This window comes from Enterobacter kobei (assembly GCF_001729765.1).
Lineage (GTDB): Bacteria > Pseudomonadota > Gammaproteobacteria > Enterobacterales > Enterobacteriaceae > Enterobacter > Enterobacter kobei.
The window spans coordinates 57672-113463 of record NZ_CP017181.1; the positions used below are offsets into that span (position 1 = coordinate 57672).

55 protein-coding genes, 1 tRNA gene and 3 pseudogenes (2 of these 59 only partly in view) are annotated in these 55792 nt (G+C 55.1%); 18 read left to right on the forward strand and 41 right to left on the reverse strand.

Features of this window, described 5'->3' with window-relative positions:
* A protein-coding gene (locus BFV64_RS00280; protein WP_069601599.1) for a GlxA family transcriptional regulator crosses the window boundary here: on the forward strand, window positions 1-198 show its 3' portion. 756 nt of this gene lie to the left of the window's left edge; the window shows 198 of its 954 coding nt (coding positions 757-954); its start codon lies beyond the left edge, outside the window; it ends in the stop codon at window positions 196-198.
* 43 nt (window positions 199-241) lie between these two features.
* Here BFV64_RS00280 and BFV64_RS00285 read toward each other — a convergent pair whose 3' ends face one another.
* From BFV64_RS00285 to BFV64_RS00300, 4 genes are all read right to left on the reverse strand, one after another.
* The gene (locus tag BFV64_RS00285; RefSeq protein WP_045269329.1) at window positions 242-1330 is read right to left on the reverse strand and encodes an AAA family ATPase; all 1089 of its coding nucleotides are present in this window, start codon (window positions 1328-1330) and stop codon (window positions 242-244) included.
* A gap of 146 nt (window positions 1331-1476) precedes the next feature.
* On the reverse strand, window positions 1477-2436 hold the full coding sequence (locus BFV64_RS00290) for a YbgA family protein (protein ID WP_023333995.1): 960 nt from the start codon (window positions 2434-2436) through the stop codon (window positions 1477-1479).
* A 103-nt stretch (window positions 2437-2539) separates the two neighbouring features.
* Window positions 2540-2950, reverse strand: coding sequence for a hydroxyisourate hydrolase (gene uraH, locus BFV64_RS00295; protein ID WP_014881954.1), 411 nt, complete (start codon window positions 2948-2950; stop codon window positions 2540-2542).
* A 99-nt stretch (window positions 2951-3049) separates the two neighbouring features.
* On the reverse strand, window positions 3050-3775 hold the full coding sequence (locus BFV64_RS00300; protein ID WP_045269330.1) for a MerR family transcriptional regulator: 726 nt from the start codon (window positions 3773-3775) through the stop codon (window positions 3050-3052).
* Window positions 3776-3892: 117 nt separating this feature from the next.
* Here BFV64_RS00300 and BFV64_RS00305 point away from each other — a divergent pair, with 117 nt between their 5' ends.
* The 3 genes from BFV64_RS00305 (at window position 3893) to BFV64_RS00315 (ending at window position 6034) form a co-directional block, all read left to right on the forward strand.
* Window positions 3893-4417, forward strand: coding sequence for a lipocalin family protein (locus tag BFV64_RS00305; RefSeq protein WP_045281336.1), 525 nt, complete (start codon window positions 3893-3895; stop codon window positions 4415-4417).
* A gap of 78 nt (window positions 4418-4495) precedes the next feature.
* Window positions 4496-5494, forward strand: a complete 999-nt coding sequence (locus BFV64_RS00310; protein WP_050862777.1) for a class I SAM-dependent methyltransferase — start codon at window positions 4496-4498, stop codon at window positions 5492-5494.
* A 102-nt stretch (window positions 5495-5596) separates the two neighbouring features.
* Window positions 5597-6034 (forward strand): acetyltransferase, encoded by a 438-nt coding sequence (locus tag BFV64_RS00315; protein ID WP_045281332.1) that lies wholly within the window; start codon window positions 5597-5599, stop codon window positions 6032-6034.
* Window positions 6035-6063: 29 nt separating this feature from the next.
* Here BFV64_RS00315 and BFV64_RS00320 read toward each other — a convergent pair whose 3' ends face one another.
* From BFV64_RS00320 to BFV64_RS00330, 4 genes and pseudogenes are all read right to left on the reverse strand, one after another.
* Window positions 6064-6363, reverse strand: coding sequence for a helix-turn-helix domain-containing protein (locus tag BFV64_RS00320; RefSeq protein ID WP_032635284.1), 300 nt, complete (start codon window positions 6361-6363; stop codon window positions 6064-6066).
* Window positions 6360-6710, reverse strand: a complete 351-nt coding sequence (locus tag BFV64_RS00325; RefSeq protein WP_032637796.1) for a type II toxin-antitoxin system RelE/ParE family toxin — start codon at window positions 6708-6710, stop codon at window positions 6360-6362. Before BFV64_RS00325 ends, BFV64_RS00320 begins: the two co-directional genes overlap by 4 nt.
* A gap of 262 nt (window positions 6711-6972) precedes the next feature.
* Window positions 6973-7153: pseudogene (locus BFV64_RS25805) on the reverse strand (hydroxyacid dehydrogenase); the annotation flags it as partial.
* 86 nt (window positions 7154-7239) lie between these two features.
* On the reverse strand, window positions 7240-7581 hold the full coding sequence (locus BFV64_RS00330) for a SymE family type I addiction module toxin (RefSeq protein WP_032635286.1): 342 nt from the start codon (window positions 7579-7581) through the stop codon (window positions 7240-7242).
* Between the two features lie 130 nt (window positions 7582-7711).
* Between BFV64_RS00330 and BFV64_RS23875 the strand changes: the two genes are divergently transcribed.
* Window positions 7712-7915, forward strand: coding sequence for a toxin-antitoxin system HicB family antitoxin (locus tag BFV64_RS23875; RefSeq protein ID WP_071890797.1), 204 nt, complete (start codon window positions 7712-7714; stop codon window positions 7913-7915).
* On the opposite strand, the gene BFV64_RS26040 is transcribed toward BFV64_RS23875, so the two are convergent.
* The 3 genes and pseudogenes from BFV64_RS26040 to BFV64_RS00340 form a co-directional block, all read right to left on the reverse strand.
* Window positions 7912-8232 (reverse strand): DUF6680 family protein, encoded by a 321-nt coding sequence (locus BFV64_RS26040; RefSeq protein ID WP_308218850.1) that lies wholly within the window; start codon window positions 8230-8232, stop codon window positions 7912-7914. The two genes, BFV64_RS23875 and BFV64_RS26040, sit on opposite strands and share 4 nt — an antisense overlap.
* Window positions 8233-8323: 91 nt before the next feature.
* A pseudogene (locus tag BFV64_RS26045) lies at window positions 8324-8476 on the reverse strand (DUF6680 family protein); the annotation flags it as partial.
* A gap of 75 nt (window positions 8477-8551) precedes the next feature.
* Window positions 8552-8646 (reverse strand) — tRNA-Sec (locus tag BFV64_RS00340).
* A gap of 291 nt (window positions 8647-8937) precedes the next feature.
* On the opposite strand from BFV64_RS00340, the gene BFV64_RS00345 reads away from it, so the two are divergent.
* A complete protein-coding gene (locus tag BFV64_RS00345; protein WP_059373364.1) occupies window positions 8938-10329 on the forward strand; it encodes a glycoside-pentoside-hexuronide family transporter in 1392 nt (463 codons plus the stop codon).
* Window positions 10330-10341: 12 nt separating this feature from the next.
* Entirely contained in the window at window positions 10342-12660 is a 2319-nt protein-coding gene (gene yicI, locus BFV64_RS00350) for an alpha-xylosidase (protein WP_049010181.1), read from the forward strand.
* Window positions 12661-12777: 117 nt separating this feature from the next.
* On the opposite strand, the gene BFV64_RS00355 is transcribed toward yicI, so the two are convergent.
* The gene (locus BFV64_RS00355) at window positions 12778-14466 is read right to left on the reverse strand and encodes an AsmA family protein (protein ID WP_047626546.1); all 1689 of its coding nucleotides are present in this window, start codon (window positions 14464-14466) and stop codon (window positions 12778-12780) included.
* A 118-nt stretch (window positions 14467-14584) separates the two neighbouring features.
* Window positions 14585-15976: a xanthine/proton symporter XanP gene (xanP, locus tag BFV64_RS00360; protein ID WP_023331713.1), complete on the reverse strand. Its 1392-nt coding sequence runs from the start codon at window positions 15974-15976 to the stop codon at window positions 14585-14587.
* A gap of 224 nt (window positions 15977-16200) precedes the next feature.
* Here xanP and gltS point away from each other — a divergent pair, with 224 nt between their 5' ends.
* Window positions 16201-17403 carry a sodium/glutamate symporter gene (gene gltS / locus BFV64_RS00365; RefSeq protein ID WP_069601600.1) on the forward strand — a complete coding sequence of 401 codons (1203 nt, stop codon included), beginning with the start codon at window positions 16201-16203 and terminating at the stop codon, window positions 17401-17403.
* A 2-nt stretch (window positions 17404-17405) separates the two neighbouring features.
* Here gltS and recG read toward each other — a convergent pair.
* The 5 genes and pseudogenes from recG to gmk form a co-directional block, all read right to left on the reverse strand.
* Window positions 17406-19486: pseudogene (recG, locus tag BFV64_RS00370) on the reverse strand (ATP-dependent DNA helicase RecG).
* A 3-nt stretch (window positions 19487-19489) separates the two neighbouring features.
* On the reverse strand, window positions 19490-20179 hold the full coding sequence (trmH, locus tag BFV64_RS00375) for a tRNA (guanosine(18)-2'-O)-methyltransferase TrmH (RefSeq protein ID WP_014881975.1): 690 nt from the start codon (window positions 20177-20179) through the stop codon (window positions 19490-19492).
* A gap of 4 nt (window positions 20180-20183) precedes the next feature.
* On the reverse strand, window positions 20184-22298 hold the full coding sequence (gene spoT / locus BFV64_RS00380; protein WP_014881976.1) for a bifunctional GTP diphosphokinase/guanosine-3',5'-bis pyrophosphate 3'-pyrophosphohydrolase: 2115 nt from the start codon (window positions 22296-22298) through the stop codon (window positions 20184-20186).
* 19 nt (window positions 22299-22317) lie between these two features.
* A complete protein-coding gene (gene rpoZ / locus BFV64_RS00385; protein WP_000135058.1) occupies window positions 22318-22593 on the reverse strand; it encodes a DNA-directed RNA polymerase subunit omega in 276 nt (91 codons plus the stop codon).
* Window positions 22594-22647: 54 nt separating this feature from the next.
* Window positions 22648-23271 (reverse strand): guanylate kinase, encoded by a 624-nt coding sequence (gene gmk, locus BFV64_RS00390; RefSeq protein WP_014881977.1) that lies wholly within the window; start codon window positions 23269-23271, stop codon window positions 22648-22650.
* 251 nt (window positions 23272-23522) lie between these two features.
* Between gmk and ligB the strand changes: the two genes are divergently transcribed.
* Complete coding sequence (gene ligB / locus BFV64_RS00395; protein ID WP_069601601.1) at window positions 23523-25193, forward strand: NAD-dependent DNA ligase LigB; 1671 nt, start codon at window positions 23523-23525, stop codon at window positions 25191-25193.
* Between the two features lie 2 nt (window positions 25194-25195).
* On the opposite strand, the gene BFV64_RS00400 is transcribed toward ligB, so the two are convergent.
* Together BFV64_RS00400 and BFV64_RS00405 are read right to left on the reverse strand one after the other, a co-directional pair.
* Entirely contained in the window at window positions 25196-25813 is a 618-nt protein-coding gene (locus BFV64_RS00400; protein WP_023331717.1) for a trimeric intracellular cation channel family protein, read from the reverse strand.
* Between the two features lie 206 nt (window positions 25814-26019).
* Entirely contained in the window at window positions 26020-26883 is an 864-nt protein-coding gene (locus BFV64_RS00405; RefSeq protein WP_008502687.1) for a YicC/YloC family endoribonuclease, read from the reverse strand.
* A 125-nt stretch (window positions 26884-27008) separates the two neighbouring features.
* Here BFV64_RS00405 and rph point away from each other — a divergent pair, with 125 nt between their 5' ends.
* On the forward strand, window positions 27009-27725 hold the full coding sequence (gene rph / locus BFV64_RS00410) for a ribonuclease PH (protein ID WP_023331718.1): 717 nt from the start codon (window positions 27009-27011) through the stop codon (window positions 27723-27725).
* Window positions 27726-27790: 65 nt separating this feature from the next.
* Complete coding sequence (gene pyrE, locus BFV64_RS00415; protein ID WP_023331719.1) at window positions 27791-28432, forward strand: orotate phosphoribosyltransferase; 642 nt, start codon at window positions 27791-27793, stop codon at window positions 28430-28432.
* A gap of 84 nt (window positions 28433-28516) precedes the next feature.
* On the opposite strand, the gene slmA is transcribed toward pyrE, so the two are convergent.
* The 3 genes from slmA to coaBC form a co-directional block, all read right to left on the reverse strand.
* Entirely contained in the window at window positions 28517-29113 is a 597-nt protein-coding gene (gene slmA, locus BFV64_RS00420) for a nucleoid occlusion factor SlmA (protein ID WP_014881982.1), read from the reverse strand.
* A gap of 120 nt (window positions 29114-29233) precedes the next feature.
* On the reverse strand, window positions 29234-29692 hold the full coding sequence (dut, locus tag BFV64_RS00425; protein ID WP_015570042.1) for a dUTP diphosphatase: 459 nt from the start codon (window positions 29690-29692) through the stop codon (window positions 29234-29236).
* Complete coding sequence (coaBC, locus tag BFV64_RS00430; protein ID WP_127312421.1) at window positions 29670-30881, reverse strand: bifunctional phosphopantothenoylcysteine decarboxylase/phosphopantothenate--cysteine ligase CoaBC; 1212 nt, start codon at window positions 30879-30881, stop codon at window positions 29670-29672. Before coaBC ends, dut begins: the two co-directional genes overlap by 23 nt.
* A 171-nt stretch (window positions 30882-31052) precedes the next feature.
* Between coaBC and radC the strand changes: the two genes are divergently transcribed.
* The 4 genes from radC to mutM all read left to right on the forward strand — a co-directional run bounded on the left by radC (window position 31053) and on the right by mutM (window position 33248).
* Complete coding sequence (gene radC / locus BFV64_RS00435) at window positions 31053-31721, forward strand: RadC family protein (protein WP_014881984.1); 669 nt, start codon at window positions 31053-31055, stop codon at window positions 31719-31721.
* Between the two features lie 218 nt (window positions 31722-31939).
* A complete protein-coding gene (gene rpmB, locus BFV64_RS00440; protein ID WP_002436699.1) occupies window positions 31940-32176 on the forward strand; it encodes a 50S ribosomal protein L28 in 237 nt (78 codons plus the stop codon).
* Window positions 32177-32198: 22 nt separating this feature from the next.
* Window positions 32199-32366 carry a 50S ribosomal protein L33 gene (rpmG, locus tag BFV64_RS00445; RefSeq protein WP_003024094.1) on the forward strand — a complete coding sequence of 56 codons (168 nt, stop codon included), beginning with the start codon at window positions 32199-32201 and terminating at the stop codon, window positions 32364-32366.
* 72 nt (window positions 32367-32438) lie between these two features.
* Complete coding sequence (mutM, locus tag BFV64_RS00450; protein ID WP_014881985.1) at window positions 32439-33248, forward strand: bifunctional DNA-formamidopyrimidine glycosylase/DNA-(apurinic or apyrimidinic site) lyase; 810 nt, start codon at window positions 32439-32441, stop codon at window positions 33246-33248.
* Between the two features lie 2 nt (window positions 33249-33250).
* On the opposite strand, the gene coaD is transcribed toward mutM, so the two are convergent.
* From coaD to rfaQ, 7 genes are all read right to left on the reverse strand, one after another.
* Window positions 33251-33730, reverse strand: coding sequence for a pantetheine-phosphate adenylyltransferase (coaD, locus tag BFV64_RS00455; RefSeq protein WP_045134465.1), 480 nt, complete (start codon window positions 33728-33730; stop codon window positions 33251-33253).
* A gap of 3 nt (window positions 33731-33733) precedes the next feature.
* The gene (locus BFV64_RS00460; RefSeq protein ID WP_045134464.1) at window positions 33734-34504 is read right to left on the reverse strand and encodes a glycosyltransferase family 2 protein; all 771 of its coding nucleotides are present in this window, start codon (window positions 34502-34504) and stop codon (window positions 33734-33736) included.
* On the reverse strand, window positions 34504-35778 hold the full coding sequence (gene waaA / locus BFV64_RS00465; RefSeq protein WP_014881988.1) for a lipid IV(A) 3-deoxy-D-manno-octulosonic acid transferase: 1275 nt from the start codon (window positions 35776-35778) through the stop codon (window positions 34504-34506). The genes BFV64_RS00460 and waaA overlap by 1 nt, the downstream gene beginning before the upstream one ends.
* A 65-nt stretch (window positions 35779-35843) precedes the next feature.
* Window positions 35844-36833, reverse strand: coding sequence for a glycosyltransferase (locus tag BFV64_RS00470; protein WP_045134463.1), 990 nt, complete (start codon window positions 36831-36833; stop codon window positions 35844-35846).
* A gap of 11 nt (window positions 36834-36844) precedes the next feature.
* Window positions 36845-37945 (reverse strand): glycosyltransferase, encoded by a 1101-nt coding sequence (locus BFV64_RS00475; RefSeq protein WP_069601602.1) that lies wholly within the window; start codon window positions 37943-37945, stop codon window positions 36845-36847.
* Window positions 37946-37947: 2 nt separating this feature from the next.
* Window positions 37948-39075, reverse strand: a complete 1128-nt coding sequence (locus BFV64_RS00480; RefSeq protein WP_069601603.1) for a glycosyltransferase family 4 protein — start codon at window positions 39073-39075, stop codon at window positions 37948-37950.
* Window positions 39072-40142 carry a putative lipopolysaccharide heptosyltransferase III gene (gene rfaQ / locus BFV64_RS00485; RefSeq protein ID WP_072251816.1) on the reverse strand — a complete coding sequence of 357 codons (1071 nt, stop codon included), beginning with the start codon at window positions 40140-40142 and terminating at the stop codon, window positions 39072-39074. The genes BFV64_RS00480 and rfaQ overlap by 4 nt, the downstream gene beginning before the upstream one ends.
* Before the next feature lie 150 nt (window positions 40143-40292).
* Between rfaQ and BFV64_RS00490 the strand changes: the two genes are divergently transcribed.
* Window positions 40293-41249, forward strand: coding sequence for a polysaccharide deacetylase family protein (locus tag BFV64_RS00490; RefSeq protein ID WP_032629639.1), 957 nt, complete (start codon window positions 40293-40295; stop codon window positions 41247-41249).
* A gap of 24 nt (window positions 41250-41273) precedes the next feature.
* Here BFV64_RS00490 and BFV64_RS00495 read toward each other — a convergent pair whose 3' ends face one another.
* The 6 genes from BFV64_RS00495 to rfaD are packed head-to-tail and all read right to left on the reverse strand — an operon-like array spanning window position 41274 to window position 47471.
* Window positions 41274-42488 carry an O-antigen ligase family protein gene (locus BFV64_RS00495; protein WP_014881994.1) on the reverse strand — a complete coding sequence of 405 codons (1215 nt, stop codon included), beginning with the start codon at window positions 42486-42488 and terminating at the stop codon, window positions 41274-41276.
* Entirely contained in the window at window positions 42476-43384 is a 909-nt protein-coding gene (locus BFV64_RS00500) for a glycosyltransferase family 2 protein (RefSeq protein ID WP_045134461.1), read from the reverse strand. Before BFV64_RS00500 ends, BFV64_RS00495 begins: the two co-directional genes overlap by 13 nt.
* A 5-nt stretch (window positions 43385-43389) precedes the next feature.
* A complete protein-coding gene (locus BFV64_RS00505; RefSeq protein WP_045281325.1) occupies window positions 43390-44499 on the reverse strand; it encodes a glycosyltransferase family 9 protein in 1110 nt (369 codons plus the stop codon).
* A gap of 3 nt (window positions 44500-44502) precedes the next feature.
* Window positions 44503-45486 carry a lipopolysaccharide heptosyltransferase RfaC gene (rfaC, locus tag BFV64_RS00510; RefSeq protein ID WP_045281324.1) on the reverse strand — a complete coding sequence of 328 codons (984 nt, stop codon included), beginning with the start codon at window positions 45484-45486 and terminating at the stop codon, window positions 44503-44505.
* Window positions 45487-45489: 3 nt separating this feature from the next.
* The gene (gene rfaF / locus BFV64_RS00515) at window positions 45490-46536 is read right to left on the reverse strand and encodes an ADP-heptose--LPS heptosyltransferase RfaF (protein ID WP_045281323.1); all 1047 of its coding nucleotides are present in this window, start codon (window positions 46534-46536) and stop codon (window positions 45490-45492) included.
* A gap of 2 nt (window positions 46537-46538) precedes the next feature.
* A complete protein-coding gene (gene rfaD / locus BFV64_RS00520; protein WP_014881999.1) occupies window positions 46539-47471 on the reverse strand; it encodes an ADP-glyceromanno-heptose 6-epimerase in 933 nt (310 codons plus the stop codon).
* Between the two features lie 215 nt (window positions 47472-47686).
* On the opposite strand from rfaD, the gene kbl reads away from it, so the two are divergent.
* Both kbl and tdh read left to right on the forward strand, forming a co-directional pair.
* Complete coding sequence (gene kbl, locus BFV64_RS00525; protein ID WP_014882000.1) at window positions 47687-48883, forward strand: glycine C-acetyltransferase; 1197 nt, start codon at window positions 47687-47689, stop codon at window positions 48881-48883.
* Between the two features lie 9 nt (window positions 48884-48892).
* Window positions 48893-49921, forward strand: coding sequence for an L-threonine 3-dehydrogenase (gene tdh, locus BFV64_RS00530; protein ID WP_014882001.1), 1029 nt, complete (start codon window positions 48893-48895; stop codon window positions 49919-49921).
* Window positions 49922-49948: 27 nt separating this feature from the next.
* Here tdh and BFV64_RS00535 read toward each other — a convergent pair whose 3' ends face one another.
* The 5 genes in view from BFV64_RS00535 to gpmM are tightly spaced (at most 33 nt apart) and all read right to left on the reverse strand, a layout consistent with a single transcriptional unit that may run on beyond the window.
* Entirely contained in the window at window positions 49949-50863 is a 915-nt protein-coding gene (locus BFV64_RS00535; RefSeq protein ID WP_014882002.1) for a hypothetical protein, read from the reverse strand.
* Between the two features lie 15 nt (window positions 50864-50878).
* Window positions 50879-52084, reverse strand: a complete 1206-nt coding sequence (locus tag BFV64_RS00540; protein ID WP_023331731.1) for a glycosyltransferase — start codon at window positions 52082-52084, stop codon at window positions 50879-50881.
* 20 nt (window positions 52085-52104) lie between these two features.
* The gene (locus BFV64_RS00545) at window positions 52105-53055 is read right to left on the reverse strand and encodes a divergent polysaccharide deacetylase family protein (protein WP_045134457.1); all 951 of its coding nucleotides are present in this window, start codon (window positions 53053-53055) and stop codon (window positions 52105-52107) included.
* A gap of 3 nt (window positions 53056-53058) precedes the next feature.
* On the reverse strand, window positions 53059-54318 hold the full coding sequence (envC, locus tag BFV64_RS00550) for a murein hydrolase activator EnvC (RefSeq protein WP_230278613.1): 1260 nt from the start codon (window positions 54316-54318) through the stop codon (window positions 53059-53061).
* A gap of 33 nt (window positions 54319-54351) precedes the next feature.
* On the reverse strand, window positions 54352-55792 hold the 3' portion of the coding sequence (gpmM, locus tag BFV64_RS00555) for a 2,3-bisphosphoglycerate-independent phosphoglycerate mutase (RefSeq protein ID WP_045281321.1). Its footprint extends 104 nt past the window's final position; only the last 1441 of its 1545 coding nucleotides appear in the window; the start codon falls outside the window, past its right edge; the stop codon is at window positions 54352-54354.

Here is a 55792-nt window from a genome sequence, read left to right on the forward strand (position 1 = left end):
GGAATGAGCGTCGCCGACTGGCTTACCGCCGAACGCCTGCGGCGTAGCCAGATCCTGCTTGAAGCCGGAAATATGCCGATTGAACGCGTAGCCGAGCTGGTGGGATTTAATTCTGCCGTCACCTGGCGACAGCAGTTTAAGGCGCGTTTTGGGGTAAGTCCTGCGGAGTGGCGAAAGACGTTTCGTCTGCATAGCTAGCGTGGAAGTTCCACCCCGGTAAGTTGGGTATGAAGAGATTGAGCTACCCCAGCCTCTCCACCTTCGTCTCCCCCTCCGCCATCGACAGCTGGTACAGCGAAAAGGATCTCTGTTTCTCAATCAACTTCGCCAGCTCCGGCGAGTGGCTGGTGAGCCAAATCTGCGAGTAGCGGCTGGCCTCGGCGATTAAGCTCGCCAGCGCGGGCAGCATCTGCGGATGCAGGCTGTTTTCCGGTTCGTTCAACGCGATAAACGCCGGTGGGCGCGGGCTTAACAGCGCCACCGCCAGGCACAGAAAGCGCAGGGTGCCGTCGGAGAACTCCGCCGGTTCCAGCGGGCGGCTCAGCCCCTCGCGCTGCATCATCATGCGAAAACGTCCGCCGGTGTTGTCGCTGTAAAACACGCAGCCGGGGAAGGCCTGGTCGAGGATGCGCATCAGGAGCAGTTCGTCGCCAATCTCCACGATGGTCTGAAACGCCGCCGCCAGGTTGGCACCGTCGCTGGCCAGCACCGGGGAACGGAACCCGACCTGCGGGGCACGCATCGCCGAGCCGGATGAGACGGAAAACTCATGATAAAAGCGCCAGTTACGCAGGGACTCGCGCATCTGCGACACTTCCGGGTAAAGATGCGGTTCGCCGAGCTGCCCGAACACCGATTCGTTCTCATACAGCGTGCCGCTGTGGGTTACTTTCTCGTGATGCACGTTATTCAGAAACACCGCCTGATTCTTACGCTTCATCAGCTGTGACGACGGGCGTCGATGCTGACCGCTCAGCCAGATTGACTCCTCTTTGATCACCGGGTCGAGCTGAAACTGCGAGGGATAGGGCAGCCTCTCCACAAACCCGACCTGCAACTCGTATTCGTAGGTCTCGGTTTCCACCGCCAGGTTCATCCGCCGCAGCTGGTCGCTGCGGGTTTTGCCTGCCCAGAACACCTTCAGAATGCCGCCCTCGTTCGCCAGCGACTGGGAGAACTGCCCCTGGGCGGCGCTGTGCATCAGGTGTATCGCCTTGTAAATATTGGATTTCCCGGTGCCGTTCGGGCCGAAGACGATGTTGAGCTGCTCCAGCTCAAGCGACATCTCGCGGATGGAGCGGTAGTTTTGAATGTGCAGGGTGTTGATCACGGGCAGGCCCCTTTTTGCAGAATAAGCCTGTATATAATCACAGTATTTGAGGTTAAATGCAAAAAAGAGACGACAGTGAGGATGTCGTCTAAACGGGGTACTGCTTTGGGCCTCTACGGGTCAATGGGGCCTTCGCATTTTTGTGATCACTTGACTGCCAGACGCAGACCCAAATCATCAGGATAGGGATCAAAGTAGTTTTGCGTCATCAGATACCGGTCAGGATATTCGGCCAGGTAGTGCTTCAGCAGCGTGATCGGGGCGAGAATAGGTAACTGCCCGTTGCGATAGTGCAGGATCACGTCGCGCAGCTCACCGCGCTGGCGGGTGTTTAGCTGGTTGCGGAAATACCCCTGAATATGCATCAGCACGTTGGTGTGGTTCTTCCGCGAAGCCGGTTTTTTCAGGATGGTCATCAGCTTTTCCCGGTACGCCACAAAGAAGGCGTCCAGGTCTTCCCACTCGTGCAGCGAGGCAACGAACGGACCGATTTCACGGTAGCCCGCCTGATGGTGCGCCAGCAGCTGCAATTTATAGCGGCTGTGGAAATCCAGCAGCCCACGTCGCGTCAGACCTTTAGCGCGCAGCGTGTTTAGCTCGTGCAGGGCAAATACCCGCTCAATAAAGTTTTCCCGCAGCACAGGGTCGTGCAGCCGACCATCTTCCTCGACGGGCAGCCAGGGGTAGGTTTCAAGAAGGGCGGCGGTGAACAGCCCGACGCCCTCCTTGCGGCCCCGGTTGCCGTTTTCATCGTACAGCCGCACGCGTTCCAGGCCGCAGCTTGGGGATTTTGCACAGACGATAAATCCCGAAAGATCGCCGATTTTTGGCAGATAGTCCGCCGTAAAGTCGGCCATTTTCTGCGTGAGGTCATCATGAGGCGGCTTGCTGAAACGGAGCTGCGTCTCGCCGCTGTCCGTCAGCGTCAGGCGTATGGCCGGGCGAGGCGTCGGCAGGCCGATCGCCATTTCCGGGCAGACGGGGCGGAAATTCACCCACTGGGCCAGCTCATCCATAACGAAGCCCATACGCTTGTGTCCGCCGTCAAAGCGTACGGCGGAGCCGGTCAAACATCCGCTAATACCGAGCACAGGTTTCGTTGTCATGGTGTGGTCCCTCCCGTTCATATAATTAAAACTTACACAACATGACTAGTTTGTCCAAGTATTCGCGGAACTATTTTTTTTATTCCTTTAGAATCAATGCGTCTTAACTGCCCTTGTAGGTCGAGTAACCGTACTGACTCAGCAGAAGCGGGATGTGCAGCTTTTCGTTGGTGCGGGTCACGGTAAACAGCACCGGGATCTCCGGGAAGAAGGTGTCCAGCTTTTTGCCGTGGAAGTACTCTGCGGTTTTAAAGGTCACTTTATACACGCCAGGCTGCATGTCCTGGTCCTGCGGATAGAGCGATTTAATACGTCCGTCGTGGTCGGTTTTGCCGCTGGCAACCGGGGTCCATTTGTCCTGCTGCTGCTTCTCCAGCGTAACGGTCACGTCTGATGGCGGCATCCCGGTTTGCTGGTCGAGAATGTGGACGCTCAGCGTGCCGGCAGGGGCGCTAAAGGCGGCAGGGGCAAAGGCCATGGCGGCCAGGAACAGCAGAGGGGTTGTTTTTTTCATGGTGTTTTCCTGTGGAGTTATTTGTCACAGGAAAACGTTAGCATCTGCGGCGCGGGAAAATATTCAACTTTTCGTGAAGATTCCCACAGCAGAAAATGATCAGAGGATAATCACTTCAAGCGATACCTGCTGCTGCCACTGCTCCAGCTGCTTTTTCCGTCCGGCGGTAAGTTTGCCGCTGGTGACCAGAAGCCATTTCCGCTCCGGGAAAATCTCCGGAGCCAGCGTGGCAGGGGGAACCGGCAGGATGTCGATCCGGTGACCCTGACCGGTGCGCGTTAGGGCTTCGAGCCAGATCTCGCACGGGTCGTTGAGATGCCAGCCGCTGAGCAGAATATTGTCGCCCGGCGCTTTCTTATCACCTTCGAGACAAAACGAGGTGTAGGCGATGATGATGCCGTCGAGGATCGCGCGCAGGGTCATGGCGGCGGCAACGTTAGCCGAGACCTGGCTGCGCAGCGGACGCAGCACGTTCGCGACCAGCTCTGGTCTTGGGTACTCGCGTCCGGCGTCGTAAATCATCTGGCGCAGGGATTCGACTTTGCCGTCCTGAAGGCGCTGCAGCATGTTCTGCTGCAGGGTTTGCCAGTTGTTGGTCCGCCCCGGCGTCGGGCGCTCCAGCAGCGGTTTGACCTGGCCGATAGGGACGCCTTTTTTGACCCAATCGAGGATTTTCAGCGCCTGCTGGACGTCCTCATCGCTGTACTGGCGGTGACCGCCTTCCGTGCGCTGTGGCTTGAGTAAACCGTAGCGACGCTGCCACGCCCGGAGGGTGGTGGCGGTAATGCCGCTGAGTCTGGCGAATTCGCCGATGGAGTAAGCCATGTCCGTGTCCAGAGTGGAGGAATACTCTCAATATACTACGAATTTTCCCGAACGGGATGAAGCCCCGAAACGGTGCACTACACTTAACATCCAACCGTGCAAATGAAAGGAATTCTCATGAAGCTATGGCCTGTTGTGACCGGTGTTGCCATTGCGCTGACCCTGGTTGCCTGTAAATCCCCTACGCCGCCGAAAGGCGTGCAGCCTATTACTCATTTTGACGCCAGCCGCTATCTCGGCAAATGGTACGAAGTCGCGCGCCTGGAAAACCGCTTTGAACGCGGTCTGGAGCAGGTGACCGCCACCTACGGCAAGCGCAGCGACGGCGGTATCAGCGTGCTGAACCGGGGTTACGATCCGGTGAAAAACAAGTGGAATGAAAGTGAGGGGAAAGCGTACTTCACCGGCGAGCCGACCACCGCCGCGCTGAAGGTGTCGTTCTTCGGTCCGTTCTACGGCGGGTATAACGTAATCAAACTGGACGACAAGTACCAGTACGCGCTGGTCAGCGGCCCGAACCGCGATTATCTGTGGATTTTGTCACGCACGCCGACCATCCCGGATGCGGTGAAGCAGGATTACCTGAACACCGCGCGCAGTCTGGGCTTCCGGGTTGACCAACTGGTGTGGGTGAAGCAGTAAAGATCGTGCTTTCTTCGTAGGGTATTACGGACTCGCCTGGATAGACTTCCGTTAAAAGCCCAACGGAGGGAAGACGTTATGATCTGGCAGCCTTTTCGTGGTGACGCACCGAAAAACATGATGATTTTCAGTGCGTCCTTTCCCGACGTCAGCGACCAGTGGCCGATGAAAGACGATGCTGCCCGTGAAATCGCTGCGCTCGATCGGGCGCTGAAAGCCGAGCCAGCGCTCCGTCCTCCACTGGTTGAGTACGAAGAAGGAGGGCAGGCCGTGCTCGTCCCGCAGAACCGCTATTCCGAGCAGGCTTTCCGCAACCGTCCGGCGCTTACCGCATGGCGAACCCGGCTGGTGCCCTCCGCGCTGGCGCTGTTTGTGGTGCAAAACCCGCTTGAGGATCGCCTGCCGGACGGCACAAAGATGGACAGCGACAGTCGTCAGTGGTTTATCCACGCGAACGACGCCATCGGCGTGCGCTCCCGCGCCCGGGTGCTTGCCGCACTGGTGGAGAAGTACATTCACAATGAGAGCGAGAACAACTGGGTAAGCCTAGCAAGCGGCGCCGCCATTCCGGTGCTGGAGGCGCTGCGCGAAGCAAAGCTCGATGGCCAGCAGGTCTATCTCACACTGGTGGATAAAGACCCCGTCGCGCTCAGCTGGGCCGAAACCATGGCGGCGCAGGAAGGCATTGTGGTGGGCGAACAGCTGACCCTGCTCAGGCGCAACCTGGTGCACACGCTGGTGCGTAACGAGGACCTGCTGCTGGAGCTGGGCGAGCATCAGGCCGAACTGGTCGACGCGCTGGGGATTTTTGAATACTTCAACGACGCCGACGCGGTGATTTTTCTCCAGCGCGCGCTGCGGCTGGTCAAGCCCGGCGGGGCGGTGATTGTCTCAAACATGCTGACCAGCAGCCCGCAGATTGACTTTGTGCTGCGCGGTATCGGCTGGGAGGATATCCACCCGAGGACGCTACAGCAGCTGCAGGATATTCACCTGGCGGCGGGCGTACCGGTGGAAAACGTCACCGTGGTCGTGCCGAAGGACGGGGTGTATGCGGTGATGGAGATTAAAGCTTAGCACGGTCGGTTCCCTCTCCCTGAGGGAGAGGGTTAGGGTGAGGGGGGAACAAGGCGCACAGAGTGACTTGAATGAATTAGGTTTTCCAGACATGATCCCCCCATGAAAATCGAAACCGCACACTCCTCACACTTCGAACGCCTGGTCGCGATCTGGGAATCCTCCGTTCGCGCCACCCATCACTTTTTACAGGAAAGCGATATTGCGGCGCTGCGTCCGCTATTGCTCAACGCGTATCTCCCCAACCTCAAGGTCGTGATAGCCCGCGATGACGCAGGCGTTATTCACGGCTTTTTAGGGGTGGATGAAAACCGCATTGAAATGTTGTTTGTGGATGATGCGAGTCGCGGGAAGGGTGTCGGGAAACTGCTGCTTAAACACGCCATCGCAGAGTTCGGCGCGAACGAAGTGGACGTGAATGAGCAGAATCCGCAGGGAGTCGCCTTTTATCGGCATATGGGATTTGAGCAGGTCGGGCGCTCGGAACTTGACGGACAGGGAAATGCGTTTCCGTTGCTGCATATGCGGTTGGCTAAGTAAATATTTACTTAACGCAGGAATCACACTTGTTAGATATGAAACGCAACGCGTTTTCCTGTTGGAAGTTCAACGTCGATACAAAGTTTCCCACCCATTGCCTCAATGTAGCGCTTAAGCGTGGCAATTTTTAGTTCATTTCCACGTTGCTCTATTTGTGTTACTGCGGGCTGGCTCACCCCCATTAGCTCGGCAACATTTTTTTGCGAAAGCCTGAGCTCTTCACGTAAAAGTTGCAAACCCGTTTCAAGGATCATTTCCTCTGCCATTTCTTTAATTCGTTGTTGGCTTTCCGGTGAGCGTGATGCAATTAATTCATTTAGTGTTTTCACTTGGCTGTCTCCAGGCTTGTCAGATGCCGGGTAAATTCATCATCTGCAATGCGAATGAGTTTTTCATAAAATGCCTTGTCGTTACTCTTGTTGCCTGCGCAAAGCACAATCGCCTGACGTTCGGGGTCAAATGCGAATAAAGCACGAATCGGACGACCAGCGTATTGAACACGTAACTCTTTCATATTGTTATATTGCGAGCCTTTTACAGTATCGGCATAGGGACGAGGAAGACGAGGTCCATAGTTTTGTAGATTTAGCATGTCTGCCAGTACCTTTTCCTGTAACCCTTCTTCCTGTTCAAGCAACCATAGCTCAAACACCTTTCCGAACAGTACCGTCCACATGCTCTCTTCCATGATAAGCTGTAGCTTATATACAGGATATAAGCTGTAGTTAATAAATGCAATGGCTGTCATTGGCAACCAGGTAGCGAGTGGCAGAAGTATGACAAATACGGGGCATCTAAATGATTGTATTTGTGAGAAATTGCGAGGCGTCTTCCAGTGTTTTTCGAGTCATGCTGGCAAGGAAGGTAGGGGGGCAGCATGACTATGGCTACTCTTTAGATTCTTTTTCCATTTACCAGCCACTTTCTTGCTGAACTTATAAGTAAGGCTTACATGTTGTTTTTATTCAGGCTTACCTTCTTCGTAAACGGCTTTAATATGCTCAGTAATGGCTTGAGGAGAGACTTGCTAGAGAGCCACAATGGCTGCTTGCGACAGCCAGAGCGTTTCATGTTCAAAGCGACATGTGATGCAAACCGTACCGTCCTCACTGGCAACATCACAAATTCACCAGCCGGAAATTAGATTACGTTTTTATCAACCATGTCGGCTCCGTCTTTTTAACGATTAACGCCAGAAACCGCCGCTAAGCCAGGTGGTTTGTATTTGATTTTGCGAGGTGCTTTCCAGGATGCTGAATTTGAATCGCGGCAAGAGCTTTCTCTATCTCACTGAGCTTCGCCTTCGTCCGCTTATAATCGTCCTGCAACCGCTGCTCCTGCTCGTTATACGCCACCAGAACGATGCACCCTTTCATCACCTTGACCGTGACCTGCTGTCCGGTATCAAAACCCGCCGCGCGCAGCCACTTGCCGGACAGAATGATATTGGGTGTGGATTTGTCGAAAACATTCGGGCGATATCCCACAATTAACGAACGCTCGGTTCCGGATTGGTCGGTGTCTGGGGTAGAATGCGAATCAGCCATAATCAACTCCTTGATAGTTGGTGAGGTTAGCTCTCGTCCGGTATTGCGAGTACCTGGCGAGGGCGTTTCAGTTTCAGGTATGCTAAGGTACGTACCTGAATGATGATATTTTGCTCTTGTAGGTACGTACATGTCAACAGCTAAACGCGACCCTAACAAATCTAAATCCGGAAAAGCACCGACGTTTCAGATTCGTATTACTACGGAATTGAAGTCACAGTTTGAGGCGGCTGCTAAGGCTGAAGGGATGAGTTTGGGAAATTGGCTTAAAACTCTAGGACGTCAAGAACTAATTCGTTTAGGTCATAAGCCATTTTCAGTTGATGATATTTAGTTTTTATTTTTATCTTGTTTGCCAGTTAATTCGACCTTAATGGGGTTATCTCCTGTAAGGATAGAGGCTAAACCTTTTCTTATTTTAATTTGATCAAGGTTCATATCACCATGCGCAGTGGGAGAATATATAGCGTTCTGCAAATGGACCTTATCAAAGTCATATCCAATATCATTTGCCATCTCATAAAGCAAGCTCAAAAAAAGTTGATTGCTTTTTTGATTCCACAATTCTGCCCCAGATTCCTTTAAGGGTACGGTTGAACAAAGGTGGGCGAAATATTCCTTCCAAGCTAATGTGACTTTTTTTTTCTGAATCGGAACGCTTTACTTTTCCACGTCTTATATCTCCATAAAAGGCTAAGTCAATCATATTTAATGCTTGAACATGTTCAGGTAGTAAACGAGATGAAATAGCTCGAGTAGCCATAAGTTGCGAAAATATTTTAACTTTTATTGTTTGCTTTTCTGATTTCTTCTCTAAATATTTTTGTACTCTGACAGCTATTAATGGGCTAAAAAGGGTAGCAAAGACAGTAGCGATAGCTAGAGCTAAATTCATTTTTTATTCTCTTCAGTCAAAAATTAATTTAAAAGAATAATAGACGATGTTTTTTTGCGTGAGAAGGGTATATTTTGGCGGAAGATCACAGGAGTCGAACCTGCCCGGGAACGCTGGCGTCCCCAACTGGATTTGAAGTCCAGCCACCTCACCGGAGATGACGATCTTCCGCGCCTGCATTGCTACATGGAGGCGGGGCGCATTATAGCTACTTTCAGGCATTTACCACATACCCCGACACACTTTTTTCACCTCTCTTTTGACCTGTACCCCCCTGTTTCAGTTAATTCTTAAGAAAATCCTCAGGTTAGCGTTTTGTGCTCTCCGACATTTACCGCGATCACAAAAAACAAGAAACGTAATCTGCTAACCAGAAAACGCAATACCCGCTCATGAAACAATGGTTTAAAACCAATGCAACCGGTCTCAGCGCCCCCTACAGCGTGAAGGATGAATAAAAGATGAGCGAAGTATTGTCAGTAAAAGAGAAGATTGGCTACGGCATGGGAGACGCCGCCAGCCATATCATTTTTGATAACGTCATGTTGTATATGATGTTTTTCTACACCGATATTTTCGGCATTCCCGCCGGGTTTGTCGGCACCATGTTCCTGCTCGCCCGTGCGCTGGATGCAATCTCCGACCCGTGCATGGGGCTGATTGCCGACCGCACCCGCAGCCGCTGGGGCAAGTTCCGCCCGTGGATTTTGTTCGGCGCCATCCCGTTCGGCATCGTCTGCGTGCTGGCCTATACCACGCCGGATCTCAGCCTCAACGGCAAAATGGTGTATGCCGCCATTACCTATACGCTGCTGACCCTGCTCTATACCGTGGTTAACATCCCGTACTGCGCATTGGGCGGGGTGATCACCAACGACCCGACGCAGCGTATCTCCCTGCAATCCTGGCGCTTCGTGCTGGCGACGGCGGGCGGCATGCTCTCCACGGTGCTGATGATGCCGCTGGTGAACCTGATCGGCGGCGACGATAAAGCGTTCGGCTTCCAGGGCGGGATCGCCGTCCTGTCGGTGGTCGCGTTCCTGATGCTGGCGTTCTGCTTCTTCACCACCAAAGAGCGCATCCAGGTGCCGCCGAGCACCACCGCCATGCGGGAAGATCTGCGCGACATCTGGCGGAACGATCAGTGGCGCATCGTTGGCGTGCTGACCATCCTCAACATCCTCGCCGTCTGCGTGCGCGGCGGCGCGATGATGTACTACTGCACCTGGATCATGGGCTCGCCGGAAGTGTTCGTCGCGTTCCTCACCACCTACTGCGTCGGCAACCTGATCGGCTCCGCGCTGGCGAAACCGCTCACCGACTGGAAGTGTAAGGTCAGCATCTTCTGGTGGACCAACGCCGCGCTGGCGGTGGTGAGCGTAGCGATGTTCTTTGTGCCGATGCATGCCACCGTGGTGATGTTCGCCTTTATCTTCGTCATCGGCGTGCTGCACCAGCTGGTGACGCCGATCCAGTGGGTGATGATGTCCGATACCGTCGACTATGGCGAATGGACCAACGGCAAACGTCTGACCGGGATCAGCTTTGCGGGCACGCTGTTCGTGCTGAAGCTTGGCCTGGCGCTGGGCGGGGCGATGATCGGCTGGATGCTGGCAGGCGGCGGCTACGACGCGGCAGCCAAAACCCAGAACAGCGCGACCATCAGCATCATTATCGGCCTGTTTACCCTGGCCCCGGCAGTCTGCTACGTGCTGAGCGCCATTATCGCCAAACGCTACTACACGCTGAAAACCCCCTTCCTGACCAAAATCCTGCGCGAGCTGGCGCAGGGTGCGCGCCGCAATCAGCAGGAGTTTGAAAACCTGCCGGTCAGCAAAGAATTGCAGAACTAAGAGGACGAAAGCATGAAAATCAGTGATGGAAACTGGCTTATTCAACCGGGTCTGAACGTGACGTATCCGGTTCAGGTGTTCGACTTGGAGCAGCAGGGCAATGACCTGGTGGTGTACGTGGCGCCGCGCGACGTGCGTGAGCGCACCTGGCAGCTCGACACGCTCATGTTCACGGTGCGCCTGTTTGCCCCGCAGGAGGGGATTGTCGGGGTGCGCATCGAGCACTTCCAGGGCGCGCTGGACAACGGCCCGCACTATCCGCTGAACGTGCTGAAAGACGTGAAGGTCGAGATTGAAAACAACGCGGAATTTGCCGAGCTGAAAAGCGGCAGCGTCAGCGTGCGCGTCACCAAAGGGGAGTTCTGGGCGCTGGACTTCCTGCGCAACGGCCAGCGCATTACCGGCAGCCAGCTGAAAAACAACGGTTACGTGCAGGACACCAACACCGATCGCAACTACCTGTTTGAGCGTCTCGACCTCGGCGTGGGCGAAACGGTCTACGGTCTGGGCGAGCGCTTTACCGCCCTGGTGCGCAACGGCCAGACGATCGAAACGTGGAACCGCGACGGCGGCACCAGCACCGAGCAGTCCTACAAAAACATCCCGTTTTATCTGACCAATCGCGGCTACGGCGTGCTGGTGAATCACCCGGAAAACGTCTCGTTCGAAGTGGGTTCGGAGAAAGTCTCCAAAGTGCAGTTCAGCGTCGAAGGGGAATATCTCGAGTACTTCGTGATCGACGGCCCGACGCCGAAAGAGGTGCTCAACCGCTATACGCGGTTCACCGGGCGTCCGGCGCTGCCGCCCGCGTGGTCGTTCGGCCTGTGGCTGACCACGTCGTTCACCACTAACTACGACGAAGCGACGGTTAACAGCTTTATCGACGGCATGGCCGAGCGCGATCTGCCGCTGCACGTCTTCCACTTCGACTGCTTCTGGATGAAGGCCTTCCAGTGGTGTGATTTTGAGTGGGACCCGGTGACCTTCCCGGATCCGGAAGGGATGATCCGCCGCCTGAAGGAGAAAGGGCTGAAGGTCTGCGTGTGGATTAACCCGTACATCGGCCAGAAGTCGCCGGTATTTCGCGAACTGAAAGAGAAGGGCTACCTGCTCAAGCGCCCGGACGGCTCCCTGTGGCAGTGGGATAAGTGGCAACCGGGGCTGGCAATTTATGACTTTACTAACCCGGAAGCGTGCCGGTGGTATGCCGACAAGCTGAAAGGCCTGGTGGACATCGGTGTCGACTGCTTTAAGACCGACTTTGGCGAGCGCATCCCGACGGACGTGCAGTGGTTTGACGGATCCGATCCACAGAAGATGCATAACCATTACGCCTACATCTACAACGCGCTGGTGTGGAACGTGCTGAAAGAGACCGTGGGTGAGCAAGAGGCGGTGCTGTTTGCCCGCTCCGCGTCCGTCGGTGCGCAGCAGTTCCCCGTTCACTGGGGGGGTGACTGCTACGCCAACTACGAGTCGATGGCGGAAAGTCTGCGCGGCGGGCTGTCGATTGGCCTGTCCGGCTTTGGGTTCTGGAGCCACGATATCGGCGGATTCGAAAACACCGCCCCGGCGCACGTCTACAAGCGCTGGTGCGCGTTCGGGCTTTTATCCAGCCACAGCCGCCTGCACGGCAGTAAATCTTACCGCGTGCCGTGGGCGTACGATGACGAATCCTGCGACGTGGTGCGCCACTTTACGCAGCTGAAGTGCCGGATGATGCCGTATCTGTACCGTCAGGCGGCGCTGGCGCGCGAGTGCGGTACGCCGATGCTGCGGGCGATGATGCTGGAGTTCTCGGACGATCCGGCGTGCGATTATCTTGACCGCCAGTACATGCTGGGGGATGCGGTGATGGTCGCGCCGGTGTTCTCAGAGGAGGGCGATGTGCAGTTCTGGCTACCGGAAGGACGCTGGACGCACCTGTGGCATAACGACGAAATTCAGGGTAGCCGCTGGCATAAGCAACAGCACGATTTCCGCAGCCTGCCAGTCTATGTGCGCGATAACACCCTGCTGGCGCTGGGCAATAACAGCCAGAAACCAGACTATGCGTGGAACGAGGGCACGGCCTTCCAGCTGTTTAACCTGGAGGATGGCGCAACGGCGGTGAGTGAAGTGCCTGCGGCGGACGGCGCGGTGGCGTTTACGCTGAAAGCGTCACGAGAGGGCGATACCGTGACCCTGACCGGCGTGGGTGAGGCGCGAAACTGGTCGGTGTGCTTGCGCAACGTGCAGAAGGTGGGCGGCGTGAAAGGCGGTTCACATGCGGGAAGCGAGTGGGGCGTGGTGGTAAAAGCGGAGGGGAATGAGGTGGTGGTTCACCTCTGAGCGGTAAAAATGCCCGGTGGCGCTTCGCTTACCGGGCCTACGGTAATTATGCGGTCTGATGCCCTCACCCTGACCCTCTCCCACAGGGAGAGGGAATAAAACCGCCACCCGGCTTATTTATTGCACGGGTGTTGAAACAATGCCACCCGTCATCGTCTGCTCTACCTGCTGTTTATCCATATTCACCGCGCTCAGCTTGCCGTTCACCGTCGGCTTCAGCGGCGCATTGGCCTGCACGCTACCGCTGGCGGTGAGTTGAATATTGCCATCGCCCGTCACCGGTAGCGCTGGCCAGCCCCACTGCTGCAGCACGTTGAGCGGCACGCCGCGCCCGTTAAGGCTTACGGTGGTTTGCCGTTGCGGCAACTGCGAAACCGTGGCCGTCGCTTCCAGAATGCCTTTCTCGGTAAATGCGCTCAGGTCGGTAATGTTCACCGTGGCGGCGTTGGCATTCAACGCCAGCGACGGACGGCGCACATCCACGCGGTTAAAGGTCGCCGCCGCGCCGTTCAGGGTTGCGCTGCCGCTCCACACGCCCCACTGGCGGTCTTTCACCAGCTGCAGGTTGGCACCGTAGCCATCCAGGGAGGTGATCTGCCACGGGAAGGCGGGATCGATGTCGATCACCAGGTTGCGGCTCAGGCCGAATTTTTGCAGCGTGACGCTGTTCAGCCATTCCGGTAGCGGCTCCATCCATAGCGTTTTCCAGTTCTGCGGCAGGGTGTACTCCAGACCGGCGATGGCGACATCGTCCAGCACCAGCGCTTTGCCGTCGCGCAGCCAGTTGCCGGAGGTGCGCACCATGCCGCCTTCCCAGCGGGAGGTAAACTGGCGCAGCGCCATACCCTGCGGGGAAAACTCTGCGTTCAGGATCGGGTCAAACAGATGCAGCGAGCCGTAGATAAACTCGCTGGCGTTCATGGACAAACGCCCGTCCTGACTTTGCCAGTCGCCTTTGCTTATCGTCAGGTTGCGCAGGCTTAAATCGAGATCGGTCACCGCCCAGTCCGGGCCCTGCAGCCGGGCGTCGGTGACCTCCAGACGGCCTATTTGCAGAGAAGGGATGGTGGCCAGCGGGGCAAAGAAGGCTGTCAGCGTGTTGTCGCTCTGCAGGCGGATCTCATTCAGACGCAGGGTATCGATAACCCAGCTTCCGTCGGCGTTACGCAGGGCGGAGCCGGTGAGCGAACCGCGCGCCATATCGGCCCCGATAGTGTTCAGCACCACCTCCTTACCGTTAAGCTGGCCCTCAATTAACACGTTGGTGGCCGGGACGCCGTTGAGGGTCAGCGAGCCTGCGCTCATCTGAATCTGCGCGTTTTTCCCCAGCACGTTGCCGGCTTCCGGCTGCCATGGGCTGACGCCGCCCGTCACCTTCTGCGCGCTCAGATCCCATTCGGTATTCGGGCTGTTAAAGGCCATGTTGCTCAGTTGAAGACGATCGGCCTGCAAGGGCAGCGGTGCCGTCTGCGGCGAGAGGTTCAGCGTGCCATCGAAAAGGGTAATGGCGTCCATATGCAGCGGATCGGTCACCTGACGGCTGCTCAGGCCGATATCAACTTTTTTGGCTACCAGCGTGGCAGGTTTACCGTCCCGCCCGAAGGTGACGTTTTCCAGAATAAGATGGGAAGGCGACGAAAAGCGGTGATTCATCTTGTCGAAACTGAGTTCGTAATCGGTATTCACCGTCACCCAGCTGCTGACCTGAGCCGCGCCCCAGCGGGTCTGGAGCAGAATATAGAGCGCCAGTATCACAATGAGCAGGGCTACCAGAAGATAGACGAGCAGCTTTCCAATAAATTTCATGGTCTTCCATCCCGCAAACGTACATAAGGGAGTTATGCACGATTTATGCGCAATCCTCAAGGCGGGAATGGTGTAAATAGATGTCACGGCAGGCATTGACTGCCTGCCGTGAAGGGGATCAGTTCTTTTCAGGCGGGAAAACGAGGTTCAGCACAATAGCGGTGATACCGCCCGCGGCGATGCCGGAAGAGAGCAGGTTTTTCACCCAGTCAGGGGCAAACTGCAGGATCAGTGGTTGCTGAGAAACGCCCAGACCCACGGCCAGCGACAGCGCGATAATCATGATCGCCCGGCGGTTCAGCGGTTCGCGGGAGACGATACGCACCCCGGACGCTGCGATAGTCCCGAACATCACCAGCGTTGCGCCACCCAGCACCGGCTCAGGAATGTGCTGCACAAAGCCGCTCACCGCCGGGAACAGGCCGAGGACGATCAGCATCAGCGCCACCACAAAACCCACGTAGCGGCTGGCGACGCCGGTCAGCTGGATCACGCCGTTGTTCTGGCCGAAGCAGGAGTTCGGGAAGGTATTGAATACCGCAGAAACAAACGAGTTCAGGCCGTTCGCCAGCACGCCGCCTTTCAGGCGCTTCATGTACAGCGGGCCGGACACCGGCTGCTCGGAGACGTCGGAGGTAGCGGTGATATCGCCGATGGTCTCCAGAGAGGTGATCATAAAGACCAGCATCAGCGGCAGGAGCAGACCCCAGTCAATGCCCAGACCGTAGTACAGCGGCGTGGGGACGGTGATCAGCGCGCTGTTGGTCGGTACGGTGTTCTCCGGCAACATGCCCAGCGCCCACGCCAGCAGATAACCGGCTGCCATGGCGATCACCAGAGAAGCCACGCGCAGGTAAGGGTTACGCTGGCGGTTAAGCAGAATAATGATCGCCAGCACGACGCCCGCCAGCAGCAGGTTTTTCGGCGCGCCGAAGGTATGGTCGCTCATTGCGGCATAGCCGCCGCCGATGGAGGTGAGGCCGACCTGAATCAGCGACAGGCCGATAATCATCACCACCACGCCGGAGACCAGCGGGGTAATGACGCGGCGCGCCAGATGCAGCACGCGGGAGATGACCATCTCCGTGCAGCTTGCCAGCATCAGGGTGCCGAACAGCGCCGCCATCATGGTCGGGACATCCGCACCGCCGGTTTTCAGGGCTGTGCCGCCCATGATCAGCGGTGCCACGAAGTTAAAGCTGGTACCCTGGATCGACAATAATCCCGACCCCACCGGACCCCACGCTTTAATTTGAATAATTGAGGCCACGCCAGAGGCGAAGAGGGACATACTGATGATGTGCTGCGTATCCTGCGCCGGTAAACCGAGCGCCTGGCAGATCAGCAGCGCCGGGGTGATCACCGCGACAAACATCGCCAGAAGATGCTGGCAGGCCGCGAAAAGCGTCTGAGGCAGTGGCGGGCGATCTTCAAGGCGGTAAATCAGTTCGCTATTTTGCTTCTGCGCAATCGGTTGCGCATCAGGCGACTCTATGGTGTTAACGGACATCGGCGGCAATCCCACGGTGGAAAAGCGGGCATTTTATCTGACCACCTGGTAAAAGCAAACGATTGCCAGCAAAAAAAGGGAAGAAAATCTGCCGTTGTGAGCAGGTTTTCTACAACCCGTCGGGAAAAAAAATTACACTTTTTGCGCCGGTGGCTCATGAAGAGCGCAAACCGGCCAGGATAACGCCGCGTGTGTATGGAACACGCGCATAACAGGAGCCTTTTATGATTCATCTCGATACGTTGTCGACCCTTGTTGCCGCAACGCTGGTTCTGCTGCTTGGTCGCAAGCTGGTACATAGTGTTTCCTTTCTGAAAAAGTACACCATTCCTGAACCTGTCGCCGGTGGCTTGCTGGTGGCGCTGGCCCTGCTGGTACTGAAAAAAAGCATGGGCTGGGAAATTGATTTTGATATGTCCCTGAAAGATCCGCTGATGCTGGCCTTCTTTGCCACCATCGGCCTGAACGCCAACCTGGCGAGCCTGCGCTCTGGCGGTAAGGTGCTCGGCGTATTTCTGATTGTGGTGGTGGGACTGCTGCTGATGCAAAACGCCATTGGCATCGGCATGGCGACGCTGCTGGGGCTGGATCCGCTGATGGGTCTGCTGGCGGGTTCGATTACCCTGTCAGGCGGCCATGGTACTGGAGCCGCGTGGAGTAAGCTGTTTATCGAGCGTTACGGCTTTGAAAACGCAACGGAAGTGGCGATGGCCTGCGCAACCTTTGGTCTGGTGCTGGGTGGCCTGATTGGCGGCCCGGTGGCCCGTTATCTCGTTAAACATTCCACCACGCCGAATGGCAGACCGGACGATGAAATGGTGCCCACCGCGTTCGAAAAGCCGGATGTCGGGCGCAGCATCACCTCGCTGGTACTGATTGAAACCATCGCGATGATTGCCATCTGCCTGACCGTGGGCAAAGTGGTTGCGCAATGGCTGGCGGGTACAGCGTTTGAACTTCCGACCTTTGTCTGCGTGTTGTTTATCGGGGTCATTCTGAGCAACGGTCTTGCGCTGATGGGCTTCTACCGCGTGTTTGAACGTGCGGTATCGGTGCTCGGTAACGTCTGTCTGTCGCTGTTCCTGGCGATGGCGCTGATGAGCCTCAAACTGTGGGAGCTGGCCTCGCTGGCGCTGCCGATGGTGGCGATTCTGGCGGTGCAGGCACTGTTTATGGCGCTGTACGCCATGTTCGTGACCTGGCGCCTGATGGGGAAAAACTACGATGCAGCGGTGCTGGCAGCGGGTCACTGCGGGTTTGGTCTGGGGGCAACCCCAACGGCTATTGCCAACATGCAGGCGATTACCGAACGGTTTGAGCCATCGCACATGGCGTTTCTGGTGGTGCCAATGGTCGGGGCGTTCTTTATTGATATCGTCAACGCGCTGGTGATTAAGCTGTACCTGATGCTGCCGATGTTTGCCTGAGATCAGGCGTTAGAATAGCGCTCGGTTTCCGGCATCCAGCGCTCAATTAACGCTGCCGCCTGTTCGGGGTAGCGTTCATGAATATGGCGTGCGAGGCGCTGAACTTCCGGGATCATGGCCTGATCGCGCAGCAAATCCGCCACCTTAAATTCGGCATTTCCCGTCTGACGCGTGCCCAGCAATTCGCCCGGGCCGCGTATCTCAAGGTCTTTTTGTGCAATCACAAAACCGTCGTTGCTGTCACGCAGCACCTGCAAACGCATCTGGGCAGTTTTTGAGAGCGGCGCTTTATAGAGCAGCACGCAGTGGGAGGCCACTGCGCCACGCCCAACGCGCCCACGCAGCTGGTGGAGCTGAGCAAGGCCAAGACGCTCCGGGTTTTCGATGATCATCAGGCTGGAGTTGGGGACGTCGACGCCCACTTCAATAACCGTCGTCGCGACCAGTAAATGCAGCTCACCCTGTTTGAACGCCTGCATCACCGCCTGTTTTTCGGCAGGCTTCATGCGCCCGTGAACCAGACCCACGTTTAGCTCCGGCAGCGCCAGCTTTAGCTCTTCCCACGTTGCTTCAGCAGCCTGCGCTTCAAGCAGTTCTGACTCTTCAATCAGGGTGCAGACCCAATAGGCCTGACGCCCTTCGTGGGTACAGGCGTTGCGCACGCGGTCGATGATATCGCTGCGGCGCGTATCCGGTATGGCGACCGTCGTGACCGGCGTACGCCCCGGCGGCAGTTCATCGATGGTGGAGGTATCCAGATCGGCATAGGCGGTCATCGCCAGGGTGCGCGGGATTGGCGTGGCGGTCATGATCAGCTGATGCGGATGGAAGCCCTGCTGCAGCCCTTTTTCCCACAGCGCCAGACGTTGATGCACGCCGAAGCGGTGCTGTTCGTCGATAATCACCAGCGCAAGGCCGTTAAACTGTACCTGCTCCTGGAAGATAGCGTGTGTGCCGACAATCATCTGCACCTGGCCGCTGGCGATGGCGTCCTGCTGCGCAAGACGCGCTTTGCCTTTTTGCTTCCCGGCAAGCCAGCCTACCTCAATCCCGAGCGGCGCGAACCAGGCGCGGAAATTATTGGCGTGCTGTTCAGCCAGCAGCTCAGTCGGCGCCATCAGCGCCACCTGTTTACCGTGGGCAATCGCGCGCAGTGCTGCCAGGGCGGCAACCAGCGTTTTACCGGACCCGACGTCGCCCTGCACCAGGCGCATCATCGGCACGTCGAGGGCCATATCGCGTTCAATCTCGGCCGTTACGCGCGCTTGAGCGCCGGTCGGCTTAAACGGCAGAGTGGCCAGCAGCTTATCTTTGAGCGCATCATTCTGGCTTAACGGCTGAGCGTGGAAACGCTGCGCGCCTGCGCGAAGCGCCAGCATGCTCAGGTTATGTGCCAGTAATTCCTCAAGGATAAGACGCCGTTGTGCGGGATGTTTGCCGCTTTCTAAATCGCTGAGCTGTAATGTGGGTGGTGGACGATGCAGTGTGCGCAATGCCTCGGGCAGGCTCATCATGCCCTGTGCCAGCTCGGGGGCAGAAGTTCGGTAATCGCGCAGGTATCCAGCAGCTCCAGCGCCTGATCGGTGAGTTTACGCAGCGTTGCCTGCTTAATGCCTTCAGTCGTCGGGTAAACCGGCGTAAGCGTCTCCTGCAGTTCCGGTGTGCTGAGGTCGCCCTGCACGCGGTACTCCGGGTGGATCATCTCTGCGCCGTATTTACCGCGTTTGGCTTCGCCATAGGCCAGCACTCGGCGGCCTGTCGCCAGGCTGTTTTTCATCGCTGCGCTGAAGTTGAAAAAACGCATGGTGAGAATGCCGGTACCGTCGCTGATCTGACAGGTCATCATCCGGCGTCCACCAAACGTGATGTTGCAGTTCAGGACTTCGCCTTCAACGGTGGCGTAAATGGCAGGCAGCAGATCGCCAATTTTGTAGAGCTGAGTGCGGTCTTCGTAACGCAGAGGGAGGTGCAGGAGGAGATCCTGCACGGTATGCAGGCCAATTTTTGCCAGCTTACTGCTTTGCGCCGCGCCCACGCCCGTCAGGCTATTGAGCGGAATGGCATCCAGCAGGCGGCCTTTCATCAGTTACCCGGCGTACTGCATGGTGGACCACCACTCGGCATCGGCTTCAATTTCGCCCTGCGCGTTGACGTGGGGGTAAGGCAATTTTTTCTGCTTCGCGACGCGAGCCAGCACCGGATAACCGCCTTCAAATAGCAGGCGCTGCTGTTCCTCTTCAGGCAGCATACTGTTGCTGCGCTCGTACATTCCGGCGTTCTGGCGCTGGCGCTGCGCTTCATACAGAATCAGCGCAGAGGCAACCGACACGTTCAGAGACTGAACCATACCGATCATCGGGATGATGATGTCCTGATCTGCCAGATCCAGCGCTTCCTGGGTGATCCCGGTTTTCTCCTGCCCCATCAAAATGCAGGTTGGGCGGGTGTAGTCGATCTCGCGGAAATCTACAGCTTTAGCAGAAAGGTGAGTCGCAAGAACCTGCATACCGCGGCCTTTCAGGTGCGATACGGCTTCACCAATCGTCTGATGCGTTTTGACGGATACCCAGCTGTTGCTGCCTGCGGCAGCAGACACCATGTTTCGCATGCGGGTGCCCGGCCAGACGGCGTGCACTTCATGTACGCCGACGGCGTCTGCGGTACGAACGATAGCAGAGACGTTATGAGGCTTATGAACCTGCTCCATGCAGACCGTCAGGTCAGGCTGACGCCTGGCGAGCATTTCGCAGATACGTGTATAACGTTGTGAATTCATAAACCTAGTTTCGGTTTCGGGTAACTTTAATCACGTCCGGCATGACGCGGATCTTGCGCATAATATTCGCCAGATGCACGCGGTCGCGGGCGGTCAGACGAATAAAGGCGCTATAAACGCGGCCGTCTTTTTCTTCCGTATTCAGGCTCTGAATGTTGGACGAGGCCGTGTTGATCGCTGCCGTCAGGTTTGCCAGGGCGCCCTGGTGATTGAACATATCCACCTTAATTTCGGTGATAAATTCCTGCGCCGTCTCTTTGTCCCACTCGACCGCCATAAACTTCTCGGCTTCTTTCTGGTAGCCGCGAATGTTACGACAGGATTCATGGTGGATAACCAGCCCTTTGCCGGGGCTGACGTGCGCAATAATCGGGTCACCTGGGATTGGACGGCAACATTTCGCGAAGGTGATCAGCACCCCGTCCGCGCCTTTGATTGGCAGATGAGCGTGGCCGGATGCGCCTGGAGCAGAAGGTATCGCTTCGCCCTGCTGCAGGTTTTTCGCCACCACGACGCTCATGGCGTTACCGAGACCAATTTCCGCCAGCAGATCGTCCAGAGACGTGAGCTTCATGCGGTCGAGTTCGCGCTGGATATGCTCTGGTGGAATTTCAGCCAGCTTACGGCTACCACCCAGCGCGTGGTTGAGCAGACGGCGTCCCAGGCTGACGGAGTCGTCGCGCTTGAGGTTTTTCAGCAACTGGCGGATTTTGGCGCGCGCTTTGGAGCTCACCACAAAGTTCAGCCAGGCCGCGTTCGGACGTGCGCCCGGTGCGGTAATAATTTCTACCGTCTGGCCGCTGGAGAGCGGCTGAGACAGCGGGTAAGGCTGTCTGTCGACGCGTGCGCCCACGCAGGCATGCCCGATATCGGTATGTACTGCGTAAGCAAAGTCGACCGGCGTTGCGCCCGCAGGCAGTTCGACAATGCGACCTTCTGGGGTGAAAACGTAAATCTCATCCGGGAAGAGATCGGATTTCACGCTCTCGATAAATTCAAAGGAGCTACCCGCACTCTGCTGCAGTTCCAGCAGGCTCTGCATCCAGCGTTGGGCGCGGATCTGTGCAGTCGTGCTGCTTTCGCCACCGTGCTCTTTATACGCCCAGTGCGCGGCGACACCCATCTCTGCCATCTGGTCCATGTCTTCGGTGCGGATCTGCACTTCGACAGGCACGCCGTGTGGACCGATCATCGAGGTATGCAAAGATTGATAGCCGTTCGCTTTTGGAATGGCGATGTAATCTTTCATGCGCCCCGGACGCGGTTTGTAGAGGCTGTGCATCTGCCCCAGCACGCGATAGCAGGTATCGGCATCGTGGACGATCACGCGGAACGCGTAAATATCCATGATCGAGTGAAAACGCTGCTCTTTGAGCACCATTTTGCAGTAAATCGAGTACAGATGTTTCTCGCGACCGCTGACGCGGCACGGAATGCCCGCTTCCTGTAAACGCCCTTCAATTTCCGAGAGGATCTTTTGAATCATCTCTTTACGGTTACCGCGTGCGGCTTTCACCACCTCTTTAATGACGCGATAGCGGTTCGGGTATAACGCTTCAAAACCCAGCTCTTCCAGCTCGGTTTTAATGTGGTGAATACCTAAACGGTGCGCCAGCGGACTGTAAATTTCCAGGGTTTCACGAGCAATGCGGCGACGCTTGTCCGGGCGAAGTGAGCCCAGCGTGCGCATGTTGTGGGTACGGTCAGCGAGTTTGATGAGAATGACGCGGATATCCTGCACCATCGCCATAATCATCTTGCGGAAGTTTTCGGCTTGCGCCTCTTTCTTGTCGCGGAATTTCAGCTTATCAAGCTTAGAGACCCCTTCCACCAGTTCGGCAACGCTTTTGCCAAACAGCTGTTCCATATCCTGGTAGGTGGCAGGGGTATCTTCGATCACGTCATGCAGCAGAGCAGCCATCAGCGTTTCGTAGTCGAGTTTCATCTCGGCCAGAATGCAGGCTACCGCAACAGGGTGCGTGATATAGGGTTCACCGCTTGAACGTGTCTGGCCCTCGTGAGCGTCACGTGCAACGAGATACGCCTGCTGAAGACGCTTAATCTGGTCTTCAGGCAGGTAGGTTTGAATCAGTTGATTCAGGCTTTCAAACAGATACAAGGGCGACCCGCAGGTTTAATTAACGACGACCTTCAGCAATGGCGGTTACGGCCTGCAGTTCTGCGGCTTCCTGCTCTTGCTGCTCCTGGCGCTCACGCACGTCGAGGATCTGGTTGTTGATCAGACCTTCTTCGATTTCGCGAAGTGCAATAACGGTGGTTTTATCGTTTTCTTCCGGTACCAGCGGATCTTTACCGCCTACCTGCATCTGACGAGCGCGACGCGCGGCGACCAGTACCAGGTCAAAACGGTTACCAATTTTCTCTACAGCGTCCTGAACAGTTACGCGTGCCATACTTAAAATGCTCCACAGGTGAAGAAATGACTGGGCATGATACTGAAAGTGGGTTCAGTCTGCCAACAGTTTGGTGATTAATGCGTCATGTCGCTGCTTCTGGCGGCTCATACGCAGACGTTCTGCGCGAAGGATGGTTTTGAGATCGCTCAGCGCGGCATCAAAATCATCATTCACAATAAGGTAATCATATTCCGCGTAATGGCTCATTTCTGCAACTGCCTGGGCCATACGCTTTGCAATCACGTCTTCGCTGTCCTGACCGCGGCCACGCAGACGGCGATCCAGCTCATCTTTCGATGGCGGTAAAATAAAGATACTGCGTGACTCCGGCATTTTCTTGCGAATTTGCTGTGCGCCCTGCCAGTCGATATCCAGGAAGACATTCACGCCCGTGGCCAGAACCTGCTCAATGGTTTCACGCGAGGTACCGTAGTAGTTACCAAACACTTCAGCGTGTTCAAGGAACGCATCCCTGGCGATCATCGCTCTGAACTCGTCGTGATCCACAAAGAAATAGTGTTCACCGTGCACTTCACCCGGACGCGGCTGACGCGTGGTGTGAGAAACAGATACCTGTGTGTCGTACAACGGTTGGGTTTTTAACAGTGCCTGAATAAGGCTGGATTTACCCGCGCCACTAGGGGCAGAAACAATATAAAGCGTGCCTTGAGCCATGAGAGTCTTTTGTATGTGTTAGCGAAGAAGTCCTACATACGGGCTTATTATACACGTCGGCGCAGTGTGACGTAGCCTTTGTCACACTTTTTCCCCTGGATTATTGAATTTTGCGTACCGTTTTCAGGTTTTACCCGCGGTTTGCTGCAATAAAAATGAATACTGGATAGCGTCTCGCATGATGAGAAGTTGCTATTAGCCATGTTTCTCACGTCAGGTTATACCTCCGGCATTGCAAAGGAGGGGTAGCGATGTGGCGATGGATAAGTGGGTTAATGCTGTTGTGGTGTGGTTATGGGGCGGCGGTGTGTCCGGTGTGGTCACAGGCTAAAGCCGGAAAAGAGATTGCATCCTTAAGCGCACAGATCAAACGCTGGGATGAAGCCTACTGGAAGCAGGGCGTCAGCGAGGTCAACGACGAGGTATACGACCAGCTCAACGGACGCTTAGCCCAGTGGCAGCGCTGTTTTGGCCATGATCTCTCAGAGAACACCTTACCTGCGCTGACGGGAAGCGTAAAACATCCTGTTGCCCATACGGGGGTGCATAAGGCCGCCAGCAAAGAAGCGCTAGGTCAGTGGATGCGAGGCCAGAAAAATCTCTGGATGCAGCCAAAAGTCGACGGCGTGGCGGTGACGCTGGTGTATCGCAACGGAAAGCTCGCCCAGGCTATCAGTCGCGGTAATGGGTTAAAAGGTGAGGACTGGACCGCTCGCGTGCGTTTGATTCCGTCAGTGCCTAAAGAGGTATCCGGCGCGCTGGCAAACAGCGTCCTGCAGGGGGAGCTTTTCTGGATGCGCGAGAATCATATTCAGCGGCAGATGGGCGGAATGAATGCACGCGCAAAAGTGGCGGGGGCGATGATGCGGCAGAACGACGGTGCGCTTCTGAACCAGACAGGAATATTTATCTGGGCCTGGCCGGATGGTCCGAAAGAGATGGAAAGTATGCTTTCTGCGCTGTCCGGAGCAGGGTTTTCCCTGACGGCGTCCTATACCTTGCCCACCCGAACGGTTGATGAAGTTGAAAAGCAGCGTTTGGCCTGGCAAAACACAGCATTACCCTTTGCCACGGATGGCATTGTGGTTCGGTCCGCGGAGTCGCCTTCAGGGGAGCGCTGGCTGCCTGGCGAAGGCAACTGGGTCATGGCGTGGAAATATCCGCCAGTTGCGCAGGTTGCTGAGGTCAGGGATATTCATTTTTCAGTTGGGCGTACGGGTAAAATTTCCGTCGTGGCGGCGCTGGAGCCGGTGCAACTGGATGATAAACAGGTACAGCGGGTGAGCCTGGGGTCGGTTGGACGCTGGCAGAGGCTGGATATTGCCCCTGGCAATCAGATCCAGGTGAGCCTTGCCGGACAAGGTATCCCACGGTTTGATAAGGTTATCTGGCGAGGGACGGACAGACAAAAACCAGAACCACCGGCCTCGCGTTTTCACTCCCTGAGCTGTTTTTATGCTTCGCCAGAGTGTATGGAACAGTTCTTCGCCCGGTTGACGTGGCTCAGTTCTAAGCAGGTATTCAACATTGAAGGATTAGGCGAGTCAGGCTGGCGAACACTCTGGCAGGCGCATCGTTTTGAACATCTCTTCTCATGGCTGCTCTTAACGCAGGCGCAGCTCCAGTCTACGCAGGGGTTTTCTCCAGCGCGGGGGCTGGCGCTCTGGCATCGCTTCAACCTGGTACGTGAACAACCTTTTATCCACTGGATGATGGCGTTGGGTGCGCCATTGCCACAAGCCTCGCTGAAGGCGTTGGGGGATATGTCATGGCAACAGATGCGTGAACGCAGCGCAAAGGCGTGGCAGGCCTTGCCGGGTACGGGGGAAGAGAGGACGCGGCAGATCGTGAGCTGGATAAATGCACCAGAGATTGATGTGCTGGTCCGGTGGCTTGCCCGGCAGCACATCAACGGTTTCTGAGATCAGTGTACGCCGTGCTTATAGTGAAACACGGGCAGTCCCAGCTTCAGACGCAGCGCCAGCATGCGGGCCGTAAAGCCAAACAGCAGCGTAGAGATAACCACCACATCATGGTTAGAAACATAGTGCTGCAGGGCGATGTAGAGCACCGCTGCGGCAAAGGAAATGCCGGCATACAGCTCTTTTTGAAAGACCAGGGGAATGCGTTTGCAGAACATATCGCGCAGTACGCCGCCAAACACCCCTGTGACCACAGCAGCAATCGTGGCGATAACCGGCCCTTCACCCATATCGAGCGCGATCTGTGCACCGATGATAGAAAAGACAATCAGCCCCAGCGCATCCAGCACCAGAAACAGGCGGCGCAGATGGGGCATAACGGGTGCCACAATGGTGGTTAATACGGCGGCTGTTGCCACGATAATCACATACTCAGGGTGTTTAACCCAGCCGAGAGGGTAATGGCCAAGCAGGATATCGCGCACGGATCCGCCGCCCAGCGCGGTCGCGGTGGCAATAATGATCACGCCGAAGGTGTCCATGCGGCGTCGTCCGGCTGCAAGTGCGCCGGTCATGGCTTCTGCGGTGATACCAATAAGATAAAGAGTGTGAAGCAGCATATACCCTCCGGTCAGAACGCGGGCAGGTTAGCGATTTGTGCGCAAGATCACGATTGAGATTTTCTAAGGTGAATCCCTTTGCGCTATAAAAATTTATTCATTTCCCTTAAAGGGGCCTGATAAATGGAGGTAAGGAAGGAGAGTGGGTGGAAATTCGGATTAAAAATACTAATGGGTGGTGTCCAGCGGACACCACCTGAAAGCGATTACTCGATGTTCTGGATTTGCTCGCGCATCTGCTCAATCAGCACCTTCAGCTCGATCGCTGAGTTGGTTACTTCAGCATTGATCGACTTAGATGCCAGGGTGTTCGACTCGCGGTTGAACTCCTGCATCATAAAGTCGAGGCGGCGGCCTACCGCTTCCTTCTTCTTCAGGATGTTGTAGGTCTCTTTCACGTGTGCTTCCAGACGATCCAGCTCTTCGGCAACGTCAATACGCTGCGCCATCAGCACCAGCTCTTGTTCCAGACGGGTGTTTTCCAGCTGAACTTCCGCTTCTTCCAGTTTGGCTACCAGACGCTCGCGCTGCCATTGCAGCACTTCCGGCATATGGGTGCGGACTTTTGCCACTTCGGCGCTTACGCCTTCAAGACGCTGCTCAATCATCGCTTTCAGCGCCTGGCCTTCGGTTTCGCGGGCCACGATAAAGTCATCCAGGGTACCGTCGAGGGCGGCAAGGATTTCGGCGGCGATGGCATCCAGATCCTGCTCACCGGCAGCCATGACGCCAGGCCAGCGCAGAATATCAACCGGGTTGATTTCGCCTTCATCACTTTGCATTTTGACCCAGTTCGCCGCATTCACGAGCTGTTTAGCCAGTTTTTCATTCAGGATCAGTTCGCCTTGCGCACTGGCATCAGGCTCAAAACGCAGGTTACATTCCACTTTACCGCGCGTCAGACGAGTACGGATGCGCTCGCGTACAACGGGCTCGAGGCTGCGGAACTGCTCCGGCATACGGAAATATGTTTCCAGATAGCGCTGGTTTACCGAGCGCATTTCCCAGGTAGCGCTACCCCAGCTACCCTTGATTTCACGCCGGGCGTAGGCGGTCATACTGCGGATCATAGACATTCCCGTTTTTAAAGGAGAGATGGGGGGATTATAGCTTTCGGGGGCTTCTCAGGATAGGAATAAGCGTCCTTTATCCGTATAATGCGCAGCCACATTCGTTTCAAGCCGGAGAATCCATCATGCGTCCATCAGGTCGTAGCGCCAATCAGGTGCGTCCCGTCACCCTGACCCGTAACTATACAAAACACGCTGAAGGTTCCGTGCTGGTTGAGTTTGGTGACACCAAAGTACTGTGCACCGCGTCCATCGAAGAAGGTGTTCCGCGTTTCCTGAAAGGCCAGGGCCAGGGCTGGATCACCGCAGAATACGGCATGCTGCCGCGCGCGACTCACACCCGTAACGCCCGTGAAGCGGCGAAGGGTAAGCAGGGTGGCCGTACCATGGAAATTCAGCGTCTGATCGCGCGGGCGCTACGCGCCGCTGTGGACCTGAAAACTCTCGGTGAATTCACGATTACGCTCGACTGCGACGTGATTCAGGCTGATGGCGGCACGCGTACCGCGTCCATTACCGGTGCCTGTGTGGCGCTGGCCGATGCCCTGAACAAACTGGTTGCAGCCGGTAAGCTGAAAACCAACCCAATGAAAGGCATGGTTGCGGCGGTTTCCGTGGGTATCGTTAACGGTGAAGCGCTGTGCGATCTGGAATACGTCGAAGATTCCGCCGCCGAGACCGACATGAACGTAGTGATGACCGAAGACGGTCGCATCATTGAGGTACAGGGCACGGCGGAAGGCGAGCCGTTCACCCATGAAGAACTTCTTACCCTGCTGGCTCTGGCCCGAGGGGGAATCGAATCTATTGTCACGTCGCAGAAAGCGGCGTTAGAAAATTGATTTTAAAGGCGACCAATGAGTCGCCTTTTTTTTGCCTGCAAGACAGAAACCAAAGGAGCGAATCCATGAAATCGTATCAGCGCCAGTTTATTGAGTTTGCGATTAATAAACAGGTCCTTAAGTTTGGCGAGTTTACGCTGAAATCCGGTCGTAAGAGCCCTTATTTCTTTAACGCCGGGCTGTTTAATACCGGGCGCGATCTGGCGCTGTTGGGTCGTTTCTATGCCGAAGCGCTGATGGATTCCGGAATTGATTTTGACCTGCTTTTTGGCCCGGCCTACAAAGGCATTCCGATTGCGACCACCACCGCAGTAGCGCTGGCGGAACATCACGATCGCGACGTGCCGTACTGCTTTAACCGTAAAGAGGCTAAAACCCACGGTGAAGGCGGTAACCTGGTCGGCAGTGCACTGCAGGGCCGCGTGATGCTGGTGGACGATGTGATCACCGCAGGCACTGCGATTCGTGAATCGATGGAGATTATCCAGGCTCACGGCGCGACGCTGGCTGGCGTACTGATTTCTCTGGATCGTCAGGAGCGTGGTCGCGGCGATATCTCTGCTATCCAGGAAGTTGAGCGTGATTACGGCTGCAAAGTGACCTCTATCATTACCCTGAAAGAGCTGATTGCGTATCTGGAAGAGAAGCCTGAGATGGCGGACCATCTGGCTGCGGTGCGTGCATATCGCGAAGAGTTTGGCGTGTAGCTGAATTGCCCGGTGGCGCTACCGCTTACCGGGCCTACATCACCCGCAGGCCGGATAAGGCGAAGCCGTCATCCGGCACCGGAGTTATTGCAACTGAGCGGCGACGAGCGGCCAGCGGGCGTCAAAATCGTCCGTTGGACGGTATTTAAATTCGCTACGGACAAAGCGTGAGAGCATACCTTCACAAAACGCTAAGATCTGGCTTGCCAGCAATGTCTCATCCATCGTGTATCCTTCGCCTTCACGCATTTTCTTCTCGCGTAGTACCTGGCGCAGCTGCGCTTCAATACGTTCGAAAAGCTGATTAATGCGGCCCTGTAGCCTGTCCTGCTCAAACATCAGCGCGTGGCCAGTGAGGATACGGGTCAAGCCCGGGTTACGTTCACCAAAGCCCAGAATTAACAGCACAATCAGACGCAGACGCGCGGTGGTGTCTTTTTCGTCTTTCAGAATCAGGTTGATGCGTGTGATCAGGCTGTCTTCAATAAACTCAATCAGGCTGTCGAACATCCTGGTTTTGCTGGGGAAATGACGGTATAGCGCCGCCTCAGACACGCCTACAGAGGCGGCCAGTTTAGCGGTGGTGATGCGTTGACTGCCATCGCTGGATTCAAGCATCAGAGCCAGAGATTGAAGTATTTCTTCGCGACGATTCCTTTTCGCGGTTTGTTTTTCTGCCATGTTACAAAATACCCCTGAAAATAAGCACTTGCCAGGCTGGCATCCACACAGCGACCGCAAACGGACGTTTGCGGTTTGTTATTGCATTATGGCGCTGTGAGATACGTGTTTGTTGGGCGTTTATTTGCGCCCGGAATGGCCGAAGCCGCCTTCGCCACGGTCGGTGGCGTCAAAATCTGCCACCAGGTTAAATTCTGCCTGAACCACCGGCACAAAGACCATCTGCGCGATACGCTCGCCCGGTTCAATGGTGAAGCTGTCCTGACCACGGTTCCAGACGGAAACCATCAGTTGACCCTGATAGTCGGAGTCGATCAGGCCAACCAGGTTGCCCAGCACAACGCCATGCTTATGGCCAAGGCCAGAGCGTGGCAGGATGACTGCCGCCAGAGACGGGTCAGCAATGTGAATGGCCAGGCCCGTCGGGATCAGGGTGGTGGCACCCGGAGCCAGTTCTACGGCGTCGTCGAGACAGGCGCGCAGGTCAAGTCCGGCAGAGCCGGAGGTGGCATAGGTTGGCAGCGGGAATTGCTCGCCAACACGCGGGTCCAGAATCTTAACGTCGATTTTTTTCATCATAACGGGTAACGATCTCGTCCAGTAATTGTTGGCCCAGGAGTTCCTTGCGCTCAAGCGGTAAGATTTTATCTCCATCCTGCCAGAAAAGGTGCAGTGCGTTGCTGTCGCTGTTAAATCCTTGCGTGGCCAGCGATACATCGTTCGCGCAGATTAAATCGAGGTTTTTGCGCGTACGTTTTTGCCGAGCATATTCTTCCACATTATTCGTTTCTGCGGCAAACCCAACAACGTAGGGACGATGGTTTTTTAGTGCGGCGACGCCGGCAACAATGTCCGGGTTTTTCACCATTTTTAGCGTTAATTCATCGCCTTGCTTTTTGATTTTCGCATCAGAGATGGTCTCAGCGCGGTAGTCTGCCACGGCCGCACAACCGATGAAAATCTGCTGGCGTTGCGCATGAGCCTGCACGGCGGCTTCCATCTCCAGGGCGGTGGTGACGTTAATGCGCTGCACAAAAGGCGGCGTAGGCAACGAGACCGGACCGCTTACCAGCGTGACGTTGGCGCCGCGTTTTGCGGCAGCGGCGGCAATGGCAAAACCCATTTTGCCGGAACTGTGGTTAGTGATGTAACGCACCGGGTCCAGCGGCTCGCGCGTAGGGCCCGCGGTAATCATGATGTTGAGATGTTGCAGATCGTTGACAGGCGAGAAATGGGCGGCGGCCATGTCGACAATCGTCAGTGGGTCAAGCATGCGGCCCGGGCCCACATCGCCGCAGGCCTGGCTGCCGCTGTCCGGACCCCAGATAAGCAGGCCGCGTGACGCCAGCATCTCCAGATTATGCTGGGTGGCCGCGTTACGGTACATCTGCTGGTTCATCGCAGGCACAACGGCGACCGGGGCAGGTGTAGCGAGGCATATGGTTGAAACCAAATCGTTCGCCATACCGGCCGCCACTCGGGCAATCAAATCAGCCGTGGCAGGGGCAAGAATCACAAGATCTGCCCACTTCCCAAGCTCAATGTGGCCCATTGCGGCTTCGGCGGCCGGGTCGAGCAGGCTGTCAGATACCGGGTACCCTGACACGGCCTGCAGGCTCAGGGGAGTGATAAAGGCTTTGCCGCCTTCGGTTATCGCGACCCGCACATCCGCCCCGCGCTCGCGCAGACGACGCACCAGCTCCGGCGCTTTATAGGCAGCAATACCGCCGCTTACGCCAAGAACGATTTTTTTACCGGCCAGGCTCATCATGATTCTTTCCTGTTGGGTTTCACCAGAGAGCGGGCATTTTATCACAATCCCCTGAGCGCGGTGATTTTGTCCTTAGCTCACTTTGCGAGGCGCTACGCAAGAACGATACGAGGCCGTCGAGTGCCTGACTGGCCTGTGGCAGCATGTGGGTAAAAAGGGAGAAAGAGCATGGAAGAAGAGGATGAACTGCTGCTGCCGCGCGAAAAGTTGCTGCGCAACGGCGTCACCCCATTAACAGACGATGAGCTGCTGGCGCTCTTTTTGCGTACCGGGACCCCGGGGAAAACGGTCTTTACGCTGGCAAAAGAGCTGATCGCTCATTTCGGTTCACTGTATGGCTTGCTGACCGCCGACCTGGCGCAGTTTAAGCACATTGGCGGGATCGGCGTGGCGAAATATGCTCAGCTGAGGGCGATTGCCGAGCTGGCCCGCCGTTTTAACAATGTCCGCCTGGAGAAGGAGGCACCGATCCTGACGCCAGCGATGACGCGAGAATTCCTGCAAAGTCAGTTAACCGATGTTGAACGCGAGATCTTTATGGTGATCTTTCTCGACAACAGGAACCGGGTGCTGAAACACAGCCATCTTTTTTCGGGTACCCTGAACCATGTTGAGGTACATCCGCGTGAAATTGTGCGCGAAGCGATAAAAGTGAATGCAGCGGGCGTGATCCTCGCGCATAATCACCCCTCTGGCTGTGCAGAACCGAGCAGAGCTGACAAAGAAATGACCGAGCGCATTATCAAATGCTGTCAATTCATGGACATTCGTGTGCTGGATCATCTGATAATTGGCCGCGGAGAGTACCTTTCTTTTGCCGAACATGGCTGGATTTAGGCTATTTCTGGCGATCCATCGGGATCTTTGTCTGTTCGGGACTTGAGCACACCGCCGAGTCAGCGTATACTACGCCACCTTTGAGAATCTCGGGTTTGGCATTTGGGCCTGGCAATCGAGAGTTCACTTAGAACTATGCGATGACCGGGCTGTAAAGCCTGACGAGGCGCCGATACCCCATACGAAGCTCGAGCTAATTTGATTTTTGGAGAATAGACATGTCCCGAGTCTGCCAAGTTACTGGCAAGCGTCCGGTGACCGGTAACAACCGTTCCCACGCACTGAACGCGACTAAACGCCGTTTCCTGCCGAACCTGCACTCTCACCGTTTCTGGGTTGAGAGCGAGAAGCGTTTTGTCACCCTGCGTGTATCTGCTAAAGGTATGCGTGTAATTGATAAGAAAGGCATCGATACAGTTCTGTCTGAACTGCGTGCCCGTGGCGAAAAGTACTAAGTACTTAAAGAGGAAATAAATCATGGCTAAAGGTATTCGCGAGAAAATCAAGCTGGTTTCTTCTGCTGGTACAGGTCACTTCTACACCACCACGAAGAACAAACGTACTAAGCCGGAAAAACTGGAACTGAAAAAATTCGATCCAGTTGTACGCCAGCACGTACTGTACAAAGAAGCTAAAATCAAATAATTTTAGCCTCCTTGTATTGAAAAACCCCGCAAATGCGGGGTTTTTTGCATTCTGCATCTCAACGGAGGAACCATGCCTGAATTACCTGAGGTAGAGACCAGCCGCCGCGGCATTGAGCCCCATCTGGTCGGCGCGACGATTCTTCATGCTGTCGTTCGCAATGGACGTCTGCGCTGGCCGGTGTCCGATGAGATCCACGCGTTAAGCGATAAACCCGTGCTTAGCGTGCAGCGCCGCGCGAAATACCTGCTGCTGGAGCTGCCTGACGGCTGGATTATCATCCATCTGGGGATGTCCGGGAGCCTGCGCATCCTTACTGAAGAACTGCCCGCGGAAAAGCACGACCACGTCGATCTGGTGATGAGCAACGGCAAAGTGCTGCGTTACACCGACCCACGGCGCTTTGGCGCGTGGCTGTGGACTAAAGAGCTGGACGGGCACAACGTGCTGGCGCATCTGGGCCCGGAGCCGCTCTCAGACGCGTTTAATGCGGAATACCTGAAAGCGAAGTGCGCGAAGAAGAAGAGCCCGATTAAGCCCTGGCTGATGGATAACAAGCTGGTGGTCGGCGTGGGGAATATCTATGCCAGCGAATCGCTGTTTGCCGCCGGGATCCATCCCGATCGGCTGGCCTCTTCACTGTCGGCTCAGGAGTGCGAGCTGCTGGTCAGAGTGATTAAAGCGGTATTGCTGCGCTCGATTGAGCAGGGCGGAACCACGCTGAAGGATTTCCTGCAAAGCGACGGCAAGCCGGGCTATTTTGCTCAGGAGCTGCAGGTGTATGGCCGTAAAGGCGAGCCATGCAGAGTCTGCGGAACGCCAGTTATTGCCACGAAGCACGCACAGCGCGCCACGTTCTACTGCCGTCAGTGTCAGAAATAGCGCTACTTTAGCTTTTCTTGCAACGCCTGGTGGACGTTTACCGGCAGGAAGTGGGTAACGTCCCCGTGATGGCGCGCCACCTCTTTCACCAGCGAAGAAGAGATAAACGACCACTCTTTGGACGGCATCAGGAATACGCTTTCCAGCTCCGGCATCAGGTGGCGGTTCATGTGCGCCAGCTGCATCTCATACTCGAAGTCTGCCACCGCGCGTAACCCGCGAATCAGGATGTTTGCCTGCTGGGCACGGGCGAAGTTTGCCATCAGGTCGCTGAAGCCCACCACCTCTACGTTCGGCAGGTGTGCAATCGCATCGCGGGCAAGCGCAACACGCTCGTCGAGGTCAAACATGGGTTTCTTGCTGGGACTGGCGGCAATCGCCAGAATCACCGTGTCGAACATGCACGCCGCACGGGTGATGATATCAAGATGACCGTTGGTGATCGGATCGAAGGTACCCGGATAAATCGCTTTTGTGCTCATGGCTCACGTTTTCTCTGAGTAGCCGCGGCAGAGCGCCCACAGCTCGGTGTATTTGTTAAAAGTATACTGAGCATTCACGACTGCCAGTAACCAGCCCTGTTTACCGTCCAGCACGCCGCCGCGCAGCAGCAGCGTTTTCAGAAACGCACCCAGCGTATGGGTAAAAATCCCGGTCAGCGTCGCCTTCTTGCCGCGCTGGTGGCGCTCCTGCGCCCATGCGGTCGCATAGTTGAGCTGTTTACGCTGGAAGCTGGCGAAATCCCGGCAGGTCAGATGCAGCAGGTCGCCGGATAAGGCAATCACCTGAGCGTTGTCGCAGGCCAGGGATTCATGCACCAGATTATCGTTGTACTGATAACGCTCGCGCTCATAGAGGCGCATTACGCGGTCTGGATACCAGCCGCTGTGGCGCATAAAACGGCCCAGGAAGTAGTTACGACGGGCAATGCTGTAGACCGCTCCAGGCTGTGGCGCGGCAAGCACGGTCTGAATGGCTTGCTGGAGTTCCGGGGTGACACGCTCGTCGGTGTCGATCATCAACACGTAATCACCGGTAGCATACTTTTGCGCGCGCTGGCGCTGGATGCCATAGCCTTGCCAGTCCGTATTGATAAAGACCTTTGCACCCGCTGCGCGGGCAACGTCCACCGTGTTGTCCGTGCTGCCGGAGTCAAGGACGACGATTTCGTCAGCCCAGGCGATCGAAGCCAGGCAGTCCGGAAGCAGGTCGGCGGCGTTTTTGGCGATCATCACGACCGACAGACGCGTTGACATTAGTGGCTCCGCTGAGGCAGATAAGGTTGCAGAAGCTGCAGAAGACGGGTGAGTGCGCCCTGGTTCTGATGCAGCACTTCGACGGCATGGCGACCGTACCACAGACGATAATCTTCGTCCGTCAGAAGGGTCGACACCTCTTTGACGACGGAGTCCGCGTCGGTCACGGTAATTAAACCATCGGCCTGCTGCAATTTGGCGCAGATATCTTTGAAGTTAAACGTGTGCGGACCCATCAGCACCGGAATGGCGTGCGCAGCTGGCTCGAGCGGGTTATGGCCGCCGCGTTCCACCAGGCTGCCGCCGACAAAGGCGAGGTCGGCAATGCCGTACAGCAACATCAGCTCGCCCATGGTATCGCCAATCACCACCTGGGTGCTGCCGGAAGGGATCTCACCGCTGCTGCGCAAGGTGAAGCTGAAGCCGCCTTTCTGCACCATTTCACGGGCATCTTTAAAACGCTCCGGATGGCGGGGAACGAGGATCAGCAGTAAATCAGGGAATTTTTCCAGCAGCTTGCGGTGCGCCTGCAGGATGATCTCTTCTTCGCCATCATGGGTACTGGTTGCAATCCAGACCTGACGACGCGGGGCCCACTGGCGACGCAGCGTGATCGCGCGGGCGGCGAGTTCAGGGGTAACAGAAATATCAAATTTCAGGCTGCCCGTTACCGCAAGCTGGTTGCGTTTCAGGCCCAGCGCGATAAAGCGTGCGGCATCTTCTTCATTCTGCGCGGCAATCAGGGTGATTTTGCTCAGGAGACGGCGCATAAATTTACCCAGCTTGCCGTAGCCTTTCGCTGAGCGCTCTGACAGGCGCGCGTTGGCAATCACCAGTGGAATTTTACGGGCATGCAGGGCGGAAATCATGTTCGGCCACAGTTCAGTTTCCATCACGATCACCAGTTTCGGGCGAACGGTATTCAGGAAACGATTCATGGCGCAGGGCAGATCGTAAGGGAGGTAGACGTGATGAACGTCTTTGCCAAAGGCGGATAACGCGCGCTCTGAGCCGGTTGGCGTCATCGTCGTGACGGTGATGGGCAGCGACGGGTAGCGGTGACGCAGGGCGCGAACCAACGGGATCGCTGCCAGCGTTTCACCAACAGAAACGGAATGCAGGAGAATACCGTCCGGGGCGACTTTATTGCGGCAAAAGCCATAGCGCTCAGCCCAGCGTTTACGGTACGCAGGCGCTTTACGGCTACGAAGCAACAGTCTCAGCCACACCAGTGGCTGAATGATGTAGAGCAGGGCGGTATACAACAATTCCAAGCGATTATCCGTTTTTTAGTTTCGGCCGGGAAATTCTAAGCATTTAAGCGTGCTAAAGCTATCTCTTATGCCAGATACCGTTTTAAACGGAAGTAGCGTCGACCCAGACGCCAGCGCAAACGCGGACTTTTAGCACTTTTCCAGATAAGCTTCCAGATCCCGGTATCAAAGAACTCTTTGATAATCATGGTCTTCTTCGCCTCATCCTTCATGTTGTCGAAGGTGTGAATGATCCCCAGCCCCTCTTTGGCGATTTGCCAGTGGCAAGCCGGGATATTTTTCACTTTATCCGGGTAACGCTGGTTAATGGCGTCAAGCATCTGCAGGATTTTCATGTAATGACGGGCGGAGCGAATCAGCGTGTCGTCATTATCCGGAGTATGCGATACCGAAGCAGAGTGAATGTAGTAGTCATAAAAGCGTTCGCTGGTGTACTGAACGCGTTCCGCGGCAAGCAGCACTTCGGTCGTCCACGGAATATCCTGATGGCGAAGGCCGGGTTCAAAATGGAAACTGTGTTTACGAATAAAGTCGTGGCGATAGATGTTTAACCAGGTGACGTGCAGGAACTTTCGTGAATCCAGCGCCTTCTTTAACCACGCCGGGCCAGTCATGACATCCGTCGAGGCGAGTTTATCTTCAGGGAAAATAGGGCGAGAGGGTTTCTTGTTGTTTTCCCAGACGTAGTTCCCATTGCAGGTCGCGACATCCAAATCCTGCGTGACGGCCATATCCAGAAGACGCTGGTACATGCCCGGCTTGAAGACATCATCAATATCCGGGAAAGAGAGATACTGACCCGTTGCTACGGCCAGGCCGGTATTACGCGCGATGGATACGCCCTGATTTTGCTGTTCAATCACCTGCAACTGCGGCAGTTTTTCACGCCAGCTTTCGACGATCTGCATCGAACGGTCAGTAGAGCCGTCATTGACAATAATGACTTCCATGCTGTCGATGCGTTGATTCAGAAGGCAGGTAAAGAACTGATCCAGAAAAGCTTCACCGTTATATACGGCAACCACCACGCTTAATAATGGCGCTGAATTTTGCATAAGAAACCTGATTATTTTTGATTGTCTACCAAAGCAATATATTGCCGGCAAATGGCATTGATGCCGAACGACGCAATGGTTGCACCGCCAACGACCGGCGGGGAGGTATAAATATCGACCAGCGTTTTTGCCAGTGATTCGTCGTTTAACTCTGACAGCCCGCGCGCCAGGTCTCCCGTGAGGATTTCAGCGGGGCCTCCTGGACAATTTGTACTGACCGGCGGGGTCTGGCAGATAATGGATTCGACCAGCACATTACCAAAACCTTCGCAGTCAGAACTTAACACTAAGAACCGCGCCCCTTTTATCCAGGGGTAGGGGTTGGCGTCGAATGGGCGGAAAACCGTTTTGTTTTCAATACCCAAATCTCTGGCAAGCTGCTGTAATTTTTGGATTTTGGCGTCGGATCCATTGCCCATCATGACCAGTGTAGTGTCAAGTTGACTCAGTGCGAACGCACGTAAAAGCCGATCGTGACGTTTGTGCTCATGGAAGCGGCCAACATGAATGATGTAATCCTTCCCTTGCATTTCAAAGGGGGCATCAGCCAGACGCTGAATTTCAGGGATATCAAACGGGTTATGGATTACCGCTTTGCGTCGAAGCGTGAGCGCCAGCGTCTCTGAAAGATCTTTCAACACGGCGCCTGAAACAGCGACAACATTACGATTTTCGTAGGTATGACGAATTTTAAGATGCTTAAACCAGCGAGAAAGCCCGCGGCGATGGCGCAAATAGGAGAACGAGAACATGCCATGCACGCAAAACCAGACTTTATCGCGTTCCAGCGCACGGCAGTGTGCAACAATGCGGTCGGTTTTGTGCAAATGAGAGAACACAACGTCAAATTTTCCGCTGCGTTCAGCCCGCTCAATAGCCCGATCCAGCAGATGGGCGCGGCGTGGGATCTCCGTCAGCTTTCGCCACGGTTTTTTGCAGGTATCCTGAACAACCTGATAATCAATGCCTTCCGGGATGGCGTAATCGCACACTTTCCGCAGGGAGAAGAGAGAGACCTGATGTCCCATTTCTATCAATCCACTGGAAAGTGTAAGAACCGTTTTTTCAGCTCCCCCACCGGGTAAACCATCAATAATCATTAGGATGCGCATTTTTAATCCAGTAATTTTTGATAAAGCGAAATAAGCTGACTTGACAGTTTTTCGGGGGTGGCGTCTTTCACACGTTCCCGTGCCGCGCGTCCCATATTGTTATTTTTTTCCAGAGAAGGAATGGCGGATATCGCTTCCTTCAATGTCTTGATATCAAGGGCGTCGCAATAAAATCCGTTCTGGCCTTGCTGAATAAATTCAGCGCCTCCGCAACTCTCTGAAGTTATGACGGGTAAACCGCAGGCCATTGCTTCAAGAATGACGTTAGGAAAGGGATCATACAGCGTTGGCAACAGTAAACCATCGGATAGCTGATAAAAAGGAAGCGTTTCTTTTTGCATCCCCAGGAAACGGATTTGCCCTTCGCAGCCGAGTGAACGGGCAAGATCGCGATAACGACGTTCTGCTTTATCCTGTCCAACCACAATCAGCCATGCCGCTGTTCCAGCGATAGCCCGTATGGCGCTGGCCAGGCCTTTTCGTTCGAACCCGGAGCCGACAAAACAGAACACCACGGCATCGGCTGGCAAACCAAATTGCTGACGCAACGCGGCACGTTGTGCCTCCTGAGCCGGAACGAAGCGGCTGGAATCAATAGAATTATAAATTATATGTATTTTTTTTGCGTCAATATCAAAATCTTCGACAATTTCGCGTTTGATCATCTCCGCATTACAGATAACCGCTTTGAGTTCCGGTGCCTGGTACATCTCTCGTTCGGCATGCATCACATAGCGGTGATAGCGATCGACCATCAGCATCTTTGCACGCCAGGCGGGTAGAATGCGTGCACGCTGCAGTAGCCAGCGGCGGTGGACGCCATCGCCTGCGCGGTAGATGTCACAGCCCGGGATTCGCTCGTGGCTTTGCACAATATCAAACTGTTGTTGTTGCCACAGTTCACGTGCGGCATGAGCAAAACCACGCTCGCGGCTGATGCGGCCCCACTTTCGCGGATCGCAAATGTGGATATGCCAGTCGTCCTGCTTTTCTCCCTGCCATTCACGGGTGATGACATTCAGCTCAAGATTTTGGTTGCTTAACGCGGTGAGCGCGCGGGAGACGAACCGTTCCGCTCCGCCATCAGGACGATATTTTTGGCGCACAATAGCCAGACGATGGTGTTTCATGACAGATATCTCTTTGCAGCAGAGACGACAGCATCCACGGGAATGGCGTCGAGATAGCGCTCTTTAGTGTTGGTATCAATGGCGTCCGGATCGGGGAGCGGGCCGAAGTCGCCAGCCCAGATAACGTCGCCGTTGACCTGCCACGGAGACCAAAACGTCAGTTTGGAAGGGCCAAAGAGTGCCACGCAGGGCGTCTGCAGCGCGGCGGCCATATGCATCGGAACCGAATCAACCCCAATGAACAGGCAGGCATGATCGATCAGCGCTGCAAGCTGGCGCAGCGTTAATTGACCGGCCAGCGAGACGACGCCGGTCTTCGGGGACGCGGCGAGAATGCGATCGATCATCGCCATCTCTTTTTTATCCGGCCCAGCCGTGAGTACGACGGTATGCCCATCTTGCTGCAGCGCTGTAATCGTTTGCGCCATTTTGTCTTCATCCCAGCATTTGAAGAACCAGCGGGATGTTGGCTGAATCACGATATAGTTATCACTTACACCCTTTTTCTCCAGCTGTTGGCGGGCGAAGTGCCAGTCATCTGCGCTGTAGGCCATGGTGACGGCGGGCTGCGCTGCGACCTGTAATGGAGACAGAATGGAGAGGTTTTGCTCGACGGTGTGCAGAGACTGGTGATTTGCAACGGAGACTAAATCGCTGAGACAAAAACGCCAGAATGCATTGTTGCGTTTGTTAAAGGCAAATCCGAGACGAACCGGCGCGCCGGTGAAGCGAGTGACAATAGCGCTACGCCACTGATCGGCAAGGTTAATCACCAGATGATAATGTTGCTTCCTTAACGCACACAGCAACTGCCACTCTTTCTGTAGATGCTTGAGTGTGCCCAGGTGCTTCCATTTACGATCGATTCCATAAATGGTGCCAATTGCCGGATGCGCGGCGAGCATGTCGCGCGTTTCTTCATACAAGAGCACATCAATTTGCGCGTGTGGCCATTGTTGACGTAATGAATCAATGACGGGGGTGGTCAATAACATATCGCCATGATGGCGGAGTTTGATCAGTAAAATGCGCAAATCAGGCGTGTCAGGTAAGTTATTCATCATCATCTTATCGGCGTTGTACTGTTGGCAATTCTAATAGACCTGATAGCGACTTGCACTCTTTCTCCATAATCTCAGGAATTTCCCTGCAAGGGTTTACTGATGGTTTGGAGAGTGCGTAACATAGCGCTAACTTCCCTGTCTTGCGGACTCATTATGAAAAAACCCGCGTTTATCATCACGATTGATACTGAGGGCGATAATCTCTGGCAGAATCACCGCGTCATTAAAACGGAAAACGCGCGCTATCTGGCCCGGTTCCAGACGCTGTGTGAACGTTTCGGCTTTAAGCCCGTGTGGCTGACAAACTATGAGATGGCGATCGAGCCCGTTTTCATCGACTTCGCCAGGGACGTGATCGCTCGCGGCCAGGGGGAGGTGGGCATGCACCTCCACGCATGGAATAGCCCGCCTGAGCACGATCTCACGGGCGATGACTGGCGCTGGCAGCCTTATTTGATTGAATTTTCAGACGAGGTGATGCGCGAGAAAGTGCTGTTCATGACCCGCCTGCTGGAAGAGACGTTCCAGACCAAAATGTTAAGCCACCGCGCCGGGCGCTGGGCGTTTGATAGCCGTTATGCCAGGCTACTGATTGAACTGGGGTATCAGGTTGATTGCTCGGTGACGCCGCGAGTGAACTGGCGCAATGCGAAGGGGGCTCCGCAAGGCCATGGTGGGACGGATTACCAACATTTTCCGGACCGTGCCTACTTTATTGACGTTAACGACATTTCCCGGGCGGGCACGAGCCCTTTACTCGAAGTGCCGATGAGCATTCAGTATAAACATCCTGCCTGGCTGAACACGATCAAACAGGGTTACGATCGTCTTCGTGGTAAATACCGCTCACCTTCTGTGAACTGGTTACGTCCGACGGGTGGTAATGCGTCGCAGATGATTGAGGTTGCGCAGCAATGCCTTTCTCAGGGAAATGATTACGTCGAGTTTATGCTCCATTCGTCGGAATTTATGCCCGGGGGCAGTCCTACGTTTAAGGACGAGGCGGCGATCGAGGGGTTATACCAGGATCTGGAAGCGCTGTTTAGCTGGTTATCCGACAAGACGGTGGGGATGACGCTGGCGGAGTTTTATCAACACAAGAAAAAATAATGCCCGCATGGCGGGCATTATCACTTACTGGCGTTGTCTGGTTTGTGAAAAGAGTGTACTCAGCGCAAACACGGTGACAAAGAAGATGAGCGCCTCTGAGCTCAACAAAATGACGTCCGTCAGACCATAGAGCAATAAAAGAAGCATGGTCGTCAGCAGCAGACCATTTTTATTTTTAAGTGCGTACACGATCATCGAGATATAGAAAAAGAATAATATTACCAGCCCAGGGATCCCCTGAAGAGAGTATTTTTCAATGAACTCGTTGTGCAGATGAATCCGGGTAAATTCAAGCGCTGCCGCGAGATGTGGATGTCCATTTTTCACATATTGCTGTGACCAGACTTCGCGGTCTTCGACTGACTGCCCCATGGGGTGGGCAAGTCCGTTTTGAGCACCAATAATCCACATAGAAAAACGTGCACCGAGTGAGGTGGCGTCATATCCTTTTTGATAACGTTCTATTTCAGATTGTGTTTGTTGTATCTTAGGCAGAATTAACGGCTTGTAACTCACAACCACTATACCTGCCACAATACATAAGAAAATCAGCGTTGATTTCAGATGGATTCTTCTGAAGTGGTAGAGTGTGAGTACAATCGCCAGAAGCAAATATAATCCCATTGCGGCGCGCGTAGCCGTCAAAAGGATGACGAAATAAGAGATCAAGATGGTGAGCCCTGCGGCCACATACAGCTTTCTGTTTTTCTGAAGATAAAGGCTGTATACAAACGCCAGTGACAGTACGGAGTAAACATAGGCCGACACGGTTGGACGATTGATGGCCATCTCAACACGTTCCATACCCTGTGACGCTTGCCATAAGCCATAACCAGTAGCAAGGACAAATCCTGCACCAGAGGCATACAAGAAATATTTCAGGAAGGCTGTTTTATCAATATAAGATTTGAACCGGTCAAGATAGAAAACGAGAATACTCGCCAAAATCAATTTCTTGCTGGCGCCAAGGTAATCGCTATAAGCGTTCAAGCCTTCGTTATGATATTCATAGGCCATATACCAGATAAGATTGAGCAACCCAATCAGCAAAATGGGTAGCGCAATCGAAAAGGGACGAAGGGTGATTTTTTTATATTCGCACGCCAGGCCGATAATGCTGGCATAAACCGCAATATAGAAGAATTCACGCTGTTTCCCTGAGCTCAGTAACGCCAGCGCAAGCGAAATGAGGCTCAAAATAAGCGTCAGTTGATAGAGCCGCAGTTTTACTTTTTCCATAATGCCTCAATAACCCTTTTTTTGTAGCTGAAACGAACATCGCTGGAGAAGAAAAAAGAGAACGAATAGAGTCTTTTTACCCGCTGTTCGACCAATTTGAGTTGCACGTCGGTCAGATGTTGCCGGTGGTTGCTGTAAATATCAAACCAGTGGCAATTGATGAGATGCCTGAATGATTGCGGGAATATCTTTTCCATCTGTAATGTGCATTCTACAAGCGTAGCGATTTTACTGGTGTCAAGACGGCTCGATAAACTATCGTTACGTTTGATGTAATAATAGTGCCCCTTCCGCTGGAAGACTATTTTACTCGATTGCATCAACATGCCGGGAAACACGGCGAAATCTTCATAACAGACCATTGAAGGGATCGGGTTGTTTTCGTACAGCTTCCGATGAACGAATTGCCCGATGAGGTGCGCCTGAAAGTCTTTATGCTGAAGGAAACGCGTTATTGCCTGGTGTTGTGATAAAGCAACGGGAGAGAACCCCTGCCAGTCAGCGGTGATTTTATGCGTATCGCGTATTTCCAGCAGGCGCGTCAGGAGCATATCAGGCCGCTGTGCTTGCAGAAATGCCACGGCGTCACGGATGCTGCCCGGTTTCAATCGGTCATCGCTATCCAGCATGGTAATGTACTCACCTGACGCCAGAGAGAGTGCGCTGTTTCGAACATGACCGACGTTACGGTACTCAACGTATCGGGATTGCGCATTCGGAAGCTTTGGCAACCACGTCTCAATAATATCCTGTGTGGAATCATTGGAACTGTCATTAAAGATAATGATTTCTACATCATCGCCCGCATTATCAATCGCGTTTTGCAGGCTTTGTAGCGTTGCGTCAAGCGTGTCCTGGGCGTTATGTGCGGCAATAATGATGCTTAGAAAAGCCATAACAATTAGTTTCCCTGGGCATCAACGGTATATGCGGCCGCGTTAGCCGTTGGTAACGCGCAAATGAAATGTCTAATGTTGTCCAGCGATTTATCTGTTACAGAGAAGAGTTCTTCCCGGCTTTGTGAGAAGTAATAGCGAGTCTCAAAAACATACGAGCAAATATTGTCATCATTCCCAACCAGCAGTACGTTGCCAAGCGGACGCTGTTCATAGTGGCAACAGGGTCCAAACAGTAAGATTACCGGCACGTCCACCGCGTCGGCAACGTAGACATTTCCTGAGTCGGAAGCGATATAACAATCCATTTTTGAAATGGCCCACGGGAGTTCTTCAAGCGAAATTTTGCCAATCAGATTGATGAAGTTGGGCAATTCGCCATACGCGCGGGTGATATCATCCATCCACGATTGTTCGTTCGGGGCGCCAAACACATAAAACTCGCAGGGCAGGTCGGCGAGATGATCGGCAATCCGCTTCCAGATGCCCGGCGGGACGGTTTTCGCTTTATTTCCTGCGGCAATACTGATGCCAATGCGGATCACGCCGGGTTTATCAAGGATTGCCGGATATGTCGCGGGTTTAAAAAGTGGTCTGGTGGCGTGCTTTGGTGAGTCTTTCCAGGTCAGCGTGCGGTCGGCAAGCTTGAGATAGTTCGTCACCGACAATGTCTTTTTGCCGTGTTCAACGGTACCGTCTGCCGTTGCATAGAAAATTCCGTGATACCACCTGCGTGTGTATGTGCTTAAGAACTGTTTGTTTTTGGCGTTACAAACGGAGGCAAAAAAAAGATTTACGCTGTTAGGCTGCAGAAGATACACATTGTCATAGCGGTTCATGATCCGGCAGGCAAAGCAGAGCTTTCGCCACAGGTTACGCTTATGCTGTTCGATGAAAAAAATCTCGTCGATCGTCTCATCATGCTTCGCCAGTGCACCTACGCTGCGACTAATAAGTACGTCGCTTTTTTGCAGGTATGCCAGAAGAGGCGTTGCATTAACAAAATCGCCGATTTTTGCTGTCTGAATAACCAGGTTTTTACCTGTGTCTTTGCGAAACAGCTTTCGGATGAGTTTCACCGGAAAGAGTAAAATCAGCAGAAATACATAACTCATGGGTTAAATATCCCTGTCAGAAAGCCGATGGCTGCCCTGTAAAAATGAAAAAATAGCATCTGCGCTAATATCCTTCGTGTGTTGCGTTGGGCTGACCATCTGGTGCTGGTTTTTACCGTAGCCCCCAATCAGACCCGGATCGGTCGGGCCGAATATCGTAATATTCGGGCGATCCAGCGCTGCGGTTAAATGGCTTAATCCTGTATCCACGGAAACGACGGCATTCGCCCCCGCCAGTTCTGCGGCCACCTGCGCCAGCGTGAGTCTTGGCAATACCTCAACGTGCGAAAAACCGGAGGCCAGACGTTCTGCACGCTGTCGCTCATGTTCAGCGCCCCAGGGCAGTTTAATATGGATCCCGGTAGGTTGCATTAGTTCAATCAGTCTTCGCCAGTGCGTTTCCGGCCAGTGTTTATCGTCGCGCGTTGTGGCATGGAGGAAGACAAGATAAGGCTGAGTACAGGGGTCTGTATTGCGCAAAAAGTGCTGCGCAATGGCGTAGTCGCCCTGGGATTCCGGTTTTACATAGCCAAGACTCTTGGCAAACAGTTCACGGGTACGCTCCACCGCGTGCTGTTGTTTTGCAATACGGTGGCGACGGTTATAGAACAGGCTCGCCAGCGGCTCGCGGGCGGAGTGCCAGTCCATGCCATGCTTTACGCCGTGTGCCAGACGCGTCACCAGCGCGGCGCTTTTCACCAGCCCCTGCGCGTCGATGATCGCGTCGTAACGCTGCGCCTGAACCGCTTCGCGGAAGGCGGTGCGCTCGGTTTTAATCGGTGTGGAGAACCATGCTTTGCGCCAGCGGCGAATGGCCACCGGGATCACGCGGTCTACTGCTTCATGCCAGGTAGGGATCTGCGCGAAGCCTTCTTCCACCACCCAGTCAAAACGGATGCCCGGAATGGCCTGCATCGCGTCCGTCAGCGCAGGCAGCGTATGCAGAACATCACCCATAGAGGAGGTTTTAACGATCAATACCCGCATCCGTTACCCTTCTTCGCTCAACAGCAGTTCGTTGAGTTCTTCGAGAACACGCTGCGGCGTGATGTCGATCAGGCTCTGGTGATAGCCTTCTGCGGCATCGCCTTTGCGCACCTTGTGGTAGCCGGTAATCAGGCGAATGACGCGCGCTTTGTGCGACAGCGGCGGCGTGAAGTCCGGGCTGCTTGGACCATACAGCGCGACCAGCGGGCGGTCCAGCGCGGCAGCGACGTGCATCAGGCCGGAATCATTGGTCACCACGGCTTTACAGGCGGCGATCAGAATAACAGCTTGTTCGAGCTGCGTTTCCCCGGCCAGGTTTCGGCACCAGGCCTGCTGCTCTGTGCTGAGCGTGGCGAGAATTTCATTGCCTGCTTCGTGGTCTTTTGCCGAGCCAAACAGCACAATCTGATAGCCTTCGTCGATCAGCTGTTTTGCCAGCTCCGCATAGTGATAGTGCGGCCAGCGTTTTGCCGGACCGAACTCCGCACCAGGGCAGAAGCCAATCATCGGGCGTTCAGACGAAAGACCAAACGCGTTGCAGGTCTGGGATTTCTCGCCGTCATTAACCTGAAGCTGCGGCCAGAGCAGCGGCTGCGGCAGATCTTTCGCACTGCGCATCACGCCTTTGTCGTAGGCCAGAGCCACGTAGCGCTCCACCATTAGCGGCCAGGCCTCTTTGTCCAGCACCCGCGCGTCGTTCAGCAGGCCGTAGCGCATTTCACCGCGCCAGCCGGTACGGTGCGGAATACCCGCAAAGAAGGGCACTAAGGCAGATTTGAAAGAGTTCGGCAGGACATACGCGCGATCGTAGCGCTTCTCGCGCAGGCTATGGCCGAGCTTGCGGCGTTCGCCGATTTCCAGCGCACCGTGGCCGAGCGGCATCGGGATCGCCTCGTTCACTTCCGGCATACGCGATAACAGCGGACGGCACCACGCGGGTGCCATCACGTCGATCATCGCCTGGGGATAGCGCGCCTTGAGCGTGCGATAGAGACTTTGCGACATCATCATGTCGCCCACCCATGACGGGCCGATCACCAGAATTCTCATACTTACGCGTCGCGGTTCAGCCAGGCCATATATTCCGTTACGCCTTCGGCAACGGTCTTGAACGGCTTGTCGTAGCCAGCTTTACGCAGGTTAGTCAGGTCTGCCTGGGTGAACGCCTGGTAGCGGCCTTTCAGCTTATCCGGGAACGGAATGTACTCAATGCTGCCTTTTTTGTGGTACGCCAGCGTCGCGTCTGCCACTGCCTGGAAGGATTCCGCGCGGCCAGTCCCCAGGTTGAAGATGCCGGACACACCGTTTTCCCAGAACCACAGGTTGACTGCAGCCACATCGCCCACGTAGACGAAGTCGCGCTTAAAGCCGTCGCTGCCTTCGAACAGTTTCGGGCTTTCGCCATTATTCAGCTGGGTATTCAGGTGGAATGCCACGCTCGCCATGCTGCCTTTGTGCCCTTCGCGCGGCCCGTAGACGTTGAAGTAACGGAAGCCGACAATCTGGGAGTTCGCTTCTGGCAGAATCTGACGCACGTATTCGTCGAACAGGAATTTGGAGTAACCGTAGACGTTCAGCGGTTGCTCGTATTCGCGGGATTCGATGAAGTCTGAGGTACGCCCGCCGTAGGTGGCAGCAGAAGAGGCGTACAGGAACGGAATTTCACGCTCCAGGCAGTAGTGAAGGATCTCTTTGGAGTACTGATAGTTGTTGTCCATCATGTACTTGCCGTCCCACTCGGTGGTGGATGAGCACGCACCTTCGTGGAAAATGGCTTCAATCTCGCCAAACTCTTCACCTGCCATAATCTGGATAAGGAAGTCTTCTTTATCCATGTAGTCAGCGATGTTCAGATCCACCAGGTTAACGAACTTGGTGCCATCTTTCAGGTTGTCCACCACCAGGATGTCGGTGATGCCTTTGTCATTGAGAGCCTTAACAATATTGCTGCCGATAAAGCCTGCGCCGCCGGTAACGATGATCATAACGGTAACCTTTGAAGTGTGGAGTCCGGGGACAATCCCGAACGCTAATGTTTCTATCATATCATCACAATGCCCTGTCTTCAGCCATTCACCGATATGCGGTAGGGGTACACGTGATTTATGCTGCAAAAACGACAAGAGATACTGCGTCATCTCGTCATGAACTATAGGTTTGGGTAATATGTCCCGAAATTTGCCGAGTCTGGAGAATTGCAATGCGTGGTGATTTTTACAAACAGTTAAACAGCGACCTCGACACCGCACGTGCGGAAGGGTTGTTCAAGGAAGAGCGTATTATCACGTCTGCTCAGCAGGCGGACATCACCGTTGCCGACGGCAGCCATGTGATCAACTTTTGTGCGAACAACTACTTAGGTCTTGCGAATCACCCTGAGCTGATTGCCGCAGCGAAAAACGGCATGGATACTCACGGTTTCGGTATGGCCTCCGTACGCTTTATTTGCGGTACCCAGGATAGCCACAAGCAGCTTGAGCAAAAGCTGGCGAGCTTCCTTGGAATGGAAGACGCGATTCTCTACTCCTCCTGCTTCGACGCCAACGGCGGTCTGTTTGAGACCCTGCTTGGCGCAGAAGATGCGATTATCTCCGACGCCCTGAACCACGCCTCCATCATCGACGGCGTACGCCTGTGTAAAGCGAAGCGTTTCCGCTACGCCAACAACGACATGGTTGAACTGGAAGCGCGCCTGAAAGAGGCCCGTGAAGCGGGTGCTCGCCACGTGCTGATCGCCACCGACGGCGTGTTCTCCATGGACGGTGTGATCGCTAACCTGAAAGGTGTCTGTGACCTGGCGGATAAATACGACGCGCTGGTCATGGTCGATGACTCTCACGCGGTCGGTTTTGTCGGCGAAAATGGCCGCGGTTCCCACGAATACTGTGACGTGATGGGCCGCGTGGATATCATCACCGGTACGTTGGGCAAAGCGCTCGGCGGCGCGTCCGGTGGTTATACCGCTGCGCGTAAAGAGGTGGTTGAATGGCTGCGTCAGCGCTCCCGCCCGTATCTGTTCTCCAACTCCCTGGCGCCGGCCATTGTTGCCGCCTCCATCAAGGTACTGGAGATGGTGGAGTCCGGCGCGGGGCTGCGCGATCGCCTGTGGTCGAACGCCCGTCTGTTCCGTGAAAAAATGAGCGCCGCAGGTTTCACCCTGGCCGGTGCCGATCACGCCATCATCCCGGTGATGCTGGGTGATGCGGTCGTGGCGCAGCAATTTGCTCGTGAACTGCAGAAAGAAGGGATTTATGTCACCGGGTTCTTCTTCCCGGTGGTACCAAAAGGCCAGGCGCGTATCCGCACCCAGATGTCTGCGGCGCATTCGCCTGAACAAATTGAACGTGCGGTGGAAGCCTTTACCCGCATCGGCAAACAGCTGGGCGTAATTGCCTGAGGACGTGTGATGAAAGCGTTATCCAAACTGAAAGCGGAAGAAGGGATTTGGATGACCGACGTGCCGGAGCCGGAAGTCGGTCATAACGATCTGCTGATCAAAATTCGTAAAACCGCCATCTGCGGTACTGACGTTCACATCTACAACTGGGATCAGTGGTCACAGAAAACCATTCCGGTCCCGATGGTTGTCGGTCACGAATATGTGGGTGAAGTGGTTGGCATTGGTCAGGAAGTCAAAGGCTTCCAGATTGGCGACCGCGTCTCCGGTGAAGGCCATATCACCTGCGGCCACTGCCGCAACTGCCGCGGCGGGCGTACGCACCTGTGCCGTAATACCATTGGCGTGGGCGTAAACCGCCCGGGCTGCTTCGCGGAATACCTGGTGATCCCGGCGTTTAACGCGTTCAAAATCCCGGACAATATCTCTGACGATCTGGCCTCCATCTTTGACCCGTTCGGTAACGCGGTACACACGGCACTCTCCTTCGACCTGGTGGGTGAGGATGTGCTGGTGTCTGGCGCGGGCCCCATTGGCATTATGGCGGCAGCCGTGGCGAAGCATGTGGGCGCGCGTAACGTGGTGATCACCGACGTGAACGAATACCGTCTGTCGCTGGCGCGTAAAATGGGCGTCACCCGCGCGGTGGATGTTTCCAAAGAGAGTCTGACCGACGTGATGGAAGAGCTGGGCATGACCGAAGGCTTTGACGTAGGTCTGGAGATGTCCGGTGCGCCACCGGCGTTCCGCACCATGCTCGACACCATGAATCACGGTGGCCGTATCGCGATGTTGGGTATTCCGCCGTCAGATATGTCTATCGACTGGAACAAGGTCATCTTCAAGGGGCTGTTCATCAAAGGCATTTATGGCCGTGAAATGTTCGAAACCTGGTACAAGATGGCGGCATTAATTCAGTCAGGTCTGGATCTGTCCCCGATTATTACTCACCGCTTCTCAGTTGATGAGTTCCAGAAAGGCTTTGACGCGATGCGTTCAGGCCAGTCTGGGAAAGTGATCCTGAGCTGGGATAAGTAATCAAAAAGGGGCCAGCGGCCCCTTTTTTTACTGATTTTTTTTCTCTTCGTCCGTCAGGTAACGCACCTTGCGGGTATAGTCCTGACCTTTGAACAACAGTTTGTTTTCAGGTGATTCAAGATACTTTTGCCATTCTGAGAGCGGAAAACCACCGTGCGCACCAATCACCTCTTTCGGCACAACGGCTTCCTGTCCGCCAATCTTCTTGGACACCGGCCAGTTCATCCAGTCGCCCAGGTTAACCGTTTTTAAATCCAGCATGTCCAGTAGCGCGGCGAGCGGCAGCTGATCCGTCGGCGGTTGCGTGTCTTCCATCAGTTCCCAGGTATCCTGGAACAGCGTGAGCCACAGCGGGCAGATACGGCGCCAGGTCTTTTTAGTGGCCGCAAGAAACGCACCGTTAACATGATCAACCAGATACGGGCGCACCGTCTCTTTGTAATACGCCGGGACTTTCTCCGCTGGCGCGCCGTCCAGCTTGGCAATCATTTTGCCCTGGCGGAAGCTGGAGTAGATGTGCATCTCGGCCATGTTGATTTCTGGCATCTTCAGCAGGTTGAGATCGGAATCGATCATCAATACGCCTTCACCTCGCGCCTGCAGCGGGGCATTAAGCTTCACCAGGCGGCTAAGGTAGATCTGCTTGTAGCGATAACCTTCTTCACGTTTTGGCAGGTCGAGGGTCACTATGCGGGTTTTCGGCGGCAGATTGCCAAACGCGGATTCTGGTTGATCGCTGACAATCACAATCTCGCTGACGTCGGTGGCATATCGCTCTGCAAAGGTCGCGGACAATAACGCCTCTTCGACGAAATCCGCACCGGTGCAAGGGATCACGATAGAGTCAACCGCCACGAGATCGCGCGTGACCGGAAGGGAAGCGTAGGGAATGTTATGTCGCCCGGTGATGTGGCGGTAGCGAGCATTCAGGAATTTAAACATGTTCTTCTCGTTTGGTTATTGCGCGCCAAGAACGGCCTCGACACCGTTAACATAGCTTTCAATGGCATACACGTTGCAGACATTCTGATGCGCAGCGGCGGCGAGCCGGGTGCGCAGATCGGGATCCTGCCAGATATTATCCAGGTGTTGAGCAAGTTGCGACACATCGCTCCACGGGAAAAGCAGCCCGGTCGATGCATGATCGATCAATTCTGCCGTGCCGGTCACCTTGGAGCCAATGACGGGGATATTCAGCAGCATCGCTTCCAGCACGACGCGGGGCAAGCCTTCGCTCTGCGAGGCCAGAATAAACGCGTCAAAGGTCGCGAGGTAGTCAAAAGGCGTGTTCTGGAAACCGGTGAAAATCACATGCTCAGCAATACCCAGCGCATCAGCTTGTGCCGCCAACGCACCGCGTTCAGCCCCCTCACCGACCAGCACCATCTTCCACCTCGCCTCGGGATGTTTCTGGTTGAACTGTGCCAGCGCTTCCAGCGTGTGGTGGTTTGCTTTGCGAGGGATTAATGAGCCAATGCTGCCGAACACGAACGTGTCGTCATCAATGTTCAGGCGATTACGCATCGCGCGTCGGTCGGGTAAAGGCTGATGGATGTCGATGGCATTGTTGACCGTCGTACACAGCTCGGGTCGGACCCCATGCTGAACTAACACGCGTTCTACGCCATGTGAGACGGCGATGATTTTTGTGGCATGGGTATTCACCAGCTTCACCAGCGGCGGGGTCAAAACAGGTTCAATTCGACAGTGCTGGATTATCCGCGCATGCACGTTTGCACCTGCCAGATAACCCTCTTCGTTAGAGCCCGGCTGGTTGTTCATATAAAGTGTATCGAAACCGCCATCCCTGAAAATCGTCTCGATTTTGCTAACGTTGGGTCGAATACGCCAGAGCGTATCAACATGACGTGTAAATGCCTTCCGGGCGCTGCGGGAGAAAAACAGCAGGCTACGTCCCAATTCTTTGGCAATCTTCGCCCATGCGGGCTGCTTATGTTGAGGGATGACAATTAAGGGAATGCCAATACTGTTCAGCACCTGGCCGATGGTTTGCCCTTCGGCCCGGCTGTAGTCACTGTAAAAACAACAGGTAATATCGAACTTTTCGCGGTTAATGCGCTTCAGAAGTTCGAGCATACTGTTGGTGCCTCCTCCCCATTCTTTACCGGTATCGAGGAGCAGAATTTTGTGTCGCTGCGGCATTTTTCTACCTTAATCGCCTGTCACTGAGAATGGCTCACTGATACTTTCTTACCCCATCCCTGCCACTGGTGCTGGAAGTATTGCACCAGCGTACTCTGGCTCACGCTTTCGCTGATGACCGCGAAGAAGCGGGTTGCATGCACCGGTTCAGGCGGTTGTTTCAGCTTGCAATTCTTCACGCCACGGAACGGGTTACGCGGCTGCGTTGCGGGTGGTTGTGCACTACCCGGGCGAGACGTATCGACCTGCGGCTCATTGAGCAGATCGCTCGGACGTACCAGTGTGATATCTGGAGGCAAGGTCGGCAACATCTGTTGTAAAACGCGCACCGTAGAAGGATGCGGGTGGCCGATGGCAATGGCTGAACCATTGCGTCGGGCGAGCTGCACGGCGCGATTGAACTGCGCGCGAATGTCGGCCTCGTTCTGAGTATCATCCAGGAACACCTTGCGCTTGATCACCTTCACCCCCGTTCCCTGAGCGGCACGCATCGCCTGGCTGTTGCCGATGGTCATGCTGTCGAGGAAGTAGAGGTTGTAGCGTTCCAGCGCCCGCATCACTTTTAGCATGCCGTACAGGCTGGAGGTCATCGCGCTACCCATATGGTTGTTCAGGCCAACGGCATACGGCACGTTGTTGTAAGCGTCACGGATGATGCGCTCGATCTCATCGCTGCTCATATCCGGACGAAGCGTATCTTTTTCCAGCGGCTGTTTACTGAGCGGTGCCATCGGCAGATGGATGAGGACCTGATGTCCGCTGTTGTGGGCTTTAGTCGCCATCTCACGGGCGTGAGGCGCATTCGGAAGGACGGCGACAGAGATGGCTGGCGGCATCGCCAGCACCTGATTTTCATAGTGCGGACGATAACCGAAGTCATCAATCACAATCGCGAGTTTACCTGCGTATACCGGTGCAGCCAGCGCCAGCGCGCTGACGACGGAGAGAACCATTCGACGAAATTGAAGCAAAACTTATCTTCCCAACCACGGCTGTGGATTGACCGCCTGACCCTGACGACGAATTTCGAAATAGAGTGACGGGCGGCCCTGACCGCCACTGCTGCCCACAAGGGCGATGGGTTGGCCTGCGCGCACCTGTGTGCCAACGCTGACCAGTGCGCTCTGATTGTAGCCGTAAAGACTCATGTCGCCTTTACCGTGCTCAACCACTACCACAAGACCGTAACCCTGCAGCCAGTCGGCCAGAATCACTCGTCCATCGGCAATGGCTTTCACTTCACTACCTTCAGACGCACCGATAACGATCCCTTTCCAACGTAGCTCACCCTGCAGCTGTTCGCCATAACGATGCAGAAGTGTACCGCGAACGGGCCAGTAGGCCTGACCGCGTGGGGAACCCAGACCGCCGGTACGCGACATCAGGGAACGTTCGCTTTCGCTTGGCTTGTAGGTGGTACCTTTGCGGGAGGCTTCCTGCTGCTTGTCGCGGACAGCCTGTGCCTCGCGGGCCTCTTTTTCGGCACGCGCTTTCGCCGCGGCTTCGGCACGGGCGATACTGTTACGCAGTTTTGATTCGTTGGCACGCATTTCACTCAGCTGGCTCTGACCTTGCTGAATGGAGGACTCAAGACCGGAAAGGGTTTTCTTGCGCTCGTTACGGGCCTGCTCAAGTTTCGCCTGCTGCGCTTTTTGTTCGTAGAGCAACGTCTGCTGCTGACTCTGCTTCTCTTCAAGCTCAGCTTTTTGGGTGGAGACCTCTTCACGCGTCTGTTTCAACTGCGCAATGGTCTCCTGACGCGCCTGGTTCAGATAACCGAAGTAGGCCTGCAGACGCTGACCGCGCTGGCTCTCTTCACCGCTGAGGATTAACTGAAGGCCGGTGTGTTCACCCTGTCGGAAAGCGGCATCAAGCTGTGCGGCAAGATTGCGCTCCTGTGCATCACGCTGGCGCTCCAGTTTGGCAATCGACGCGTTCATCTCGTCGATCTGTTTATTCAACTGAGCGAGGGTATCTTGCGTTTCACGGAGCTTACGGGCTGCGGCCGAAATAGCTTCTTCCTGCTGCTTAAGCTGGGCGAGCAGGGCGGAACGTTGCTGTTGTTGCTGGCGTACCGCACGCTCTTTAGCGGCGATATCCGCCTGAATGGATTTCAACTGGTCGCGATCGTCCGCGTGGGCGGATGCGGCGCACAGCAATACGCCAGCGCTGAGTGCGCTGGCGCAAAGCAGGGGTCTGACTGATAACCTAAGCGGCTTCACGACCCATGTGATTGAAAAAATCGCCTTTCCCCTCATGGGGAGGGATTATTCCACGATGAACAGCGGCTTACCAGTCATCTCTTCAGGGATCGGCATACCCATCAGCGACAACATGGTTGGCGCGATGTCAGAAAGCTTGCCGCCTTCCACTGCTTTCAGTGATTTATCACCGACATAAATCAGCGGAACAGGCAGGTTGGTGTGAGCGGTATGCGCCTGGCCCGTTGCCGGGTCGCGCATCTGTTCCGCGTTACCGTGGTCAGCGGTGATTAGCAACTGACCGCCTACGGACTCAACCGCTTTTGCAACCTGCTCAACGCAGTGATCCAGTGCTTCAACCGCTTTCACGGCGGCTTCCATCACGCCGGTATGACCGACCATGTCGCCATTCGGGTAGTTACAGATGATGGTGTCGTACTTGCCGCTCTTGATGGCCGCGACCAGTTTTTCAGTCAGCTCAGCAGAGCTCATCTCTGGCTGCAGATCGTAAGTCGCGACTTTCGGTGAGTTGATCAGAATGCGCTCTTCACCTTTGAACGGCTCTTCCACGCCGCCGTTAAAGAAGAAGGTCACGTGCGCATATTTTTCGGTTTCGGAAATACGCAGCTGCGTTTTGTCATTCTTCGCCATCCACTCGCCGAAGGTATTAGCCAGCGAGGCTGGTGGATACGCGCATGGGGCTTTGATGTCTGCCGCGTATTCGGTCAGCTGGATGAAGTCGAGGTTTACCACTTTCTTACGGGCAAAACCGTCGAAGTCGCTGTTGACGAAAGCACGGGTGATTTCACGCGCGCGGTCAGCGCGGAAGTTCATGAAGATCAGCGCATCGCCATCTTCCATGGCGGCATCGGGCTGGCCTTCAGCACGAATCACGGTCGCTTTCACGAATTCATCGTTTTCATCACGTGCGTATGCGGCTTCCAGGGCTTCAACGGCCGTCGGGAACTGGAACTCACCTTTTGCCAGGGTCATCAGGTCATAGGCCTGTTCAACGCGATCCCAGCGGTTGTCGCGGTCCATGGCGTAGTAACGACCAATGATGGAGGCGACGCGGCCTTTGCCCAGTGTGGCAAATTTCTCTTCGAAGGCTTGCAGAGAGCCTTTTGCGCTGCGCGGTGGCGTATCGCGACCATCCAGGAAGGCGTGCAGATAGATTTTTTCTGCACCGCGCTCGGCGGCCAGTTCAACCATCGCCATGATGTGATCTTCGTGGCTGTGAACACCGCCCGCGGAAAGCAAGCCCATGATGTGAACGGCTTTACCTGCCGCAACGGCTTTATCTACCGCGCCGCAAAGAACCGGGTTCGCGAAGAAGGTGCGTTCTTTGATTTCGACATCCAGACGGGTCAGGTCCTGATAGACGATACGGCCCGCGCCCAGGTTAACGTGACCGACTTCGGAGTTGCCCATCTGGCGGTCAGGCAGACCGACTTCCAGACCGGATGCGTCGATCAGGGTATGGGGACGTTTCGCCCACAGCGCATCC

Bases quoted from the DNA above. Each gene is read 5' to 3' on its own strand.
- gltS (WP_069601600.1), top strand. From the start codon at position 16,201: ATGATTCATCTCGATACGTTGTCGACCCTTGTTGCCGCAACGCTGGTT.
- trmH (WP_014881975.1), bottom strand. From the start codon at position 20,179: ATGAATTCACAACGTTATACACGTATCTGCGAAATGCTCGCCAGGCGT.
- BFV64_RS00290 (WP_023333995.1), bottom strand. From the start codon at position 2,436: ATGACAACGAAACCTGTGCTCGGTATTAGCGGATGTTTGACCGGCTCC.
- BFV64_RS00330 (WP_032635286.1), bottom strand. From the start codon at position 7,581: ATGGCTGATTCGCATTCTACCCCAGACACCGACCAATCCGGAACCGAG.
- rpmG (WP_003024094.1), top strand. From the start codon at position 32,199: ATGGCTAAAGGTATTCGCGAGAAAATCAAGCTGGTTTCTTCTGCTGGT.
- BFV64_RS00315 (WP_045281332.1), top strand. From the start codon at position 5,597: ATGAAAATCGAAACCGCACACTCCTCACACTTCGAACGCCTGGTCGCG.
- BFV64_RS00305 (WP_045281336.1), top strand. From the start codon at position 3,893: ATGAAGCTATGGCCTGTTGTGACCGGTGTTGCCATTGCGCTGACCCTG.
- BFV64_RS00475 (WP_069601602.1), bottom strand. From the start codon at position 37,945: ATGCGCATCCTAATGATTATTGATGGTTTACCCGGTGGGGGAGCTGAA.
- BFV64_RS00495 (WP_014881994.1), bottom strand. From the start codon at position 42,488: ATGGAAAAAGTAAAACTGCGGCTCTATCAACTGACGCTTATTTTGAGC.
- pyrE (WP_023331719.1), top strand. From the start codon at position 27,791: ATGAAATCGTATCAGCGCCAGTTTATTGAGTTTGCGATTAATAAACAG.
- slmA (WP_014881982.1), bottom strand. From the start codon at position 29,113: ATGGCAGAAAAACAAACCGCGAAAAGGAATCGTCGCGAAGAAATACTT.
- BFV64_RS00505 (WP_045281325.1), bottom strand. From the start codon at position 44,499: ATGAGTTATGTATTTCTGCTGATTTTACTCTTTCCGGTGAAACTCATC.
- coaD (WP_045134465.1), bottom strand. From the start codon at position 33,730: ATGAGCACAAAAGCGATTTATCCGGGTACCTTCGATCCGATCACCAAC.
- BFV64_RS00490 (WP_032629639.1), top strand. From the start codon at position 40,293: ATGAAAAAACCCGCGTTTATCATCACGATTGATACTGAGGGCGATAAT.
- BFV64_RS00405 (WP_008502687.1), bottom strand. From the start codon at position 26,883: ATGATCCGCAGTATGACCGCCTACGCCCGGCGTGAAATCAAGGGTAGC.
- BFV64_RS00310 (WP_050862777.1), top strand. From the start codon at position 4,496: ATGATCTGGCAGCCTTTTCGTGGTGACGCACCGAAAAACATGATGATT.
- xanP (WP_023331713.1), bottom strand. From the start codon at position 15,976: ATGTCCGTTAACACCATAGAGTCGCCTGATGCGCAACCGATTGCGCAG.
- BFV64_RS00535 (WP_014882002.1), bottom strand. From the start codon at position 50,863: ATGTTTAAATTCCTGAATGCTCGCTACCGCCACATCACCGGGCGACAT.
- BFV64_RS00460 (WP_045134464.1), bottom strand. From the start codon at position 34,504: ATGTCAACGCGTCTGTCGGTCGTGATGATCGCCAAAAACGCCGCCGAC.
- coaBC (WP_127312421.1), bottom strand. From the start codon at position 30,881: ATGAGCCTGGCCGGTAAAAAAATCGTTCTTGGCGTAAGCGGCGGTATT.
- rfaF (WP_045281323.1), bottom strand. From the start codon at position 46,536: ATGAGAATTCTGGTGATCGGCCCGTCATGGGTGGGCGACATGATGATG.
- rph (WP_023331718.1), top strand. From the start codon at position 27,009: ATGCGTCCATCAGGTCGTAGCGCCAATCAGGTGCGTCCCGTCACCCTG.
- BFV64_RS00300 (WP_045269330.1), bottom strand. From the start codon at position 3,775: ATGGCTTACTCCATCGGCGAATTCGCCAGACTCAGCGGCATTACCGCC.
- BFV64_RS00500 (WP_045134461.1), bottom strand. From the start codon at position 43,384: ATGGCTTTTCTAAGCATCATTATTGCCGCACATAACGCCCAGGACACG.
- ligB (WP_069601601.1), top strand. From the start codon at position 23,523: ATGTGGCGATGGATAAGTGGGTTAATGCTGTTGTGGTGTGGTTATGGG.
- radC (WP_014881984.1), top strand. From the start codon at position 31,053: ATGGAAGAAGAGGATGAACTGCTGCTGCCGCGCGAAAAGTTGCTGCGC.
- BFV64_RS00480 (WP_069601603.1), bottom strand. From the start codon at position 39,075: ATGAAACACCATCGTCTGGCTATTGTGCGCCAAAAATATCGTCCTGAT.
- BFV64_RS00540 (WP_023331731.1), bottom strand. From the start codon at position 52,084: ATGCCGCAGCGACACAAAATTCTGCTCCTCGATACCGGTAAAGAATGG.
- mutM (WP_014881985.1), top strand. From the start codon at position 32,439: ATGCCTGAATTACCTGAGGTAGAGACCAGCCGCCGCGGCATTGAGCCC.
- rfaC (WP_045281324.1), bottom strand. From the start codon at position 45,486: ATGCGGGTATTGATCGTTAAAACCTCCTCTATGGGTGATGTTCTGCAT.
- BFV64_RS00355 (WP_047626546.1), bottom strand. From the start codon at position 14,466: ATGAAATTTATTGGAAAGCTGCTCGTCTATCTTCTGGTAGCCCTGCTC.
- kbl (WP_014882000.1), top strand. From the start codon at position 47,687: ATGCGTGGTGATTTTTACAAACAGTTAAACAGCGACCTCGACACCGCA.
- BFV64_RS00470 (WP_045134463.1), bottom strand. From the start codon at position 36,833: ATGCAAAATTCAGCGCCATTATTAAGCGTGGTGGTTGCCGTATATAAC.
- rpmB (WP_002436699.1), top strand. From the start codon at position 31,940: ATGTCCCGAGTCTGCCAAGTTACTGGCAAGCGTCCGGTGACCGGTAAC.
- BFV64_RS23875 (WP_071890797.1), top strand. From the start codon at position 7,712: ATGTCAACAGCTAAACGCGACCCTAACAAATCTAAATCCGGAAAAGCA.
- BFV64_RS00400 (WP_023331717.1), bottom strand. From the start codon at position 25,813: ATGCTGCTTCACACTCTTTATCTTATTGGTATCACCGCAGAAGCCATG.
- rfaD (WP_014881999.1), bottom strand. From the start codon at position 47,471: ATGATCATCGTTACCGGCGGCGCAGGCTTTATCGGCAGCAATATTGTT.
- BFV64_RS00325 (WP_032637796.1), bottom strand. From the start codon at position 6,710: ATGTGGACGGTACTGTTCGGAAAGGTGTTTGAGCTATGGTTGCTTGAA.
- yicI (WP_049010181.1), top strand. From the start codon at position 10,342: ATGAAAATCAGTGATGGAAACTGGCTTATTCAACCGGGTCTGAACGTG.
- gmk (WP_014881977.1), bottom strand. From the start codon at position 23,271: ATGGCTCAAGGCACGCTTTATATTGTTTCTGCCCCTAGTGGCGCGGGT.
- uraH (WP_014881954.1), bottom strand. From the start codon at position 2,950: ATGAAAAAAACAACCCCTCTGCTGTTCCTGGCCGCCATGGCCTTTGCC.
- BFV64_RS00345 (WP_059373364.1), top strand. From the start codon at position 8,938: ATGAGCGAAGTATTGTCAGTAAAAGAGAAGATTGGCTACGGCATGGGA.
- rpoZ (WP_000135058.1), bottom strand. From the start codon at position 22,593: ATGGCACGCGTAACTGTTCAGGACGCTGTAGAGAAAATTGGTAACCGT.
- dut (WP_015570042.1), bottom strand. From the start codon at position 29,692: ATGATGAAAAAAATCGACGTTAAGATTCTGGACCCGCGTGTTGGCGAG.
- rfaQ (WP_072251816.1), bottom strand. From the start codon at position 40,142: ATGATGATGAATAACTTACCTGACACGCCTGATTTGCGCATTTTACTG.
- tdh (WP_014882001.1), top strand. From the start codon at position 48,893: ATGAAAGCGTTATCCAAACTGAAAGCGGAAGAAGGGATTTGGATGACC.